Annotated in this window: 49 protein-coding genes and 6 pseudogenes (1 of these 55 cut by a window edge); 27 read left to right on the top strand and 28 right to left on the bottom strand. The window is 58.2% G+C overall.

Features of this window, described 5'->3' with window-relative positions; all coding sequences use genetic code 11:
• Window positions 1-988: RHS repeat-associated core domain-containing protein (locus FQ185_RS30895; RefSeq protein WP_306108882.1), on the top strand; the 988-nt coding region annotated here is incomplete at its 5' end.
• Window positions 989-1,114: 126 nt separating this feature from the next.
• Here FQ185_RS30895 and FQ185_RS26285 read toward each other — a convergent pair.
• The gene (locus FQ185_RS26285; RefSeq protein WP_178113604.1) at window positions 1,115-5,629 is read right to left on the bottom strand and encodes an NEL-type E3 ubiquitin ligase domain-containing protein; all 4,515 of its coding nucleotides are present in this window, start codon (window positions 5,627-5,629) and stop codon (window positions 1,115-1,117) included.
• A gap of 674 nt (window positions 5,630-6,303) precedes the next feature.
• On the opposite strand from FQ185_RS26285, the gene FQ185_RS26275 reads away from it, so the two are divergent.
• Window positions 6,304-6,744, top strand: coding sequence for a CBS domain-containing protein (locus FQ185_RS26275; protein ID WP_149419996.1), 441 nt, complete (start codon window positions 6,304-6,306; stop codon window positions 6,742-6,744).
• Here FQ185_RS26275 and FQ185_RS26270 read toward each other — a convergent pair whose 3' ends face one another.
• Window positions 6,745-7,368, bottom strand: a complete 624-nt coding sequence (locus tag FQ185_RS26270) for a glutathione S-transferase (protein WP_149419995.1) — start codon at window positions 7,366-7,368, stop codon at window positions 6,745-6,747.
• Between the two features lie 276 nt (window positions 7,369-7,644).
• Here FQ185_RS26270 and FQ185_RS26260 point away from each other — a divergent pair, with 276 nt between their 5' ends.
• Entirely contained in the window at window positions 7,645-7,968 is a 324-nt protein-coding gene (locus FQ185_RS26260; protein ID WP_149419993.1) for a hypothetical protein, read from the top strand.
• An 80-nt stretch (window positions 7,969-8,048) separates the two neighbouring features.
• Here the strand turns inward: FQ185_RS26260 and FQ185_RS26255 are convergent, their stop codons facing one another.
• Window positions 8,049-9,134, bottom strand: coding sequence for a DUF1615 domain-containing protein (locus FQ185_RS26255; RefSeq protein ID WP_149419992.1), 1,086 nt, complete (start codon window positions 9,132-9,134; stop codon window positions 8,049-8,051).
• Between the two features lie 169 nt (window positions 9,135-9,303).
• Between FQ185_RS26255 and FQ185_RS26250 the strand changes: the two are divergent.
• Both FQ185_RS26250 and FQ185_RS26245 read left to right on the top strand, forming a co-directional pair.
• Window positions 9,304-10,021 (top strand): annotated as a pseudogene (locus tag FQ185_RS26250) (TonB-dependent receptor); the annotation flags it as partial.
• A 124-nt stretch (window positions 10,022-10,145) separates the two neighbouring features.
• Window positions 10,146-11,675: an FAD-dependent oxidoreductase gene (locus FQ185_RS26245; RefSeq protein WP_149419991.1), complete on the top strand. Its 1,530-nt coding sequence runs from the start codon at window positions 10,146-10,148 to the stop codon at window positions 11,673-11,675.
• Between the two features lie 130 nt (window positions 11,676-11,805).
• Here the strand turns inward: FQ185_RS26245 and hemB are convergent, their stop codons facing one another.
• The gene (gene hemB / locus FQ185_RS26240; RefSeq protein ID WP_149419990.1) at window positions 11,806-12,780 is read right to left on the bottom strand and encodes a porphobilinogen synthase; all 975 of its coding nucleotides are present in this window, start codon (window positions 12,778-12,780) and stop codon (window positions 11,806-11,808) included.
• A gap of 238 nt (window positions 12,781-13,018) precedes the next feature.
• Window positions 13,019-13,729 (bottom strand): glutathione binding-like protein, encoded by a 711-nt coding sequence (locus FQ185_RS26235; RefSeq protein WP_149419989.1) that lies wholly within the window; start codon window positions 13,727-13,729, stop codon window positions 13,019-13,021.
• A gap of 380 nt (window positions 13,730-14,109) precedes the next feature.
• Here FQ185_RS26235 and FQ185_RS26230 point away from each other — a divergent pair, with 380 nt between their 5' ends.
• Together FQ185_RS26230 and FQ185_RS26225 are read left to right on the top strand one after the other, a co-directional pair.
• Window positions 14,110-14,781 (top strand): histidine phosphatase family protein, encoded by a 672-nt coding sequence (locus FQ185_RS26230; RefSeq protein ID WP_371926685.1) that lies wholly within the window; start codon window positions 14,110-14,112, stop codon window positions 14,779-14,781.
• A 90-nt stretch (window positions 14,782-14,871) separates the two neighbouring features.
• The gene (locus tag FQ185_RS26225) at window positions 14,872-15,927 is read left to right on the top strand and encodes a permease (RefSeq protein ID WP_149419987.1); all 1,056 of its coding nucleotides are present in this window, start codon (window positions 14,872-14,874) and stop codon (window positions 15,925-15,927) included.
• Between the two features lie 113 nt (window positions 15,928-16,040).
• Here FQ185_RS26225 and mnmH read toward each other — a convergent pair whose 3' ends face one another.
• The 3 genes and pseudogenes from mnmH to FQ185_RS26210 form a co-directional block, all read right to left on the bottom strand.
• On the bottom strand, window positions 16,041-17,144 hold the full coding sequence (mnmH, locus tag FQ185_RS26220; protein WP_149419986.1) for a tRNA 2-selenouridine(34) synthase MnmH: 1,104 nt from the start codon (window positions 17,142-17,144) through the stop codon (window positions 16,041-16,043).
• Window positions 17,144-18,178: a selenide, water dikinase SelD gene (gene selD, locus FQ185_RS26215; RefSeq protein WP_149419985.1), complete on the bottom strand. Its 1,035-nt coding sequence runs from the start codon at window positions 18,176-18,178 to the stop codon at window positions 17,144-17,146. The genes mnmH and selD overlap by 1 nt, the downstream gene beginning before the upstream one ends.
• 99 nt (window positions 18,179-18,277) lie before the next feature.
• Window positions 18,278-18,433 (bottom strand): annotated as a pseudogene (locus FQ185_RS26210) (AraC family transcriptional regulator); the annotation flags it as partial.
• Window positions 18,434-18,578: 145 nt separating this feature from the next.
• Between FQ185_RS26210 and FQ185_RS26205 the strand changes: the two are divergent.
• Together FQ185_RS26205 and FQ185_RS26200 are read left to right on the top strand one after the other, a co-directional pair.
• On the top strand, window positions 18,579-18,806 hold the full coding sequence (locus tag FQ185_RS26205) for a DUF6555 family protein (protein ID WP_149419984.1): 228 nt from the start codon (window positions 18,579-18,581) through the stop codon (window positions 18,804-18,806).
• Between the two features lie 38 nt (window positions 18,807-18,844).
• Window positions 18,845-19,126 carry a hypothetical protein gene (locus FQ185_RS26200; protein ID WP_149419983.1) on the top strand — a complete coding sequence of 94 codons (282 nt, stop codon included), beginning with the start codon at window positions 18,845-18,847 and terminating at the stop codon, window positions 19,124-19,126.
• A 27-nt stretch (window positions 19,127-19,153) separates the two neighbouring features.
• Here the strand turns inward: FQ185_RS26200 and FQ185_RS26195 are convergent, their stop codons facing one another.
• The 3 genes from FQ185_RS26195 to FQ185_RS26185 all read right to left on the bottom strand — a co-directional run bounded on the left by FQ185_RS26195 (window position 19,154) and on the right by FQ185_RS26185 (window position 20,340).
• Complete coding sequence (locus FQ185_RS26195; protein ID WP_149419982.1) at window positions 19,154-19,318, bottom strand: metallothionein; 165 nt, start codon at window positions 19,316-19,318, stop codon at window positions 19,154-19,156.
• 72 nt (window positions 19,319-19,390) lie between these two features.
• The gene (locus FQ185_RS26190; RefSeq protein ID WP_178113603.1) at window positions 19,391-19,846 is read right to left on the bottom strand and encodes a DMT family transporter; all 456 of its coding nucleotides are present in this window, start codon (window positions 19,844-19,846) and stop codon (window positions 19,391-19,393) included.
• On the bottom strand, window positions 19,846-20,340 hold the full coding sequence (locus tag FQ185_RS26185) for a DMT family transporter (protein WP_149419980.1): 495 nt from the start codon (window positions 20,338-20,340) through the stop codon (window positions 19,846-19,848). Before FQ185_RS26185 ends, FQ185_RS26190 begins: the two co-directional genes overlap by 1 nt.
• A 112-nt stretch (window positions 20,341-20,452) precedes the next feature.
• Between FQ185_RS26185 and FQ185_RS26180 the strand changes: the two genes are divergently transcribed.
• Entirely contained in the window at window positions 20,453-21,394 is a 942-nt protein-coding gene (locus tag FQ185_RS26180) for a LysR family transcriptional regulator (RefSeq protein WP_149419979.1), read from the top strand.
• 46 nt (window positions 21,395-21,440) lie between these two features.
• Here FQ185_RS26180 and FQ185_RS31220 read toward each other — a convergent pair.
• From FQ185_RS31220 to FQ185_RS26170, 3 genes and pseudogenes are all read right to left on the bottom strand, one after another.
• Window positions 21,441-22,031 (bottom strand): annotated as a pseudogene (locus tag FQ185_RS31220) (methyl-accepting chemotaxis protein); the annotation flags it as partial.
• Between the two features lie 315 nt (window positions 22,032-22,346).
• Window positions 22,347-23,117 (bottom strand): annotated as a pseudogene (locus FQ185_RS31215) (cache domain-containing protein); the annotation flags it as partial.
• Window positions 23,118-23,303: 186 nt separating this feature from the next.
• Complete coding sequence (locus FQ185_RS26170) at window positions 23,304-24,620, bottom strand: Na+/H+ antiporter family protein (RefSeq protein ID WP_178113605.1); 1,317 nt, start codon at window positions 24,618-24,620, stop codon at window positions 23,304-23,306.
• Between the two features lie 371 nt (window positions 24,621-24,991).
• Between FQ185_RS26170 and FQ185_RS31210 the strand changes: the two are divergent.
• Window positions 24,992-26,281, top strand: a pseudogene (locus tag FQ185_RS31210) (HAMP domain-containing protein); the annotation flags it as partial.
• A 102-nt stretch (window positions 26,282-26,383) separates the two neighbouring features.
• Window positions 26,384-27,139 carry a methyl-accepting chemotaxis protein gene (locus FQ185_RS31205; RefSeq protein WP_371926684.1) on the top strand — a complete coding sequence of 252 codons (756 nt, stop codon included), beginning with the start codon at window positions 26,384-26,386 and terminating at the stop codon, window positions 27,137-27,139.
• 144 nt (window positions 27,140-27,283) lie between these two features.
• Here FQ185_RS31205 and FQ185_RS26160 read toward each other — a convergent pair whose 3' ends face one another.
• The 4 genes from FQ185_RS26160 to FQ185_RS26145 are packed head-to-tail and all read right to left on the bottom strand — an operon-like array spanning window position 27,284 to window position 29,897.
• The gene (locus FQ185_RS26160; protein WP_149419975.1) at window positions 27,284-28,597 is read right to left on the bottom strand and encodes a sensor histidine kinase; all 1,314 of its coding nucleotides are present in this window, start codon (window positions 28,595-28,597) and stop codon (window positions 27,284-27,286) included.
• The gene (locus FQ185_RS26155) at window positions 28,594-29,262 is read right to left on the bottom strand and encodes a response regulator transcription factor (protein ID WP_149419974.1); all 669 of its coding nucleotides are present in this window, start codon (window positions 29,260-29,262) and stop codon (window positions 28,594-28,596) included. Before FQ185_RS26155 ends, FQ185_RS26160 begins: the two co-directional genes overlap by 4 nt.
• Before the next feature lie 3 nt (window positions 29,263-29,265).
• A complete protein-coding gene (locus FQ185_RS26150; protein ID WP_149419973.1) occupies window positions 29,266-29,589 on the bottom strand; it encodes a PepSY domain-containing protein in 324 nt (107 codons plus the stop codon).
• The gene (locus tag FQ185_RS26145) at window positions 29,589-29,897 is read right to left on the bottom strand and encodes a PepSY domain-containing protein (protein ID WP_149419972.1); all 309 of its coding nucleotides are present in this window, start codon (window positions 29,895-29,897) and stop codon (window positions 29,589-29,591) included. Before FQ185_RS26145 ends, FQ185_RS26150 begins: the two co-directional genes overlap by 1 nt.
• 261 nt (window positions 29,898-30,158) lie before the next feature.
• Here FQ185_RS26145 and FQ185_RS26140 point away from each other — a divergent pair, with 261 nt between their 5' ends.
• The 5 genes from FQ185_RS26140 to codA all read left to right on the top strand — a co-directional run bounded on the left by FQ185_RS26140 (window position 30,159) and on the right by codA (window position 35,450).
• Window positions 30,159-31,238, top strand: a complete 1,080-nt coding sequence (locus tag FQ185_RS26140; protein ID WP_149420001.1) for a patatin-like phospholipase family protein — start codon at window positions 30,159-30,161, stop codon at window positions 31,236-31,238.
• A 94-nt stretch (window positions 31,239-31,332) separates the two neighbouring features.
• A complete protein-coding gene (queD, locus tag FQ185_RS26135; protein WP_003179697.1) occupies window positions 31,333-31,689 on the top strand; it encodes a 6-carboxytetrahydropterin synthase QueD in 357 nt (118 codons plus the stop codon).
• Window positions 31,690-31,827: 138 nt separating this feature from the next.
• Entirely contained in the window at window positions 31,828-32,652 is an 825-nt protein-coding gene (locus FQ185_RS26130; protein ID WP_149419971.1) for an alpha/beta fold hydrolase, read from the top strand.
• A gap of 265 nt (window positions 32,653-32,917) precedes the next feature.
• The gene (gene codB, locus FQ185_RS26120) at window positions 32,918-34,189 is read left to right on the top strand and encodes a cytosine permease (RefSeq protein WP_149419969.1); all 1,272 of its coding nucleotides are present in this window, start codon (window positions 32,918-32,920) and stop codon (window positions 34,187-34,189) included.
• Between the two features lie 13 nt (window positions 34,190-34,202).
• Window positions 34,203-35,450, top strand: coding sequence for a cytosine deaminase (gene codA / locus FQ185_RS26115; RefSeq protein ID WP_149419968.1), 1,248 nt, complete (start codon window positions 34,203-34,205; stop codon window positions 35,448-35,450).
• Window positions 35,451-35,562: 112 nt separating this feature from the next.
• On the opposite strand, the gene FQ185_RS26110 is transcribed toward codA, so the two are convergent.
• Entirely contained in the window at window positions 35,563-36,555 is a 993-nt protein-coding gene (locus tag FQ185_RS26110) for a diaminopimelate epimerase (protein WP_149419967.1), read from the bottom strand.
• A 212-nt stretch (window positions 36,556-36,767) separates the two neighbouring features.
• On the opposite strand from FQ185_RS26110, the gene FQ185_RS26105 reads away from it, so the two are divergent.
• Together FQ185_RS26105 and FQ185_RS26100 are read left to right on the top strand one after the other, a co-directional pair.
• Window positions 36,768-38,354 (top strand): glucan 1,4-alpha-maltotetraohydrolase domain-containing protein, encoded by a 1,587-nt coding sequence (locus FQ185_RS26105; RefSeq protein ID WP_149419966.1) that lies wholly within the window; start codon window positions 36,768-36,770, stop codon window positions 38,352-38,354.
• 109 nt (window positions 38,355-38,463) lie between these two features.
• The gene (locus FQ185_RS26100) at window positions 38,464-39,615 is read left to right on the top strand and encodes an MFS transporter (protein ID WP_149419965.1); all 1,152 of its coding nucleotides are present in this window, start codon (window positions 38,464-38,466) and stop codon (window positions 39,613-39,615) included.
• A gap of 165 nt (window positions 39,616-39,780) precedes the next feature.
• On the opposite strand, the gene FQ185_RS26095 is transcribed toward FQ185_RS26100, so the two are convergent.
• From FQ185_RS26095 to FQ185_RS26080, 4 genes are all read right to left on the bottom strand, one after another.
• Window positions 39,781-42,204, bottom strand: coding sequence for a TonB-dependent receptor (locus tag FQ185_RS26095; protein WP_149419964.1), 2,424 nt, complete (start codon window positions 42,202-42,204; stop codon window positions 39,781-39,783).
• 97 nt (window positions 42,205-42,301) lie between these two features.
• Window positions 42,302-43,276: a FecR family protein gene (locus FQ185_RS26090; protein ID WP_149419963.1), complete on the bottom strand. Its 975-nt coding sequence runs from the start codon at window positions 43,274-43,276 to the stop codon at window positions 42,302-42,304.
• 40 nt (window positions 43,277-43,316) lie between these two features.
• On the bottom strand, window positions 43,317-43,817 hold the full coding sequence (locus FQ185_RS26085) for a sigma-70 family RNA polymerase sigma factor (protein WP_149419962.1): 501 nt from the start codon (window positions 43,815-43,817) through the stop codon (window positions 43,317-43,319).
• 378 nt (window positions 43,818-44,195) lie between these two features.
• A complete protein-coding gene (locus FQ185_RS26080; protein WP_149419961.1) occupies window positions 44,196-44,399 on the bottom strand; it encodes a hypothetical protein in 204 nt (67 codons plus the stop codon).
• Between the two features lie 344 nt (window positions 44,400-44,743).
• Here FQ185_RS26080 and FQ185_RS26075 point away from each other — a divergent pair, with 344 nt between their 5' ends.
• The 3 genes from FQ185_RS26075 to FQ185_RS26060 all read left to right on the top strand — a co-directional run bounded on the left by FQ185_RS26075 (window position 44,744) and on the right by FQ185_RS26060 (window position 48,827).
• Window positions 44,744-45,913, top strand: coding sequence for an aromatic ring-hydroxylating dioxygenase subunit alpha (locus FQ185_RS26075; RefSeq protein WP_149419960.1), 1,170 nt, complete (start codon window positions 44,744-44,746; stop codon window positions 45,911-45,913).
• Between the two features lie 156 nt (window positions 45,914-46,069).
• Window positions 46,070-47,731, top strand: coding sequence for a choline dehydrogenase (locus FQ185_RS26065; RefSeq protein ID WP_149419958.1), 1,662 nt, complete (start codon window positions 46,070-46,072; stop codon window positions 47,729-47,731).
• Between the two features lie 22 nt (window positions 47,732-47,753).
• Entirely contained in the window at window positions 47,754-48,827 is a 1,074-nt protein-coding gene (locus FQ185_RS26060; protein ID WP_149419957.1) for a GlxA family transcriptional regulator, read from the top strand.
• A gap of 2 nt (window positions 48,828-48,829) precedes the next feature.
• Here FQ185_RS26060 and FQ185_RS26055 read toward each other — a convergent pair whose 3' ends face one another.
• On the bottom strand, window positions 48,830-49,558 hold the full coding sequence (locus FQ185_RS26055) for a class II aldolase and adducin N-terminal domain-containing protein (RefSeq protein ID WP_149419956.1): 729 nt from the start codon (window positions 49,556-49,558) through the stop codon (window positions 48,830-48,832).
• 128 nt (window positions 49,559-49,686) lie between these two features.
• On the opposite strand from FQ185_RS26055, the gene FQ185_RS26050 reads away from it, so the two are divergent.
• Window positions 49,687-51,237, top strand: coding sequence for an aldehyde dehydrogenase family protein (locus tag FQ185_RS26050; RefSeq protein WP_256730505.1), 1,551 nt, complete (start codon window positions 49,687-49,689; stop codon window positions 51,235-51,237).
• A gap of 106 nt (window positions 51,238-51,343) precedes the next feature.
• Window positions 51,344-52,279, top strand: coding sequence for a choline ABC transporter substrate-binding protein (locus FQ185_RS26045; RefSeq protein ID WP_149419955.1), 936 nt, complete (start codon window positions 51,344-51,346; stop codon window positions 52,277-52,279).
• A gap of 99 nt (window positions 52,280-52,378) precedes the next feature.
• Here FQ185_RS26045 and FQ185_RS26040 read toward each other — a convergent pair whose 3' ends face one another.
• Both FQ185_RS26040 and FQ185_RS26035 read right to left on the bottom strand, forming a co-directional pair.
• The gene (locus tag FQ185_RS26040) at window positions 52,379-52,633 is read right to left on the bottom strand and encodes a hypothetical protein (protein WP_149419954.1); all 255 of its coding nucleotides are present in this window, start codon (window positions 52,631-52,633) and stop codon (window positions 52,379-52,381) included.
• 33 nt (window positions 52,634-52,666) lie between these two features.
• Window positions 52,667-53,053, bottom strand: a complete 387-nt coding sequence (locus tag FQ185_RS26035) for a DUF6124 family protein (RefSeq protein ID WP_149419953.1) — start codon at window positions 53,051-53,053, stop codon at window positions 52,667-52,669.
• Window positions 53,054-53,509: 456 nt separating this feature from the next.
• On the opposite strand from FQ185_RS26035, the gene FQ185_RS26030 reads away from it, so the two are divergent.
• Window positions 53,510-54,106 carry a helix-turn-helix transcriptional regulator gene (locus FQ185_RS26030; RefSeq protein WP_149419952.1) on the top strand — a complete coding sequence of 199 codons (597 nt, stop codon included), beginning with the start codon at window positions 53,510-53,512 and terminating at the stop codon, window positions 54,104-54,106.
• On the top strand, window positions 54,099-54,977 hold the full coding sequence (locus FQ185_RS26025) for a queuosine precursor transporter (protein ID WP_149419951.1): 879 nt from the start codon (window positions 54,099-54,101) through the stop codon (window positions 54,975-54,977). Before FQ185_RS26030 ends, FQ185_RS26025 begins: the two co-directional genes overlap by 8 nt.
• Window positions 54,978-55,099: 122 nt before the next feature.
• On the opposite strand, the pseudogene FQ185_RS26020 reads toward FQ185_RS26025, so the two are convergent.
• Both FQ185_RS26020 and FQ185_RS26015 read right to left on the bottom strand, forming a co-directional pair.
• Window positions 55,100-55,294, bottom strand: a pseudogene (locus FQ185_RS26020) (7-cyano-7-deazaguanine synthase); the annotation flags it as partial.
• Window positions 55,295-55,569: 275 nt separating this feature from the next.
• Window positions 55,570-56,718, bottom strand: coding sequence for a hypothetical protein (locus tag FQ185_RS26015; protein WP_149419950.1), 1,149 nt, complete (start codon window positions 56,716-56,718; stop codon window positions 55,570-55,572).
• A gap of 473 nt (window positions 56,719-57,191) precedes the next feature.
• Between FQ185_RS26015 and FQ185_RS26010 the strand changes: the two genes are divergently transcribed.
• Window positions 57,192-57,591, top strand: the 5' end (the start) of a protein-coding gene (locus FQ185_RS26010; protein ID WP_149419949.1) for a hypothetical protein. It continues 524 nt past the right edge of the window; the window shows 400 of its 924 coding nt (coding positions 1-400); its start codon is at window positions 57,192-57,194; its stop codon lies beyond the right edge, outside the window.

The raw sequence follows: 57,591 nt of genomic DNA, 5'->3' as shown, positions 1-57,591 counted from the left end.
CTACAAGACCGTTCGTTATTCGGGCAAGGAAATGGATGTCAGCGGGCTCTATTACTATGGGCTGCGTTATTACGCGCCGTGGTTGCAACGCTGGGTGAGTGCCGATCCGGCGGGGGATGTGGATGGGTTGAATCTGTATGCGATGGTAAGTAATAGCCCGATAAGTTTTGTTGATAGATTGGGGCTAGCGGGAGACCCCGTACAGGAAATCCGTAACACTTCGAACTCCATGATTAGCTCTAACGCTTTACATGCTTTTGAGGCACCAAGAAACGTCCCAAAAAAACAAACTACGGCTTTGGAGGCCCAACATAAAGCTCAACATCCATACTACAACTATACGAAATCAAAAAAAGCAAAACTTATCGTCAATGCTGGTGGTTCATTATCAGATGCAGACCCCGAACAAACGTTCTTCATGAACGCCCATCACAACATACCTCATCCATCTGGAATATCCTCCACCCCGGGTTTAACACTCGTGGATAGCAAGAGCAATGCTGAATTCCGAACGTATAAAGTTTCTGACATCGGCAAATTCAAAACACACCTGGAGGCCAAATATGAAAGCTATTACAACTCTGATGAATCTACTGTGCTTACATACAAAGGCAGCAGCCAGACACCTATCGATTTCCAGACCGTGAGAAGAGAGAAAAACGCAGTGCTACTTTCAGATGACGTTTGGGAAGCCACCTTGGATCACTTGAACAAAAACAATTTCCTCCTTCCCGAACCCGATGGAATTCCCGGAGCTCACGGTGAAGTACTAGTTAAAAATACAGCCTCACTATTAAAAACCAGCGAACAAAAGGAGATAGTTAAAATATGGACATTCAAGATAACCACGCCGGCCACGGAAGCGTTCGCTGCATGCACTAATTGCACGGGAATATTGAGAAGTGCCCAAGGCAATATATCTGCTGAGGTCCAAACAGGATACAACGATGAAAAACTATCAACATGGAGAGGTACGCACACATTTTAGTTGGGTTTTTTCTGCACGAAAGTTTAGTTGCCAGTTTTTTAACAACTGCCCAACTCAGTTTCCTCATAGCATTACCATAAAAACACTCAGGACTCTGAGAGATTGGTCCTGAGCGTCCAATCGTTCTTAGAACATAGACCGCTTTTCCATGGCTGTACGGGTTAATGTCCTGAGCAAGCCCTTGCGCGCATCCGCCAATTCAGCGATTCCACGCTCATACTCCTGCTGCGAAACAGAGCCGGCCAATTGCTGATCGAGCAACGCCTCGGACCTTGCGTTATACACCGCCGAATTCTGCGCAAACTCTCGCGGATAACGACTTTTCAAATACTTGCGCCAAAACCCCTGCTCAATCATCCGGTTCACCAACCCCTCTCCTGCCTCCAGCGCCAGAATCGATTGATACGCCTGGTCGATCTGCTCTTCACCGACTTCGGCCATCTGCCGGAACAACATGTCCCGTGATTGCCAGGGCAATTCAAGCCGGTCCGCCAGACCGGTTTGAAACGCCAGGTAGACTTCCACTTCATCGATGGTCCCGGTGATGTCGCCGTCTTCATCGAACGCCTGAAAAGTTTCCCCTGCCGCCAACCTGCCCTGGATCGTGGCCCGGGCAATTTCATTTACTCCATCCAGTCGAGACTTGCCCTTGGCCAACGTGATCAGGCTGGCTTCGATCCGCGCAGGATTGCCTGCCCGATAAGCTTCGTGGACCAGCACTTTGCTGCCCATTTCATTAAAAATCTGCGCACCGGCATCGGCGCAAGAGTCCGGGTTGACTGCCATGCGAAACAGTTCCTCACGCAGCGGCGTGTTCTCGGCGACGGCATCGAGCATTCGCCACACCCGTTGTGTCAGCCCCGGGCGGTAGGCGTCATCAACGTAGTCGGCTGATTCACTGAGCTGTTCCAGTACCTCGAAAAAACCTTGGGCGTTCGGTTCCCGCTCAAGTTCATCCCAGGTCGTTTGCCTGCTCACTCGCTGTTCTGCCTCCACACCTTCAAGCCAATACTCACTGGTTTCCTCACCCTTGGGCGGGTAGCTGCGGGTCGGGTCATAACCTACCGAACGCATATAGTCCTGAAACTGCTGACGGCTTTGGTCAGTGAGTTGGTCGCGACTCAAGCGGGTGCGGGCGATCAGCCGCGCTTCATCGGACCCGGGCGCGACGTCAGGTATGTGTGCGACAGGGTTGCCTTGCAGATCCAGCGCAAAGGAGCGCGGCCGCGGTAGCGCAAATAGACCCGGGGGCCAATCGGCGCTACCGGTATTGTGCAAATCCAGCCGGTCAAGGTCGGGCATCCGACTGACATCCGGCAGCAGCGCCAGTGCGGGATTGTTGCCCAATCCAAGCGATTGCAGGCGGGTCAGGCCTTCCAGGTCAGCCACACTTTGGGCGGTCAGCGTCAGCTGGTTATTGGAGAGGTTCAGACGCTCAAGCGCCGGCAGGTTCTCCCGCAAGCGAGGTGGCGTGACCAGAGCGTTTTCACTCAAATCCAGTGCCCTGAGGTTGGGAAAGTAACCCAGAAAACCGGTGATATCGGTAGTCAATGCGGTGTACCGAAACTGCAACGCGCTGACGTGACGAAAATCTGCGTTCAACACGGGCAGGTACTCCAGAAAATCGCTGGTCCAGTGAAAGTCCAGATTCAGGCTATAGCCTTGCGGCAACGATTCCCCAGCGGCCTGCCAACATTGCTTGAGAGCCTTGGCAAAGCGTCCTTTGTGGTAGCGCTGATCCATCGGCAGATACTCGCCTCGTTCAATCGCCACCCAGCTATCCAGCGCCTTGCTCAACCCTTCGAACCCCAATTCACGCTGCCGGATAGAGGCCAGTGCCTGGGTTTTGGAAGCAAACGACTGCATGAACGCGGCAAACGAGTCCGTCGACGCGCCCGGATAGAGCGTCTTGAAACGCTCCTCGGGACCGGGCGCCCCCTCTTCCACGACCTCCATCAGCTCGTAACCTTGCATGCCTCCCCTCAAACCCATGACGACCGGGTCAGGGTTGTGAACTGGGTGATCCGCAAGCACTGCGCGAAATGCCTCCTGCTTGATCGGGGCCTTTTGCAGAGCTTCCTTCAACCGGATGCCCTGGCCGATTTCGTAGCCCAGCGCCTCGCGGCTGGCGTCTGGCAGGGCCTGCAACATTGACGTGTAAAAATCACCCAGGCCATGCAGGGACTCACCGTCGGTGTCATACGCCTGGAAACTGCCTTGATCGTTGAACACAAGGACTTTACGAATAGATGATTCGTCAGGCCCGATACCGTCAAGCAGCGGTCCGTCAAACGACACGCCCCGGATTTCGATACGAACCTCAGCCGGCCAACCGGCCAATTGTTCCAGGCTATGCAGCGCCAATCGCCAGGTATCGAGGCTTTCGCCGGACTGCAGATACAACCCCTCGTAAGCCCGACTGAGCCGTAACTCAACCATTGCAGCGCGGGAAGCCTGACGCAGCCGCAACGGTATTTGCCCTTCGTCCATTTGCCGAAGCTCTGCGGGGGTCGCCTCGCGCAGAAGTTCATCCATGACCGTGCGCGGCATCTGTGCAAAGTCGTTGCGCAACAATTGAATGTTCGGGCTGACATTCGTATCGGCGGCACGTTCATTGAGCCAGTAGCGGGCATCAACCAGCGCGGGTTTTCCAGCATTGGCCAATCGGGCAATTTCTGCACGCGACTCCGGCCACGTGCCATCGCGCTTCAGTTGTTGCAGTTGAGCCTGCACGTCAGGGTTGCCATAAACCTCAGGATCATCGCTGCTTAACTGCTCGATGAACGTCTGAACCTCCTGGTCGGCCTTGAAGCGTTTGATGGTTTCGAGCAGCAATGCCGGTGGCCGGTCATGCTCGACATGCAGCCTGCGTAACACGTCCTCTTCGACCCCGCTGGCCACACGGATCTGCTCCAGGGTCTGATCGGAAAACGATTCGACGCTGTGCCCCAGACGCCGCATCAGGGTGACGCCCTGCCATGCCTGGGGACGTTCGGCTTCATGGGTCCAGGCGCCGGCACCGTTATGGGCAAGCCTGGGAGAGTACGCATCAGCGCGGGTGGGATGCTGAACAAGGTACTCGTCCAGGCGAGGTTGCTGCGTGACCACAAAGTACTTGTCATCCAGCGCGACCACGTCCCGGCCCTCATGCCGATAAATCCCCTTGGCGTCGGGTGTAGCATTTTCCTCCAGGACTAATGGCCGCCGATAAACCTCAAGGTCGGGTTGCCATAACCGTGACTGGCCATTGCTCATTTCAACGACTTTCATGCGCTCGACAAATGGCGACGACTTGAGTGGCAACAGCGTGCCGAGCAGTTTGCCTCCCGCCACGAGCGTGCCCAACTGGATGAGGCTTTCGGCCACGCCGATCAAATGCGCGGCAGCCTCGCTTCGCTGCCCCTCGGACCACTCGACAATCCCTTCGAACGTTTCATCAAGCAGTTGATAAGCGGTGTAGGCCAACATCAGCTCACCGAGAAAAGGCACGAAAGGCGCGGCCACAAAAGCGGCCACTTCGAGAACGGCCAAGGCTATTTTCTGAAAACTGTCCCAGCGCGCCCAACGAGATTTTTCATCCTCGTCGTCGGTGGGAACTGCCATCGCCCGGGCGTCGTTGAGGATCTTGTTCAGTTTCTGGTGGAAGTCATGGGTCCAGAAATCAGCGCTGATTCGCTTATTTGCCATCCTCAAATTCGGAGTCTGCACCGGCTCGGCCCGCCATGTCGGGGTTTGTTCAAACGGTGTTGGTGTGTGCCATTGAACCCTTGAAAGGGCGTCATTGAGCTGGAAAAAGAAGGTGCCTCGCTGTTGGTGCGGGACAAACTGGCTGAAAAACCGCTGATACTCAGGTGCACGTAATTGAGCGGCAAGCTCGGCGGCGAAGCTGGCCGTGGAGGGATACTGTTTGATCGGGTGCAGTGGATCGTGGGGAACATAAGCGATGATGCGTTCGGTGGTAAGGCTGCGGTCGAGGTCCGGAGCAATCAGGACGATGCCGGTCAGTGCAGCGTCCATCATCGTCAACCCATAGCAGTGCATCGGCTTACCGCGCAAGGTCAGGGCTCGATGCCCCTCAACCAACTTCAGAAGCATCTGGTGAGTTTCAAGATCGATGTCTTGTTTCATCAATGCCAGAACACTGGCGGCACGCAGTGCATCCTTATGGCTGGTCTGAACTTTGATTTTCAACACCGCCCTCGCCACCGGGTTGGTGAACCCCATGAACGCCTTCAGGTAAGCCTGATATCGGGCGCCGATATCCAGTTCGCGACACAGCGCGGCGAAAGCCTCGACGGACAGTTTGTCTTTGATCGGCACAACATCGAATTGCCCGGTGTCAGAAGGCTGGGTAATGAAGTCACTTGCCCTCGCGAAATAACCCGCTCGGGTTTCTTTAACTTCGAAGTTGTGCAGTGCAGCCTCAAGCAGCGATAAAGTCCGCACATCAAACCCGACCACGATGCCCTTGGGACAGTAAAGCCGCAGACAAGTCGTTCGCACATTCAGTGTGATGTTGTACTTGTCTTTCAACGCAGCGACTAAAAGCGGTTCGGCGAATGTTTCGATTGCCTGAAGTTTTTTCAGGGTTTTATCACTTTCGTTTTGTGACGCCCAACTGGCCTCGATCGCCCTTTTCATCTCGCCCCGTAGTTGCGCCGATGCGCTGTCATACCAAGGCAACGCAGGCCCGGCGACCTGTTTTAAAGCAGAGTGATTTTTTACGTGTATGTTTGTCAGCCAGTCGGGGACAGACTTGGCAATGAAGTGTGCAGCTAAACTCTGACTGACAGAGTCAGGAAGGGAACGCGGCGCAAGTTGAGTGGCCGTTGGTGCATTAAACATTACGTGTCATCCATGAACTTTTGGATGGGCGAGCCTATTCGAATTTCCGGCGTTAATTTCCCTCTATCTGTTTCAAGACATTAACCAGGAATTTATAAACTCTCGGATTCAAAGATTGCTGTCTGTAAACTGCGCAGCATTATCCCCACATGTATGGCCGATGATGAGTACGGCCTGGGACTTTGGAATACTCTCGATCAGAAAAGATGAGCCTCTGTGGGAGCTTGCTCGCGATGAGGCCATCACGGCCGACATCAATGTTGAATGTCCGGCCGCCATCGCGAGCAAGCTCGCTCCCACAGGGACGGCGGTGGGACAGTTGCCGTGCGTTTATCGACCTGGTGCACGAGGTTTACGGAAGAAAATCCGCCGAATGACGTTTATTGCGCGATATCTGCCGCTTTCTGCCTTGCCCTCAGCGCCTGGGTCTACGATTCTTCAAGGACAACGACAACACCTGAGAAACCGCCATGAAAACCGTCGCCCAACTGCTGAAGTTAAAGACTGAACAGAATCATGAAGTCCACACCATTGCGCCTCATCAAATGGTGCTGGAAGCCCTGATGGTCATGGCCGCGAAAAACGTCGGCGCCTTGCCGGTCGTGAAGAATGGCGAGGTCGTGGGCATCATCAGCGAGCGTGACTATGCGCGCAAACTCGTGCTCAAGGGTCGCTCCTCCGTCGGCACGCCGGTCGAGGACATCATGGTGTCCCCGGTGATCACTGTGGACACCCATCAAACCGTCGAGACCTGCATGGGCATCATGTCCGACAAACGCCTGCGGCACTTGCCGGTGGTGGAAAACGGCCAGTTGATCGGTTTGCTGTCGATCGGCGACCTGGTCAAGGAAGCCATCGCCGAACAGGCTGAGCTGATTCGCCAGTTGGAGCAGTACATCCGCGGCGAATGATCAATGCGGCCAATGCCGCGCGAAGACCGGTGCCAGTGTCGGGTGCCGGTCGATTCGCGTCAGCCAGGCGAAAAAACCCGGGCGGGTACTGCGTAGATGCTCCCGGCTGCCCGCCCAGCGCGTGACCACCGCTGCCAGTACATCCAGCGCCCCTGGCGTCTCGTCGTCCAGATACAACTCAGCCGAGAATTGATCGGCAAATACCTCCCAACTCCAGTGCAGCCGCCTGCGGGCCCCTGCCATGAGGTTTTTCATGGACGAGTCATCCACCTCGATCAACCAGCGCTCGGGGTAATCGATGATGCCGATGGCCGCATAGCAATTGCTGACGATGTACACCATGCCGCGTATGGCCTGATCGCGCTCGGCGGGGTCTTCCGGCAGCAGGTTCGACTCGGGAAACGTGAGCCCGAGATGAATCAGGATCGCCGCACTCTCGGAGAGAATGCGCCCGTCGGGCAGTTGCAGCGTCGGAATCTGCTTGAGCGGGTTGAGCTTCTCCAGCGCTTTAGCTGCCTCCGGGGACGATTCGACATCGATGAAGCGATATGGGATTTCACAGAGTTCAAGCGCGGCTTCAATTGCCGCCGCACCGGAGTTCTGATGTCCGTAAAGTTGGTACATAAACACCTCTGGGCCGCGAGTCGGTTCATCGGTCGAGCGCCGCGATCAACTCTGCCGTCGTGACAATAGAAGACAGGTACCAGCTATCCAGTGTAGAAGCCGCAACCGACAACACGGTTGCCGCCCGACGATCGCACCATCACCACTGCGTGAGGGACATTGCCGGTCCCATCACTGCGGTCGATGTTCACCATCACGTCAATGAAGTTCTCATAAAAAATCCGCGGCGTAACATCTGCTCCATACCCAACCAAGAACACCCCGGAGCACACCATCATGAAACGCCAAATCTTCCTCAGCATCGCTTTCTCGGTTTTTGCAGTTAACGCTTTCGCCGCTACCTCTGCTCACCCGGTTGTCGCTGAAGGCGGCTCGGATCGTCTGATCGAAAACCGCGTTGCTGAAGGTGGTTCGGATCGTCTCCTCGAAAACCGCGTTGCTGAAGGTGGCTCCGATCGTCTGATCGAAAACCGCGTCGCTGAAGGTGGTTCGGATCGTCTGATCGAAAACCGCGTTGCCGAAGGTGGCTCCGATCGTCTGATCGAAAACCGCATCGCTGAAGGTGGTTCGGATCGTCTGATCGAAAACCGCGTAGCCTGAATGAACGGCTTCACCGCAGTACTCAATGAAAAACCCGGCCACATCAGCCGGGTTTTTTTATATGTGTTTTTTGCGTTTGCTCAGCGCTTCATACACCGCTGATAACGCTCATCGACTCGTTTGGCAAACCACGCCGTGGTGAGTTTGCGAGTGATTTTCGGGCTTTGCAGCACGATCCCCGGCAACACCGCCCGCGGTAATGGCCGGCCTTCGGCCTGTTCTGCCAACTCGAAGACCCGCTGATAAAGCCTGGTGTCTTCGAACTCAAGCGTTTTGCCCTCCTCCAGTTGATCCCTGATCGTCGGATTGCGCATGCCCAGTTGCTTGCCGAGGGTGCGCACGGCCAATTCCGTGGCGCCGGGCATGATCGAATCGTAGCGGACCAGATCGCCATCCAGCGCCAGTGGAATGCCCGAAGCACGACTCACCGCGTTCTGAAACGCCGCATTGCGGCTCGCGTACCAACCGGCATTGAAATCGGCGAAGCGATACAGCGGCTGTTTGTAGCTCACCGGGTAACCGAGCAGGTGGGCGATGCCAAAGTACATGCCGCCGCGTCGACTGAACACTTCATGACGGATCGAGCCCTCCACCGGGTACGGATAATCCCGCGCCTGCTGCTCGGCGAAGTCGATGCTGACTTGCATCGGGCCACCGGTGTGGACCGGGTTGAAACCACCGAACAGGGTGCGGCCCATGGGAACCATGCCGATGAAATCATCGAAGATCGCGCTGAGTTCTTTTTCGCTGCGCGCCGCATTCAGTCGGTCGCTGTAGCTTTTGCCATTGCCTGAACTCGCCTGCAGCACACCGCTCACCAGCAGGCCGGGGATGTGCACTTTGGCGGCGCGGCGGTCAATCTCGTCGCGGGCGATCTTGCCCAGGCCCGGTACGGGCGGGTCCACCTGGAACGTCGACTCCTGCTCGGTGACCGCCAGCACCGAACACAGGTTTTGGGTGGATGGATAAATGTTCTGGGCGGCAAAGGCTGCATAGATATCGGTAGCCCAGCCTTGGCGATCGACGGTTTTGGCCGGCAGCAGGCGCACGATTTCTGCCCTGACCTCGGCGGGTTTGCGTGTCGGTGGCTCCTGGATGCGCTGGGTGCCGCAACCGGCCAGCACCAGCAGCGCGGTGGCACTCATGATCAATCGATTGGCTTGCATGGTGCTCCATCAAATCCGTTGAGTCGGGTTAACCATACGATCAATGGCATGGCGCAGGCTATGACCCTTACGACATCCCCCTGTTCCCAAAGCCCTGGTAGCAGCTGTCGAGCCGCACGTTACCTTCACAGCGTAATGACAAATTGATTGCACAACGTTACTGAGAATTGTGTTCACGCCGTGGGAACACGTCTCGTTTTATGCCAACCGCATCGAAGGTCTGGCTGAAGGCCCAACCTCGCCGACTTCGGCGGCCGGACGCGTCGTCATCGACGGCAATCAGGCTTTTGCACCCGCCCGCTCCAAACAGCTTGAAGCCGGGGTCAAGGTCGACATGGGCACTTATGGCGCCAGCTTCGGTGTGTACCGGATCGAGCAACCGAGCGATGGCTACACCGAAATTGTCGACGCCACCACCGCGCGCTTCGTGCGTCAAGGCGAGCAGGTCAACAAAGGCGTCGAACTCAACATCTTCGGCGAACCCGTCAGCGGCCTGCGCCTGATCAGCGGCCTGACCTTGATGGACACCGAACTGAAGAAAACCCAGGGCGGTCTCAACGATGGTAATGACGCCATCGGCGTACCGACCTTCCAGTTCAATGCCTCGGCAGATTGGGACGTCCCCGGCCTGCAAGGAGTAGCGCTGAATGCGCGGATGCTGCGCACCGGCGGTCAATACGCCGATGCGGCCAACAACCTCAGCCTGCCGACCTGGAACCGCTTCGATGCCGGCGCCCGTTACGCCTTCAAGGTCCAGGAAAGATGTGACCTTGCGCTTCGGCATTGAGAACCTGGCCAACAAGAAATATTGGGAGTCGGCCCAGGGCGGTTACCTGACCCAAGGCGAACCACGGGTGGCGAAGTTGTCGGGCAGCATCGACTTCTGATCACCACCGTTCAACGAAAGGCCCCCCAGCTTCACGGCTGCGGGGCCTTTTCCGTTGGGCGGCCGGCCTGGCCATACGCTTCGACTGCACCATACTTGAGCCACACACCGAGGAGGACCGGCTCATGAATCGTAGCGACGTGCTGATCATCGGCGCCGGCCCGACCGGGCTGGTACTCGCACTGTGGCTGAGCAAACTGGGGATCCGCGTGCGGATTCTCGACAAGACATCAGCCCCCGGCACCACGTCGCGGGCGCTGGCCGTCCAGGCGCGGACGCTGGAGCTGTATCGCCAACTGGACCTCAGCGACGCCATTGTGAAAAACGGCCATCGAGTGGCGGCCGCCAATTTCTGGGTCAAGGGCGAGCCGGTAGCGCACTTGCCGCTGAGCCGTATCGGCGAGGGTCTGACGCCCTACGCATTCCTCGAAATATTCCCGCAGGACGAACACGAAAAGCTGCTGATCGAACGCCTCGACGCCTTGGGCATCAAGGTGGAGCGCAGCACCGAACTGGAAGGTTTCGAGGAAACCGGCGACGGTATTACCGCCCGACTGCGCTTGCCCGATGGTCAACAGGAAATTTGTCAGACCTGTTATCTGGCGGGTTGCGACGGTGCCCGATCAGTCGTACGCAAAACCCTGGATACCGGATTTCCTGGCGGCACCTACCAGCAGATTTTCTACGTCGCCGACGTGCAGGCCAGCGGGCCGACGTTCAATGGAGAACTGCACGTGGACCTGGATGAAGCGGATTTTCTCGCGGTGTTTCCGCTCGCCGGTACCGGCCGCGCCCGACTGATTGGTACGGTTCGCGATGAACGCGCCGAGCATGTCGAAACCCTGCGTTTCGAAGACGTCAGCAGCCGGGCCATCGAAAATCTGAAGGTGCAGATCGAACAGCTGAACTGGTTCTCGACCTACCGCGTGCATCATCGGGTGGCGGACCATTTTCGCACCGGGCGCGCGTTTCTATTGGGTGATGCCGCCCATGTCCACAGCCCTGCCGGTGGTCAAGGCATGAACACCGGGATCGGCGACGCCATTAACCTCGCCTGGAAACTCGCGGCAGTTTTGAGCGGCGGTGCCACGGCCAATCTGCTCGACACCTACGAACCCGAGCGCATCGCATTTGCCCGCAAACTGGTTGCCACCACCGACCGGGTGTTCAGTTTCGTCACCGCTGAAGGACGCCTGGCCGATTTGCTGCGCACCCGCCTGGCGCCGTTCGTGCTGCCCAAAATGACCTCGCTGGAAACCGCCCGCGAGTTCCTGTTTCGCACGGTGTCGCAGATCACCCTGAATTATCGCGCGATGCCATTGAGCACCGGTGTTGCCGGTCACGTGCATGGCGGCGACCGGCTGCCCTGGGCGCACGACGGTGAGGGTGACAATTACGGACCGCTGAAATGTCCGACCTGGCAGGTGCATGTGTATGGCGACACCAGCGACGAAATGATCGCCTGGTGCCACGAACATCATTTGCCGCTGCATGTTTTTGACTGGCGGCCGGCGTTTGAAGCGGCGGGCCTGGGGCGTAACGGATTTTATCTGTTGCGACCGGATACGTACGTGGCGATTGCCGAGACGTGTTCCGATCCGAAGGTGATCGAGCGGTATTTCAAGGATCACGGGATCCGGCCCTACTTCGGCTGATCCTGAGTACACCAAACCTCAACTGTGGGGGCGAGCCTGCTCGCGAAAGCGGTGGCACATCCAACATCAATGTGACTGAAACACCGCTTTCGCGAGCAGGCTCGCTCCCACAGAGGGTCAGGGTTGGGTTTTAGATCCCGGCCAGGGCGAGGTCCATCGCAAAATAGGTAAAGATCAAATCCGCCCCCGCCCGCTTGATCGCCCCAAGGCTCTCGCGCACCACGCGGTCTTCATCGATCGCCCCGGCCTGGGCGGCGAATTTGATCATCGCGTATTCGCCACTCACCTGATACGCCGACAACGGCAGGCGCGAAACTTCGCGGATGTCGCGGATGATGTCCAGGTACGCACCGGCCGGTTTGACCATCAGCGCATCGGCGCCTTCGCGCTCGTCCAGCAACGATTCACGCACCGCTTCGCGGCGGTTCATCGGGTTCATCTGATAGCTCTTGCGATCGCCCTTGAGCGCACTGCCGCCGGCTTCACGGAACGGACCGTAAAGCGCCGAAGCGAATTTGGTTGAATAAGCCATGATCGCGGTCTGGCTGAAACCGGCGTCATCGAGCGCGCGGCGGATGGCCTGAACCTGCCCGTCCATGGCCGCCGACGGGGCGATGACATCAGCGCCGGCATGGGCTGCGGCCACGGCTTGTCTACCGAGATTAATCAGGGTCTGGTCGTTGTCGACTTCATGGTTGTGCAGCACGCCGCAATGGCCATGGTCGGTGTACTCACAAAAACAGGTGTCGGACATGACGATCATGTCCGGCACCGCATCCTTGGCAATGCGCGACATGCGCGACACCAGGCCGTTGTCGCTCCAGGTATCGCTGCCACTGCTGTCCAGGTGATGCGACACACCGAAGGTCATCACCGACTTGATCCCGGCCCGGGCATATCGCTCGATCTCGCCGGCCAATTTCGACTCCGGAATACGCATCACGCCGGGCATGCTGTTGATCGGCACGAAATCGTCGATGTCTTCCTCGACGAAAATCGGCAGCACCAGATCATTCAAACTGAACTCTGTTTCCTGGAACAGGCTGCGCAGGCTCGCGTTGCGGCGCAGACGGCGTGGACGTGCTTCGGGGAACTGACTGGGCATGGGCATTCCTGAAAATCGGAGGACAAGACGAACGTCGTAAAGGGGCAAAGCTTATGCTCTGCAAGGCGTAGTGCACAAACGTCGGACACTCAAGACTGCGTTACTGGAACGGCAACAATCTTCCTGCCAACGTAAAATCCTGCGGGAGCGGGCTTGCCCGCGATTGCAATCGTTCAGACACCGGGGTGTTGAATGTGCCGCCACTATCGCGAGCAGGCTCGCTCCCACAGGTTCCAGTTTAATTTGAGACGGGTTTAGGTATTTCCAGCCCACGCATTACCGCCGGCCGCGACAGGAAGCGCTCCAGTGCCCGCATCACGTTGGGGAAGTCGTGGATACCCACCAGATCGCCAGCCTCATAGAAGCCGATCAGGTTGCGCACCCAGGGAAAGGTCGCGATGTCCGCGATGGTGTAGCGCTCGCCCATGATCCAGTCGCGCCCTTGTAGTCGTCCATCGAGCACATTGAGCAGGCGTTTGCTTTCGTCAACGTAGCGGGCCAGGGGACGTTTGTCCTCGTAGTCCTTGCCGCCGAATTTGTTGAAGAAACCGACCTGCCCGAACATCGGCCCGATGCCACCCATCTGAAACATCAGCCACTGGATGGTCTCGTAGCGCGCGGCCGACTCCTGGGCCAGCAGTTGCCCGCTTTTGTCGGCCAGGTAGATCAGAATCGCCCCGGACTCGAACAGCGCCAACGGTTGATCACCCGGGCCGTGGGGGTCGAGGATGGCCGGGATCTTATTGTTGGGGTTCAGCGACATGAATTCAGGGGACAACTGATCGTTGCTGTCGAACCCCACGCGATGCGGTTCGTAGGGCAGTCCGATCTCTTCGAGCATGATCGAAACCTTGACGCCGTTGGGCGTGGGCAAGGAGTAAAGCTGAATCCACTCGGGGTACCGGGCCGGCCATTTTTGGGTGATGGGGAACGCAGACAAATCGGTCATGGGAAGGATCCACGAGGAAATTGAGAGTGACGATCATAATGTAGGCGCTGCAAAAGACTGCCATCTTATGGCGTTATCAATACCGCTGATGAGCACGATCAAACGATCTCAGCCTTCGACAGCGCCTGCTAGGGTAAGGTGTGTCGTGTCCATAAATCCGCAACATGCTGTCTATAAGCTTTGCTCCAACCCATTGAAGGTTGCCGTTACAGTGCTGCGCACTCGCACGGATCGAACCAAATGGGCTTCAGAGGACTCTGAGCATTGCCCTTTCGGAAACGAACCGGCACAACGACATGGAAAACACCCGACGCTGGGAGCTCGCGGTGTAAAGGTTTGTCAGCCTTAACCGAATGCGCCGAAGAACCAATTATTCAATGATGAGCCTTTTTAAATTCGCCAGACCCTTCAAGCATCGCGCGTATGTCGTTCTGCCTATCTTGCTGGCGGCGAGCGCGCTGTTTCTGTCCCTGGAATCCAGCGAAAGCCGCGCCCAACAGACGGACGGCACCCAAACGCTGGTATTCCTGCGCCACGCGGAAAAACCCGAGGGCGGCCTGGGTCAGCTCAACTGCCAGGGCCTGAACCGCGCCATCGATCTGGCCACCTTGTTGCCGAACAAATTCGGCAAGGCCAACTACGTGTTTGCCGCCAACCCGACGCGCAATGTCGAGGAAGGTGAACTGGACAATTCCTACAGTTACATCCGCCCCTTGATGACCATCAGCCCCAGCGCGATCAAGCTCGGTTTGCCGGTGAACATCAACTTCTCGGCCAACGACACCAGCGACCTGGCCGATGAGCTGCTTCACGACAAGTATCACAACTCGGTCATCTACACCGCCTGGTCCCACGGCTACCTGCCGGAGCTGATCAACAAAGTCGCGGGCGAAGCCGTCGGCAAGAAACAGAACATCACCGACGACTGGGAATCGAGCGACTACGATTCGCTGTACGTGCTGACCCTGACGTGGCACAACGGCAAGGCCAGCCTGCAAAGCCACAGCTACAAGCAAGGCTTGGATAACGGTCGGGAAACCTGCCCGACGTAAGTTTCGGTCGCGTCCCACAAGCGATGGAGATCACAGGTTCCGAGGGGCTGGGCTATCATGCCCATCGCCCCTATTGTCCGGAACCACTCCATGTCGCTCTCAACCACAGCCGTCCCCGCCCGGGGCTGGTCGTTCTGGTGGAAACCCGCCCTGTTCGTCCTGGTGGCCTGTGTCGGCCTCTACTACGTCAAGTGGTCGCCCTACTACATCAAAGCCTTCGTCGCCGCTGATAATCACAGCATCGGCGCCTCTATCCTCAACGATAAGCAAATCGCGCCCCTGGCCGCTGCCCTGACCTATGCCAAGGTGTATTTCCTGGCGATCTGGAAAGCCGCCGTGCTGGCGATAATCCTCGGTTCCCTGCTGCAAGTACTGATCCCGCGAGACTGGTTGTTGCGCCTGTTCGGGCGTGCCGGTTTTGCCTCGACCGTGCGCGGCGGTCTGTTCGCCCTGCCGGGAATGATGTGCTCGTGCTGCGCCGCTCCGGTGGCCGCCAGCATGCGTCGTTCGAATGTATCGGTGGGCGCCGCGCTGGCGTTCTGGATCGGCAACCCGGTGCTCAACCCGGCCACCCTGGTGTTCATGGGTTTTGTGCTCGGTTGGGGGTTTACCGCGTTGCGATTGGTGGCGGGCATCGTGCTGGTATTCGGTGTGTCGATAGTCGCTCAGCGTATCGCCGGCCCCGAAACTCTGCCTGAAGCCGCCGTCGAGGCGGTGGCCGACGCCACCGAAAAGGACTCGCAACCCTTCATGATCCGCTGGGGCAAAACCCTGTGGCAGCTGTTCTGGAGCACTATCCCGATCTACATCCTGGCAGTCATGGTGTTGGGTGCGGTGCGGGTCTGGGTGTTTCCGCACATCGACGGCGTCATGGCCAACAGCCTGCTGTGGCTGGTGCCGCTGGCGATCATCGGCACACTGTTCGTGATTCCCACGGCGGCGGAAATCCCCATCGTGCAAACCATGATGACCCTAGGCATGGGCACCGCCCCGGCAGTCGCACTGCTGATGACCCTGCCGAGCATCAGCCTGCCGTCGCTATTGATGCTGCGCAAGGATTTCGATACCCGGGTGCTGGTCAGCGTGGCGCTGATGACCATGGGGATTGGTGTGGTCAGCGGGTTGATCGGGGTGGCAGTGCTTTAAGACTTATAGCGACGCAAGGGACTCTTCGCGGGCAAGCCTCGCTCCTACAGGATTTTTGTCGCTCACTCGATAGCGATCCGACATCCTGTAGAAGCGAGGCTTACCCGCGAGCATTAGTCCCGCCGGGTGACGCGCGCTCGCAGGTACTCAAGAACAGCCCCCTGCTCCCCAGCGAACTCAATGCGCGCCCCTTTATTCTCCCGCTGAAAGGCATACATCGGGTCGTAGTACTCGCGCAGCAACACTTCAATCCAGTCCCGAAACAGCTCGACCGATCCAGAACGCGCCTGCTCTTGCAGTGCGCTTTCCATCTGCAGAAACATGCGCTGATGACGCTCGCCACCCAAGCGCCGGTAAATATTATTCAAGCTTGAAATCAGCCGCTCGGAATACAGCATGAACCCTTGCTCGCCGTACACAGCGACAAATTCGGCGTGCAGGTTGATCACGTAATCCTGCAAAATCCGCTCGACCCGACCTTCGACACTGTCCTCCAGCCAGACCATCGAAAACCCTTGCATGCCCTTGTACAACGGCAACGGCAAGGCACAGCTGCCGACCATGCGGCTCTCGTCTTCCAGCACGAATTGCTCGATACCTTGGGCACGCTTCTTCAGCACGTCCACCGCCAGGCAGTTTTCAAAGTCGATGTTGGTGGGTTGGCCGGTGGCCCGTTTGCCGAAACTGGAACCGCGATGATTAGCGTGACCTTCCAGATCCAGACCATTGCTCAATTGCGTGAGTATCTCGGTCTTGCCTGTGCCGGTCATGCCACCCAGCAAGACGAAGTCGCATTGGGCAACCGCCTGATCGACGGTATCCAGCAGAAAGGTGCGCATGGCCTTGTAGCCGCCACCGACCCGCGGATAGTCGATGCCCGCCTCGTCCTTGAGCCATTGCTGGACGATCTGCGAGCGCAAGCCACCGCGAAAACAGTACAAGTAGCCGTCAGGATTGGCCCGGGCAAACTCGCTCCAGGCCCGGATGCGTTGATCCTTGACGTCGCCGCAGACCAGTCGTTGCCCCAGCGCAATGGCCGCTTGCTGACCGTGTTGCTTGTAACAGGTGCCGATCTGCTCGCGCTCGCTGTCGTTCATCAGCGGCAGGTTGACCACGCTCGGGAAGGACCCCTTGCTGAATTCGACCGGCGCGCGAGTATCCATCATCGGCCGATCGTTGAGAAAAATGTCGCGGTAATCGGTGCAGTCGATAGACATCAAAACACCTCGACCGCGTTAGTCTGTCGCTCGACCAGTTCACCGATCGGCTCAAGGGTCAGGCCCAGCTCGGCGGCCACTTTGAGGAATTGTTCGTTGCCTTCGGGGGTGACGGCGATCAGCAGGCCACCGCTGGTTTGCGGATCACAGAGCACGCGTTTGTGCATTTCCTGAAGACGCCCGAGTTTGCTGGCGTAGCTGTCGAAGTTACGCAATGTCCCGCCCGGTACGCAGCCCTGATCGAGGTAATACTCGACACCCGGCAGGCGCGGTACTCGGTCATATTCGATGCGGGCGGTCACGTTGCTGCCGTCGGCCATTTCCACCAAGTGCCCGAGCAGGCCAAATCCGGTGACGTCGGTCATCGCTGTCACGCCCTCGAGCTTGCCGAAGCGGCTGCCGGGTTTGTTCAGGGTGCACATCCAGTCACGGGCCAGACCGATATCGGCATTGCGCAACTTGCCCTTTTTCTCGGCGGTGGTGAGGATGCCGATACCCAAGGGTTTGGTGAGATAGAGCAGGCAACCGGCGGTGGCGGTATCGTTGCGTTTCATGTGGCGCTTTTCTACCAAACCGGTCACGGCGAGGCCGAAGATCGGTTCCGGCGCGTCGATGGAATGCCCGCCGGCCAACGGAATACCCGCTTCATCGCAGACCGAACGCCCGCCACGAATCACTTCCCGGGCAATCTCCGGGGCTAACACATTGACCGGCCAGCCGAGGATCGCAATTGCCATCAACGGATCGCCGCCCATGGCGTAGATATCGCTGATGGCGTTGGTGGCGGCGATGCGGCCGAAATCGAACGGATCATCGACAATCGGCATAAAAAAGTCGGTGGTCGAGACCACTCCGCGTTCCTCATCGATGGCATACACCGCCGCGTCATCGCGCGAGGCGTTACCGACCCAGAGTTTCGGGTCAAGGTTCTGCGCGCCACTGCCGGCCAGGATCACCTCCAGCACCTGGGGAGAAATCTTGCAGCCACAACCTGCGCCGTGGCTGTATTGGGTCAGTCGAATCGGCTCGCTCATGGGGTACCTCGTGGGATCAATGGCGCCGATTCTAGCAGACGACATTGATGTCGACTGTCAGGGCCTCTTCGCGAGCAACCCCCCACTCCCATAGTTGATGGGGTTATGGCAACAAAACACCCCGTTCGTCGCGTACAGCAATTGCCCCCACACATGCTCATGCGGCTCGATATACAGCCCGCGCGGATAGGTGCGCGCCAGCGGTTGCACCGGCACATCGGTGTCACTCAGATCCGGGGGCGCGGCAAGGGCCATGGGCAACGATCATTGGGGTTTTCAGGAGTTGCATGGTAACCAGCCACAGGCCTTGTCGCCACTGGCGTGCGCCACCTGACAATTGGACTGAATTTTCCGTGACGCCCGCGATCCTTCTATTACCACAGGGAGGAATACGGGCTTTATGAATAACGCAAAACTTTTCGTCATTGAATACACCCTTCATGGCGCCCCCAAGTCTTTCATTATCCGCCTGGAAAAGATGGACAACGCGGAGGCTTGGCATTGGGCAAGTTGCGATGCGGGGGTCGGACGAATCCCTCGTTTTGGCCGAGAGAAGGTGCAAAAAACCAGCAAGCCGCTGGCGGAGAAATTCGGCGTGGAAAACGTCAAGTGGCGGCCAGCGAATTAACTGATAGCGCAGCTTCAGACATTTGGAGGGATCAGTTCATGACAACAACACAACTAACCACCAGCAAGGCGCACATCGACTACGGCCTGGATACGCTGTTCGGCCGAGTCACCAAAAGCGCCGAGTGTCAGGTCGGCCTGGAACAAGTCGAGCATGATCCGACCCGCTTCGCGTTACGCGTCCAGTCACCGATGCCGGAAGATCTGGAACAGGCGAAAACAGTGTTGGTACGGGTTGAGGGGCGACGATTGAATGGCGTCATCCGTCATACCGAACGGCTGGACGATCAAAGTCTGAAAATGGAAGTGGAGCCCGAATAGGCTCCACTTTTCTGCCCGTGGCAACGGTCAGCCATGGGCACACTTGCAACCTTTACTCGCGCATTCTTCACCGTGCTCATGATGCTTGGCGCAGGCTTCGCAGCAATAGTGCTTGCCGTGACGCGCGATCGGATGTTCGCCCAGCTTGCAGGAGCATTGGGGGCAGTCGCAGATACTTTCACCGTCACTCATGAGTCTGACTCCGTTGTTGTGGTCGTCCGGTTGCCGCAAACGCGGCCCGTCTTACCAGTGTAGGAGCTTGCGTCAACCCTGCTGCGTATTGCTGCGATACATGAACACCAACGCCAACGCGAGACACACCATCGCCAGTATCCGGCTACTCGACAACTCAATCGCCGGATTGCCCAGCCAGCCAAAGTTGTCGATCAGCATCCCCATTCCCAGCTGCCCGACAATCACCGCCACCGTCGCCACCGCCGTCCCGACCCGCGGCACCGCGCCCACCATCACCATCATGTAAACCACCCCGAACAACGCACCGCTGAGCTGCCATTTCGGCACGTCCAGCAGGCTCATCGCGTGGGCTGGTTCGAAAAACAGGATCAGTAAACCGGTCACCACCGCACCTACCACGAACGTCAGCAAACTGCTGCGCAATACACCGACCGTTTCGCCGAGACGGCCATTGATCGCAGCCTGGACACTCAACACCGCACCGGCCGCCACGACCACTGCCAACAAAATAACCAGATTCATCATCAACCCCGAGCAATCAGAACAAGTGCCGCGACAATCAGCAGCAAGGCCAGCCAACGTTCACCGTTGACCTTTTTGCGGGTAGCGCCGAACCAGCCAAAGTGGTCGATCAGCACACTCTTGCCGACCTGCCCGGAGAGGATCGCAATCATGGTCATGGCAACGCCGATGTGCGGCGTAGCCAATGTCAGCACGATCACGTACATCGGCCCGAGAAAACCGCCGATCAACTGCCAGCGCGGCAACTCGCTCAACGCCGGCCCTTGTTGCGGGCCACTGAACAGCAACAGCAAAAAAAGAATCGCCGAGCCGACGCCGAAGATGCTCAAGGTCGCCCACAGATGTCCGACCTGAACCCCCAGCGGCCCGAGCAAACCTGCCTCAACGGAAAGGCCCATGCCGGCCAGGATCACCAAAGGTAAAAGCAAGAGTCGCAACCTTGGTTTGGTAGCGGGCGTTGCGACAACGCTTACGTCATCGAGAGAAGAAGACTGCATAAGTAAAACCTGCCAATAGAAACAATGGTGCGCATTATCGGCTGGTGCTCCTTTGCGATAAATGGGAGCATCCGGACAACACTTTTGCGCAACGCGCACAGCAGGATTCGCCATGCACGGCCTCAATGAACTGGGATTCAAAGCACTTCGACTGTTTGTCGCCGTTCTCGATCACGGCAGTTTTTCCGAAGTCGCGCGTAGGGAAGGCCTGGCGCCCTCTTCGATTTCCCGGCAAATCCAGTTGATGGAGCAGGCCTTGGGTCAGCAATTGCTCTACCGTCATACCCGCGCCGTCTCGCCCACCGAAGCCGGGCGGATGCTCGGGCATCACGCCAGACTGGTCCTGGTGCAACTGGAAGAAGCCGAACAGGCGTTGCAGGAACAACAAAGCAAACCCAGCGGGCTGGTGCGGATCAACGCGCCGGTGGTGTTTGGCCAACGGCACTTGACGCCATGGCTGGGGCAACTCTGCGAGCGCTACCCGAAGCTGCAACTCGATATCCAGCAGACCGACAGCTACGTCGATCCGTTACAGGAAGGCGCCGACCTGCTGTTTCGCATCGGCCCATTGCACGATTCGAGCATGCAGGCGCGGATTCTGGCGCCCCATCGTTTTCAAGTGGCTGCCAGCCCGGCTTATCTGGAACGTCACGGCACCCCGCAACATCCCAAAGACCTCGCCGCGCACCAATGCCTGGCCTACAAAGGCGTGACCGGCCAGCAGCGCTGGTTTTTTCGCAAGAATCAGCAGGACTGGACGCCCTACGCGGTGAAGGGGCCGATCACCGGCAACCACGCCGACACCCTGACCCAGGCCGCCGAACAAGGCCTGGGGCTGGTGATGTTTCCGTCGTGGCTGATTGGCGAGGCGGTACGCGAGGGGACGCTGGTGCCGGTGCTTGGGGAGTATCAGGTGTCCAACAGCCTCGAACCGCAGCAAATCACCGTGCTCTGGCCCGGCAGCCGACGCTTGTCGGTGAAGGTCAGGACGGTGATTGATTTTTATGTCGAATGCTTTGGACCGGTGCCGTATTGGGACAGGCCTTTGAGCTAAGGATTGAACACCACAATCCCGCTCCCACAGGTTCCGTGCCTGTATTTCAGATTCGGAACTGCCCGACCAGACTGCCCAGGCGCTGACCGAGATCGGCCAGGCTACGAGAAGTCTGGGCGCCGAGTTGGGTTTCGTCGGCGACGCTGTCCACCGCCACGGCGATCTGATGCACGCTGCGGTTGATCTCCTCAGCCACGGCGGTCTGTTCTTCGGCGGCACTGGCAATCTGGGCGTTCATCGAATTGATGGTGCCAATCAACTGGGCCATGGTGTCCAGCGATGCGCCAGCCTCGTTGGCCTGAGCGGAAGTACCGTCACCGGCCTCGCTGGAACGGCGCATGGCTTCCACCGCCGACTGAGTGCCGGCCTGCAAGCGGTCGATCATGCCCTGGATTTCCTGAGTGCTGATTTGCGTGCGACTGGCCAGCGCCCGCACCTCGTCAGCTACCACCGCAAAACCACGACCAGCCTCACCGGCGCGGGCGGCTTCGATGGCTGCGTTGAGCGCCAGGAGGTTGGTCTGCTCGGCAATCGAGCGGATCACCCCGAGCACACTGACAATCGACGACACGTCTTTTTGCAGGCTGTCGAGGGACACGCCGCTGCTGCGGATGTCGTTCACCAGTGCATGAATCTTCACAATGCTGCCGGCCACCACACGCTTGGCAGCCTGGCCTTCTTCGTCGGTCTGCTGAGCGGCAACGGCAGCGTTTTGCGCGCTCTTCGCCACTTCCTGGGCTGCCGCCGACATTTCATTGATCGCCGTGGCCACCTGATCGGTCTCGTGACGCTGACGCTCCATGGCCTGATCCGAACGCTGGGCCTGATCGGAAACCTGATTCACCAGCCCGGTCAGTTGCGAGGTCATTTCGGTGATCTGGCGCACCAGGCCGTGGATCTTGTCGACGAAGCGGTTGAACGAACCGGCCAGTTCGCCGAGCTCATCCTGGCTGGTGATGCTCAGGCGACGAGTGAGGTCGCCTTCGCCCGCGGCGATGTCGTCGAGGTTGGCTTTCATCAGGTTCAGCGGACGCAGGATAGTGTTGGCCAACAGCATCCCGGCGGCGGCGATGACCAACAGCAACACGGCGGCAATCCCGACGATGCTCAGCACCACGCCTTGCATGCGTTCCTGAACCTTGGCTTCAACCACCGCTACCTGAGCTTCGATGCCGTCGAGGTTGACCGAGGTGCCGACCGCCATGTCCCACTTCGGCAAGTATTCGGTGTAGCCGAGTTTGGGCACCAGCACCTGGTTGTTGCCGGGCAATGGCGAACTGTATTGGAGATAGTGAGTGCCGTCCTTGGCGACTTTTACCAGGTCACGGTTGACGTAAACACCGTTCGGATCGCGATTGTCCTTGAAGCTCTGGCCCACGCCTTCGGGGCTGTTGGCCTTGAACAGGCGCACGGTGTTGGAGTCGTAGCCGAAGAAGTAGCCGTCCTTGCCGTAAGTGATGCTCGACAGCAACTTGACCACTTGCGCCCGCGCTGCGTCATCACCGGGGGCTGCCGCGTCGTAGAGCGGTTTGATCGTGGTCATGGCCACGGCGACGTAGCTTTGCAGCGTTGCCTTGGCATCGCTGAGCAGGCGCTGGCGAGTTTCCTCGACTTCCTTGCGGGCCTGTTCCTGCAGAATGAACAACGTGGTCAGGCTGATGACCAGCGCAAAGAGCAGCACCGGGAGGACGGCAAGGGACAGGACTTTAGCCTTCAGGCTCATGCGCATGACGGTTCACTCTTTTGATTTTATTGGCGTGGTTAAAGGCTTTAACGGCACGCCAAGGCAAAAGTTGAACGCGATCATTGTGGGAGCGTGGCTTGCCCGCGATTAAGGCGCCGCGGTTTATCAGGCACACCGCGTAATCGTTCATCGCGGGCAAGCCACGCTCCCACAAGGGAAATGTGTTTAGAGGACCATTGCCGCCACCCAGCCAAACGCCAGCAACGGCAGGTTGTAGTGCAGGAAGGTCGGGACCACGGTGTCCCAGATGTGGTGATGCTGGCCATCGATGTTCAGACCGGAGGTCGGGCCCAGGGTCGAGTCCGAGGCGGGCGAACCGGCGTCCCCCAGCGCGCCGGCAGTCCCGACGATGCTGACGATCGCCAGCGGGCTGAAACCCAGTTGCACGCACAGCGGCACGAAAATCACCGCCAGGATCGGCACGGTGGAAAACGACGAGCCAATGCCCATGGTCACCAACAAGCCCACCAGTAACATCAGCAATGCGCCAACAGCTTTACTATGGCCGATCCACGAAGCCGAGGTTTCGACCAAGGTTTGCACTTGCCCGGTGGCTTTGATCACTTCGCCAAATCCGGACGCGGCGATCATGATGAAGCCGATCATCGCCATCATCTTCATGCCTTCGGTGAACAGGTCATCGGTATCGCGCCATTTGACGATGCCCGACACCGAGAAGATCAAAAAGCCCACCAGCGCGCCGATGATCATCGAATCCAGCAACAGCTGAATGATAAACGCCGCCGCGATGGCCAGGCCGGCGACCATCAGGCTCAGCGGGTTGTACTGCACCGCGACCTGTTCGACTCGCTCGATCTTTTCCAGATCGTAGACGCGTTTTTTGCGGTAGCTGATAAACGCGACCGCAAGACCGAAGACCATGCCCAATGCCGGAATCCCCATAGCATGGGTAACGTTGATGCCACTGATGTCCACGCCACTGCGGGCGACGTTGGCCAACAGGATTTCATTGAGAAAGATGTTGCCGAAGCCCACGGGCAGGAACATGTACGGCGTGATCAAACCGAACGTCATGACACAGGCAATCAAACGGCGATCCAGTTGCAGCTTGGTCAGCACGTATAAAAGCGGCGGCACAAGCAACGGAATAAAGGCGATATGTATCGGCAGAATGTTCTGCGAAGCGATGGCCACCACCCACAGCAAACCGATCAGCAGCCATTTGACCTGACTACCACCACTGGCGTGCTGGCGGTCGACCATCGCCAGGGTTTTGTCGGCCAGGGCATGCGCCAGACCGGACTTTGCGATCGCCACCGCAAACGCGCCGAGCAAGGCGTAGGACAACGCCACCGTCGCCCCGCCACCGAGGCCGCTGTTGAAGGCTTTGAGTGTTGCATCGATGCCCAGGCCACCGGTCAAGCCACCCACCAACGCGCCCACGATCAGCGCGATCACCACGTGTACGCGGGACAGGCTGAGTATCAGCATGATGCCGACCGCGGCAATTACAGCATTAATCATCGTTACCTCAAGGCAAACGGAATGAGTTCGACCGGCAGTCTGCGAAGAGCCGCCAGCGGATTAAGGAATGGGTTTTATTAGAGGGCGCGCACTGTGCCGGACCGTTGCCGCCTTGTCAAAGCCAACCCGGCCTCTTGTAGCCGCTGCCGAAGGCTGCGTTCGGCTGCGCAGCACTCGTGAATTCAGGCGCCATTGTGTTCCAGACGCACCGCAAGCACAGGTTTACGACTGCTGCGCAGCCGAACGCAGGCTGCGCCAGCTGCTACAGGTTTTGTGTGATTTCTTATTTGTTCAGATGGATAAAGAAAGCCCTATCACGGCCGTTACAGTGCTGAGTCTCAGATATTTATTGAATAAAGGACGTCTCCATGTCGCTCAGACAACTTTCCATTCAATGGAAAATCACCCTGCTGGCCGGGCTCTGCCTCGCTGGCATCGTGACCCTGCTGGTGGGTCTTTCGCTTTATCGCATGGAGCACAGCTCCGAGATGGTGAAAGCCTCGAGCATGGAGATGCTCACTGAAGCGGCCCAGGCCCGGATCGAATCCCAAGGTGAAAACCAGGCGCTGGTGATTCGCCAGCAGTTCATGGACGCCTATCAATACGGCCATGGCATTTCGCGTCAGGTGTTGTTCCTGCGCGACCAGGCCGAGAAGCGCTTTCTCGATGCCTTCGACCTGCGTGAAGACCTGACCCATCAGGTCAAGTCGGCCCTGCAAGCCAACCCGGACCTGCTCGGCCTGTCCCTGGTGTTCGAAGCCAATGCGCTGGACGGCAAGGACGAACTGTTCGCCGGCCAGAGCGAAGTCGGCAGCAATGACAAGGGCCGCTTTGCCTTGTACTGGTCGCAACCGACCCCAGGCCAGTTGACCTCCATGCCACTGCCCGAAAGCGATATGGCCGACACCAGCACCGGCCCCAGCGGCGAGGCGGCCAACGCCTGGTTCACCTGCCCGCGTACCACGCTCAAGCCGTGCGTGATCGAACCGTACTTTTATGTGATTGATGGCCAGAACGTGCTGATGACCAGCATCGTTTTCCCGTTGATGGTCAACGGCAAGGTCATTGCTTCGCTGTCGGTGGACATCAACCTCAACAGCCTGCAGGCAATGAGTCAGGGCGCCAGTAAAAAACTTTATGACGGCCAGACCAGCGTCAGCATCATCAGCCCGGTCGGTTTGCTGGCCGGCTACAGCCCGGACGCCAGCAAACTCAGCCAGCGTCTGGACGCAGTGGACAAGACCAACGGGGCCGAGCTGATTCGCATGCTCGCCTCCAATGCCAAAACCGAAAGCCTGCGCAGCAACCAGCAGTTGAAAGTGCTGTCACCGTTCCAGCCGATTCCCGACGGCAAGCCATGGGGCGTGTTGCTCGACGTGCCGGAGAAAGTTCTGGTCGGCCCTGCCGAGGCACTGAAAAAACAACTGGATGAAAGCAACACCGCCGGCACCCTGGTCGAACTCGGCCTGGGTGTGCTGGCCGCCTTGATTGGCCTGTTGCTGGTGTGGCTGATGGCTCGAAGCGTGACCAGGCCGATCCTCGGCGTGGCCCACATGCTGGAAGACATTGCCAGCGGCGAAGGCGATCTGACCCGCCGTCTGGCCTACGACAAGCAGGATGAACTGGGCCAGTTGGCGGGCTGGTTCAACCGTTTCCTCGACAAGCTGCAACCGATCATCGCCGAGGTCAAACGCTCGGTGCAGGACGCCCGCAGCACGGCGGACCAGTCGTCCGCCATCGCCACGCAGACCAGCGCCGGCATGGAACAGCAATACCGTCAGGTCGATCAGGTCGCCACCGCGTCCCACCAAATGAGTGCCACCGCGCAAGACGTCGCCCGCAGCGCAGCGCAAGCGGCACAAGCGGCGCGGGATGCGGATCAGGCGACCCGTCAGGGTCTGACCGTGATCGACCGCACCACCACCAGCATCGGCAACCTCGCCGCCGACATGAGCGCAGCAATGGTTCAAGTCGAAGGTCTGGCGGCCAACAGCGAGAAAATCGGTTCGGTGCTGGAAGTGATCCGTGCCATTGCCGAACAGACCAACCTGCTGGCGCTGAACGCCGCAATCGAGGCTGCGCGTGCCGGTGAAGCCGGTCGTGGTTTTGCCGTGGTGGCGGATGAAGTGCGCAATCTGGCGCGCCGGACCCAGGAGTCTGTCGAAGAAACCCGCCTGGTGATCGAGCAGTTGCAGAGTGGCACTCAGGAGGTGGTGGGTTCGATGAACAACAGCCATCGTCAGGCTCAGGGTAGCGTCGAGCAGGTCAGCCAGGCGGTGACTGCGCTACGCCAGATTGGCGACGCGGTGACGGTGATCAGCGACATGAACCTGCAGATTGCCAGTGCGGCGGAAGAGCAAAGCGCCGTGGCTGAGGAGATCAACAACAACGTCGCGACGATTCGGGATGTGACTGAGTCGCTGTCGGGCCAGGCCAATGAATCGGCGCAGGTGAGTCAGTCGCTCAATAGCCTGGCGAATCAGCAGCAGAGCTTGATGGATCAGTTTCGCGTGTAAATGATGGTTCCCACGCTCTACGACTGATCGTTCCCACGCTCCGCGTGGGAATGCATCCCGTGACGCTCTGCGTCACATCCCGAAGCGGAACGCGGAGCGTCCCTGGCGGCATTCCCACGCAGAGCGTGGGAATGATCATTGAGCTCAGCGTTTGGGAAGTTCGATGACAACCTTCAACCCACCCCACTCGCTCTCTTCCAACCGCAACACCCCACCCCAGGTGTCGACAATATCGCGCACGATGCCCAAGCCCAACCCATGCCCATCCGTCTGCTCGTCAAGCCGTGTCCCTCGGCTGAAGACCTGATCGCGCTGGTGTTCGGGTATCCCCGGGCCATCGTCTTCCACGCTTAGCTGAAAACCTTCAGTTGTCTGGACAACACTCAAGCGAACCTCGGCATCCGCCCACTTGCAGGCGTTGTCCAGCAGGTTGCCGAGCAGTTCCAGCAAGTCTTCCCGATCCCACGGTAACTGCAACCCGGCAGGTGCGCGGTAGCTGAGTTCAAGATGTTCGCCATGAATCATGTTCAACGTCGCCAGCAACCCCGGCAACTCAGCATCGCAATCAAACAGCGCGCCCGGTAGCGCATCGCCGGACAACCGGGCGCGGTTGAGTTCGCGATTGAGCCGTTGCTGCACTTGCTCAAGCTGCGCCAGGAACACCTTGCGCAATTCGGGATGGGCGTCGAGTTTCTCGCTTGAGGCCAGGCTCAACAACACCGCCAGCGGGGTTTTCATGGCGTGACCGAGGTTGCCCAAGGCGTTGCGCGAACGCTTGAGGCTGTCTTCGGTGTGGGCCAGTAAATGGTTGATCTGCGCCACCAGCGGTTCCAGTTCCACCGGCACCTGATCATCGAGTTGCGAGCGTTGGCCCTGCTGCAATTGGGCGATCTGTTCGCGGGCCTTTTCCAACGGTCGCAAGGCGCGGCGCACGGTGATCCGTTGCAACAGCAGAATCAGCAGCAGCCCCGCCAAACCCAGCCCCAGACCGACCTGCTGCATACGCCGGAAGCTCTCGCGCACCGGGGTGTAATCCTGGGCCACGCTGATCGAAATCGATTGGCCGAGCCGTCGATAGTCCGAACGCAGCACCAGCAATTGTTGGCCTTCCGGCCCCAGTTGCAAGTTGCTGTGCAGGCCGGGATGGTCGAGACGCGGCAGTTCCTGATCCCATAACGAGCGGGAGCGCCAATGACTGTCGGCAAAATCGATGCGGAAGTAGTGCCCGGAAAACGGTCGCTGATAAGCCGGTGACAGATGCCGCTCATCCAGCTGCAAACCCTGCGGCCCACGCACCAGCGCCACCAGTAGGTTTTCGCTGTCGTTGCGCAGCCCGGCTTCGAGGTAGCGCTGCAAACCCATTTCGAACAGCCACAGGCTGGTCTGCGCCAGCACCAGGCCGACGATCACCATCACGCTGATCAGCCCCAGGCTCAAGCGGCGCTGGATCGACCTCACTGGGCTTGCCCGCCGAACAGGTAACCCTGGCCGCGACGGGTTTCGATGACGCTGCGACCGAGTTTGCGCCGCAGGTGGTTGACGTGGACTTCAAGCACGTTGGAATCGCGCTCGGTTTCACCGTCATAGAGGTGTTCGGCAAGGTGGCTTTTGGACAGAATCTGCTCGGGGTGCAGCATGAAATAACGCAACAGGCGGAATTCAGCGGCGGTGAGCTGAATGTCGGCGCCGTCACGAGTCACGCACTGACGACCTTCATCCAGATGCAGCCCGGCAGCCTTGAGCGTCGGCTGGTTGGCCTGGCCATGGGAACGGCGCAACAGCGCCTGGACGCGCAAGTGCAGCTCTTCCGGATGGAAAGGTTTGGTCAGGTAATCGTCGGCACCGGCCTTGAGACCTTCGATCCGTTCGGCCCAGGAACCGCGAGCGGTGAGGATCAGCACTGGCGTGGCCAGGCCACCGGAACGCCATTGAGTCAGCACGTCGAGCCCTGGCAACCCCGGCAGACCGAGGTCGAGGATGATCAGGTCATAAGGTTCGCTGCTGCCCTGATACACCGCATCGCGGCCGTCGGCCAGCCAGTCCACGGCGTAGCCCTGCCGATTGAGGCCGGCCATCAATTCGTCGGCCAGCGGCACATGGTCTTCCACCAGAAGCAAACGCATCGATCAATCTTCCTTGTCTTTCAGTAACTGGCCAGTGATGGCGTCGAGGTCCAGTTCACGGACCACCCCTTCGGCGGTCAGTAGCTCGACTTCATAAATGTAGACGTCGTGTTTTTCTTCAAGCTCGGCTTCCAGCAGTTTGGCCCCCGGGTAGCGGTCCAGCGCTTGCTGCAAGAGCTGCTCCAGCGGCAGGATCACGCCCTGCTGACGCAGGTGCAGGGCCTCATCCTGATCCAGGTCGCGGGCCATGACGACCGAGCAAAAAGCCAGAAGCGCCAGCAGCAGGTGACCGCTGGCGCGCCGGTTTGAAAAAGAAAGCACCTTCATTACGTATCCTGATGATCCTTAAGAACCTGCCCGCTGACAGCGTCCAATTCCAGGTCCCATTCAAGGCCCTGCGGGTCGCGCAATTCCACCTGGTAGATGTACTTGCCGTACTCTTCTTCCAGCTCGGTTTCGGTGATGGTTGCACCTGGGTGTTTGGCCAGAGCGGTAGCGTTGAGCTTCTCGAAAGACACAATGGTACCAGCGTCGCGCAGCCTCAGGGCTTCGTCGGGGCCCAGGTCGCGGGCGTGGGCGATGCTGGCGGTCATGGCGATGATGGATGCGGTGAACAGGGCAGTCAGGGTTTTCATGGGGTGTCTCCGTATTTTTTTATGTGTTGCCTACGGAGTGCACCTTAACGGGGCGAACTTAATTGAAACTGAATTGCCATCATTACAGATGGCAACACGACATCGCAGGCATACACAAAACCTGTGGGAGCGAGCCTGCTCGCGATAGCGGTATGTCAGCCCACATTAATACCGACTGATACACCGCTATCGCGAGCAGGCTCGCTCCCACAATGACCGTGCATGTCTATAATCCCCCGCTTGCCTGCATTCGAGATCGGTATGACCGCCATCCACATCAAGTTCCCTTCCCTGACCCTCAAGGCCGGCCCGCGTGCCTATGCGCGCATCCGTGAAAACGGTTTGAACGCCGCCGAAGTGGGGACGCTGCCAGGTGCCGCCGGTGGCCCCAAGGCGCTGGGGATTCAAGGGCTGGACTTGGCGCTGTTCGGTGAATGGCTGCCGGCCGCACCGCGGGAGCGCTCACTGATTGGCGCGTCGGTGGGTTCCTGGCGCTTCGCCAGTGCCTGCCTGCCGGATGCCGCCGAAGGCCTCCGCCGCCTCGGCCATCTCTACACCGAGCAAAATTTCGCCAAAGGCGTGACCATGGCGCAGATCAGCCAGAGCTCCCGGCGCATGCTCGATGAATTGCTCGACGGCCGCGATGCCTCGATCCTCGACAACGCCCATTACCGACTGAACATCATGGTGGTCAAAAGCCACGGCCTGCTGGCCGATGATCATCGCGGCCGCTTGGGACTGGGCCTGTCATCGGTGATCGCCGACAACCTGCGCGGCCGTGCGCGGCTGGCACGGCACTTCGAGCGGCTGATCATCCACGACCCGCGCCTGGCGCCCCCGGTCCATGCACTGAACGATTTCCCGTCGCGCTTCGTTGCGCTGGATGCCGGCAACCTGCGTCAGGCGTTACTCGCTTCGGGTTCGATCCCGATGGTGATGGAGGGCGTGCGTGACCTGCCGGGCGCAGGCGTGGGGACGTTCCGCGACGGCGGTTTGCTGGACTATCACCTCGACCTGCCTTACAGCGGCAACGACATCGTGCTCTACCCGCACTTCACCGACCGGGTCATTCCCGGCTGGTTCGACAAAACCCTGCCGTGGCGCCGAGCCTGCCCGACGCGCTTGCAAGATGTTCTGCTGTTGGCGCCATCGAAGGAATACCTGTCGCGCCTGCCCTACGGCAAACTGCCGGACCGTAACGACTTCAAGCGTTTCATGGGCGATGCCCCGAGCCGGCAGAAATACTGGCGTACAACGATGGAGGAAAGTCGTCGACTGGGCGATGAGTTCCTCGAACTGGCCGCCAACGGTCATCTCGGCGAGCGCTTGCTGACCCTTTAGTCAGTGTTTTTCCGCAACCCCAAACGCAAACTGTTAAACTCGCCGCCTGCCCACATCGCTGCGGCGATCGCCACCTGACAGAGCTCAAACCACTGTGGAAATCTTCAAAGAATTTACCTTCGAATCCGCCCACCGCCTGCCCCACGTGCCGGACGGCCACAAGTGCGGTCGTTTGCATGGCCACTCCTTCAAAGTAGCCATCCACCTCAGCGGCGACCTCGACCCGCACACCGGCTGGATCCGCGACTTCTCGGAAATCAAGGCGATCTTCAAGCCGCTGTATGAGCGTCTGGATCACAACTATTTGAATGACATTCCTGGCCTGGAAAATCCGACCAGTGAAGTGCTGGCCAAATGGATCTGGAATGAGTTGAAGCCTCTGTTGCCGGAACTCAGCGCGATCCGCATCCACGAGACCTGCACCAGCGGCTGCATCTATCACGGCGAGTAATCAGATCTTACGGACAACAAAATCCCTGTGGGGGCCCACAGGGAAGCGCGTTTCGTCAGTAAATAAAAAAACAGCCTTCAATGGCTGTTTTTTTATGCCTATGATTCTTGGCTCGGACACGCCAAGAGGACACAACCCATGACTGACTGGCCGCTGGCTCAGACCTATCGCTTCAACGGGTACTCCGTTCGCTACGCCGTACGGGGCGACGGCCCGCCGCTGGTGTTCGTGCATGGCACGCCCTTCTCTTCTTACGTGTGGCACCGGATTGCGCCGCACTTCATCACCACGCACCGGGTGCACTACTTCGATCTGCTGGGGTACGGGCTATCGGAGAAAGTCGAGGGCGATGTGTCCCTGGGTGTGCAGAACGAACTGTTGTCCCAACTGCTCGAGCATTGGGGTCTGGATCGCCCGGACGTCGTGGCCCACGATTTCGGCGGCGCCACCGTACTGCGGGCCCATCTGTTGAACGGCAAGGATTACCGCAGCCTGACGTTGATCGATCCGGTGGCGCTGACGCCCTGGGGTTCGCCGTTTGTGCAGCATGTGCGCCAGCATGAGGCGGCGTTCAGCGGTCTGCCCGATTACATTCAGCGGGCGATTGTGCCGACCTATATTCGCGGGGCGATCAAACGCGAGATCCCCGATCATGAGCTGGCGCCCTACGTCCAACCGTGGCTGGGTCATCCGGGGCAAGCGGCGTTTTACCGGCAGATCGCGCAAATGGATGAGCGTTATACCCGTGAGGCCGAAGGGCTGTACCCGACGATTCGTTGTCCTGTGCAGATTCTGTGGGGGGAAGACGATCAGTGGATTCCCATTGAACGCGGGCAGGCGTTGCATCAGATGATCCCGGGGTCGCGGTTTCAGGCGATTCCGAATGCCGGGCATCTGGTTCAGGAAGATGCGCCGGAAGCGATTGTCGCGGCGCTCCTGCGGTTTCTGCCGCTACACAAATGACGATCGTTCCCACGCTCTGCGTGGGAATGCAGCCCGGGACGCTCCGCGTCCCTGCCGAAGCGGACGCGGAGCGTCCATTGAGGCATTCCCACGCAGAGCGTGGGAACGATCAACGGCAGTGTTCCAACTTGCATCACTGCCGCACCGCTATCGAGCCTTCCTCAAGCCAAATTCCCCCGCTCGGCTATAAATAACTACACCTCCCCACGCTTGGCACGACCACTGCAACACGCCCCCGCGTCACTCATTCAGCAAGGAACGCCCCATGACGCAGCACAATCCCGGCAACGATTACCCCCTCAGCGAAGTCCCGATGCATGCCCGCAAGGGCCTGGCCTCGACGGCCATGGTGCTGCTGGGTTTTACCTTTTTTACCGCGACCATGTTTGCCGGCGGCAAGCTCGGGGTGGCGTTCAGTTTCGGCGAGATGATGGCGGTGATTATCGTCGGCAATCTGCTGCTGGGGATTTACGCCGCAGGTCTGGGTTACATTGCCTTCAAAAGCGGCCTCAATTCGGTGCTGATGGGGCGCTTCTGCTTTGGAGAGGTAGGCAGCAAGCTCAGTGACTTGATCCTCGGGTTCACCCAGATCGGCTGGTACGCCTGGGGCACGGCCACCGCCGCCGTGGTGCTGGGCAAGTATTTCGAGTTGAGCGAGGGCACTGTGCTCGGCTTGATGGTGCTGTTCGGACTGGTTTTTTGCGCAACCGCGTACGTCGGTTATCGCGGCTTGGAAATTCTGTCGTACATCGCGGTGCCGGCGATGATGTTGCTGCTGATGCTGTCGATGTGGGTTGCCACAGTGAAGGTCGGCGGGCTCGACGGTTTGCTCGCGGTAGTCCCGACGGGAACCCTGGATTGGTCGACTGCGATTACCCTGGTGTTCGGCACGTTCGTCAGTGGCGCAACCCAGGCGACCAACTGGACACGCTTCTCCCGCTCGGCCCGGGTCGCGGTGCTGGCGAGTCTGATCGGCTTCTTCATCGGCAACGGCCTGATGGTGTTGATCGGAGCCTACGGGGCCATCGTTTACCAGCAACCGGACGTGGTCGAAGTGCTGCTGTTGCAAGGCTTCGCCATGGCGGCGATGGCGATGTTGTTGCTCAACATCTGGAGCACCCAGGACAACACCATTTACAACTTCGCCGTCGCCGGTTGTAACCTGCTGCGCACCGGCCGTCGCAAAACCGTGACCCTCGCCGGCGCGGTGATCGGCACGCTGCTCGCGTTGCTGGGCATGTACGACCTGCTCGTGCCCTACCTTATCCTGCTGGGCACGGTGATTCCGCCGATTGGCGGGGTGATCATGGCGGACTTTTTCTACCGGTATCGTGGTCAATATCCACGTCTGGCCGATGCTCGGTTGCCAGCGTTCAACTGGCCCGGGTTGAGCGCTTATGCCGTCGGCACCGTTGCCGCATTCAGTTCGCCCTGGGTCGCGCCGCTGGTAGGGATTGCCGCTGCCGCGCTAACGTATGTGTTACTGACCGGCGTGCTGGGTGCCCGTACCGCCAACGCACCACTACAAGATCTATAAAAGGATTCGCCTGATGCACATCATCAACGCCCGCCTGCGCAACCAAGAAGGCCTGCATGAGTTGCACCTGGAAAACGGCCTGATCGGCAACATCGCCCGTCAGACCGAAGCCCCGACTCTGGGCCCCGACGACCTGGACGCTGGCGGTAATCTGGTGGTGCCGCCCTTCGTCGAGCCGCACATCCATCTCGACGCCACGCTCACCGCCGGCGAGCCGCGCTGGAACATGAGCGGCACGCTGTTCGAAGGCATCGAGTGCTGGGGCGAGCGCAAGGTGACGATCACCGAGGAAGACACCAAGACCCGCGCCAAGAAAACCATCCAGACCCTCGCCGCCCACGGCATCCAGCATGTGCGCACCCACGTCGATGTCACCGACCCGCAGCTCACCGCGCTCAAGGCGATGCTCGAAGTGCGCGAGGAAAGCCGTCACCTGATCGATATGCAGATCGTTGCGTTCCCGCAGGAAGGCATCGAGTCGTACCGCAACGGCCGGGAGCTGATGGAAGAAGCGATCCGCATGGGCGCCGATGTGGTCGGCGGCATTCCGCATTTCGAGTACACCCGCGATCAGGGCGTGAGTTCGGTGAAGTTCCTGATGGACCTGGCCGAGCGCACCGGTTGCCTGGTGGACGTGCATTGCGATGAAACCGACGACCCGCACTCGCGCTTCCTTGAGGTGCTGGCCGAAGAGGCCCGCAGCCGCGACATGGGTTCGCGAGTGACGGCCAGCCACACCACGGCCATGGGCTCTTACGACAACGCTTACTGCGCCAAACTGTTTCGCCTGCTCGGGCATTCGGGGATCAGTTTTGTGTCCTGCCCCACCGAAAGCATTCACCTGCAAGGGCGCTTCGACAACTTCCCGAAACGCCGTGGCGTGACCCGTGTCAACGAGCTGCTCGAAGCGGGCATGAACGTGTGTTTCGGCCAGGATTCGATCGTCGACCCGTGGTATCCGCTGGGCAACGGCAACATATTGCGGGTACTCGAAGCCGGCCTGCACATCTGCCACATGCTCGGTTATCGCAACCTGCAAAGTGCCCTGGACCTGGTCACCGACAACAGCGCCAAGGCCTTGGCACTGGGTGATCGTTATGGACTGGAACGCGGGCGGCCGGCGAATTTGCTGATTCTGTCGGCGGACAGTGATTACGAGGTCATCCGCAGCCAGGGCTTGCCGCTGTACTCGGTTCGCGATGGCATGGTGTTGATGAAAAGGACGATGCCGGTGGTGGAGTTTTTTGGCGATCAGGGCTGAACTCTTCGTTGACTGGACTGGCGCCTTCGCGAGCAGGCTCGCTCCCACATTGGTTTTGTGTCGTTCGCAATCCCCTGAGGGAGCGAGCCTGCTCGCGAAAGCGATCTAACTATCAACCCACCAATCGAGCCGTACCAAACAGGCTGACCCGACTCAACTCACCATCAGACTCTTCCAACAAAATCGGCGCCGTACCACCGGGCATCACCACGCTCACCTCCCCCGCCGCCACCCATCCCACCCGCCACGCCGCGCAGGCCACCGCACTGGCGCTGGTGCCCGATGACGCCGTCGGCCCTTCACCACGCTCGAACACCCGCGCAACGACTCGCCCTTCAGACTCCAGCATCGCCCATTGCAGATTGACACCCGCCGGACAGGGCTGCCCTGCCCCGGTCGGCCTGGCATAGGCGATGCGCGTCAATCCTTCGGACAACCCTGGCTCGCGCATCTGCTCATTGCCCGGTAAGGCAGCCGCGTTATCCACAAGGGTCACGCAATGCGGATTGCCGACCCGCACGAATTGACTGCGCGTCCAGGCGGCATCAAGTGACGCCAGTGGCTGCACGTGGCTCAGCTCGCGCCCGTTGAATGCCATGCTTTCAACTCCTTCAGCGCTGACCGCACCCGGCCCGAATGAAGGCTTGCCCAAGTCCAGCCAAAACCCGTGCACACTTTCGACCTGCGCCGGTTTCACGGACGTCTCGCCCGGTGAAATAACATCAGTCTTGTCATGATGAACCCTGAGCAGGCAAGCCGCGTCCCGAGGCAGCAACCCTTGTTCACTGAGCGCTTGGGAAAAAATCGTCAGGCCGTTGCCGCTACGCTCAGCCAACGTGCCGTCGGTGTTGACGATCAGCAGGTCAAAGGACGGCGCCGCCTGGAACGGTCCGACCAGCAAGCCGTCGCAGCGACGCGCCTTGCTGCCGGGCGGTTGTGTCCCGGGAGCCCAGCCACAGAATGCGTGAATGGCCGACAACGCCCACCTCTCGCGGCTTTGCGCCGCGTGGCTGGTCTGTTCAGGCAGGTCGATACCGCTACGGCGCACATCGTCAGGCGCCACCACAGCGTAGATATTGCCTCGAGCATCGTAGAACGGCGTCATGAAGCGCTCCTGAAATCAGCCAGAAAAGAGCCCGTACTTTAGCGTCAAAGCCCGGCGATGAAATACCGCCCGGGAGTCGGGCCTAAACAATCCAGTTATTAACATCCCCATCGTTATTGCGAAGTCATCCATGCAACCTGTCATTTATGACAGCAGACAGCTAGCCGAACCAAACCCAGAGTGGACCTGAAATCAATCGTTCGGTGACGATCATGAAAAAGACTTCCGTACTGTCCCTGCTGATTGGCCTGACTTTGAACGGTGTGGCGATCGCCGATGAAACCGTCCCCGTTCGCAACGGTACCGGGGAAGAAATTCTGTTGCAGGGCTTTCACTGGAACTCCAGTCGCGATGCCGCCGAAAAATGGTACTCGGTACTGACACACACGGCCGGTCAAATCGGCCGGGACGGTTTTACCGCCATTTGGATGCCTCCACCCTGGCAAGATCGTTCCAGCTGGGTCGACAGCCGCAAAGGTACGTCCGGCGGAGGCGAAGGTTATTTCTGGGGTAGTTTTGACAAAAACAGCGATTACGGCACCGATAAACAACTTCAACAAGCTGCCGGGGCGTTGAAGGGTGCGGGCGTGAAGATAGTCTACGACGTGGTGCCCAATCACATGAACGACAGCAATGTCGTCGAATCGCAGTTTCCAAGAGGCCGCAAAGAGTGGCGTCACGATTGTGCCGAGTGCGATGAAGGCGACGCCTTCATGGATGGCGCTGCCGACCTCAATACCCATAACCCGCAGGTATTCGAAACCTTCAAAAAGGAGTTCATCAATCTGCGTGACCAGTACGGTGCCACAGGCCTGCGCTTTGATTTTGTCAGAGGCTATGCACCGGAAACAGTCGATCGGTGGATGCAGGCTTTCGGGGATCAGCAGTTCTGTGTCGGTGAATTGTGGAAAGGCCCCCGCGAATACCCCGACAACGATTGGCGCAGTAAGGCCGGTTGGCAGGATGCACTCAAGGACTGGTCTGATCGCTCGCGCTGCACGGTGTTCGACTTCGCCCTCAAGGAGCGCATGCAGAACGGTTCGATTGCTGAATGGAGGCACGGGTTGAATGGCAACCCGAATCCAGCCTGGCGCAAAATCGCCGTGACCTTCGTCGACAACCATGACACGGGTTCCTCGCCGGGGCTCTATCGGGGACAACGTCATTGGCCGCTGGCCGAAGCACTGCGTAACCAGGCTTACGCTTACATCCTTGGCACGCCGGGGACACCGGCGATCTACTGGCCAGACATGTATGACTGGCAACGTGGCGACCTGATTCGCCAATTAATCGCAATTCGCAAGGAGGCCGGTATCAAGGCTGACTCACCGATCCGCTTCCAGCCTCAGTATTCCGGGCTGGTTGCAACGACGACAGGTACCCGTAAAAGCCTGGTGATCGCGCTGGATTCGGATTTGACCAAACTTCCCCAAAGGCTGACCCAACAGGCACTGACCTGGGATGGCGGCAAAATCCGGATCTGGACCACGGCTCCCGAACAACCGCCCGTCAGCGTTCGCTTCACCTGCGACTATGCCAGTACCTATCCCGGCCAAAACGTTTATGCCGCCGGCTCGTCACTCGAACTGGGGGCATGGGATCCGGGTCATGCCATTGCCTTGACCCGCAACTCACAAGAAAACCGTTGGATAGGCGCCATCGATTTGCCCGCGAATCAAGGCATCGAATGGAAATGCATCGTGCGCAGCAACGAGCCGTCTGACCCTGTGCGCTGGCAGCCGGGCCCCAATGTCAGTTTCATCAGCGGCGCGGTCAGCGAAACGCGAGGGACGTTTTAAACCGTTGGATTAACCGTCGTGGAAAACCTTCGAGGTCGCGGCAGGCTGGCTGATATGCAAGGATGTTGACCCGCAAGCCGTCAGTTACCCGCAATACCAAGGATTTTTCATGACCGTCATCAGCACCCCGCCACCCGTCGTTCCCGGGCGCCTGGAACAGATGTCCACGCGCATTGCCTTCTTCATCGCAGGTTTCGGCATTGCCGCCTGGGCGCCGCTGGTGCCCTACGCCAAGGCTCGGGCCGGGCTGGATGAAGGGACGCTCGGTTTGCTGCTGTTGTGTCTGGGGGTGGGCTCGATTCTGGCGATGCCAATGGCCGGGATTCTGGCTACGCGCTTCGGCTGTCGCCGGGTGGCGACCGGCGGTACCTTGTTGATCTGCGTGGCCCTGCCGTTGTTGGCGACCGTGTCTTCGATTCCGGCGCTGATCGCGGCGTTGTTCATCTTCGGTGCGGGTCTGGGCACGGTGGATTCGACGGTGAACCTGCAAGCGGTGATCGTCGAGCGCGCCAGTGGCAAGACCATGATGTCGGGTTTCCACGGAATGTTCAGCCTTGGCGGGATTGTCGGTGCGGCGGGTGTCAGCGCCTTGCTCGGCCTTGGGGTTTCGCCGTTGGGTGCGACGCTGGTAGCGATCGTGTTGCTGCTGATCGCACTGTTCAAGGCGGCGCCGCACCTGTTGCCTTACGGTAGCGAAAGTTCGGGCCCGGCGTTCGCCGTTCCCCACGGCATTGTGCTGTTCATTGGCGGCATGTGTTTCATCGTGTTCCTCGCCGAAGGCGCGGCGCTCGACTGGAGTGCGGTGTTCCTGGCGCAGGAGCGCGGGATCGACACGGCCTATGCGGGGCTGGGTTACGCCGCGTTTGCACTGACGATGACCATCGGGCGTTTGACCGGCGATGCCATCGTGCGACGCCTCGGCGCTACACGGGTGATCGTATTTGGCGGGCTGACGGCCGCAGCGGGACTGTTCCTGGCGACCTTCGCACCGAGTTGGGAGGCGGCGCTGGTGGGTTATGCGCTGGTAGGCGCAGGTTGTTCGAACATTGTGCCGGTGTTGTACACCGCCGTTGGCAAACAGACGGTCATGCCCGAAAGCATCGCGGTGCCGGCCATTACCACGCTGGGTTATGCAGGGATTCTCGCAGGCCCGGCCGTGATCGGCTTTATCGCCCACGGCAGCAGTTTGAGTTTTGCGTTCGGGTTAATGGCGGTGTTGCTGGTGGCGGTGGCCATTGGCGGCAAAGTGTTGAAAGTCTGAAAAGCTTCGCGAGCAGGCTCGCTCCCACAGGGTGACCGGCGTCGCACACAGATAGTGTGTTCACCAAAAACCCTGTGGGAGCGGGGCTTCAGCGTATGCAGATCCTGCATTCGCTGAAGATTCTTGTGGGAGCGAGCTTGCTCGCGATGAATCCACCCGGGTCTATCAAAACCCGACGCTGGCCTGCACAAAGAACGTGCGCGGCGCGCCGACATACATCCCCGAGTTGTTGTCGCTGGAGCGGGTGAAGTACTGCTTATCGAAGATGTTTTTCACCCCGGCGCCGACTTTCAGGTTCGACAGCTGTGAACCGAAGTCGTAGCCACCGCGCACGTTCCAGGTCACGTAACCGGGGATGTCGCCGTACTGGCCGTCCGCGGTGCCTTCGGTGATGTAGTTGCCCGTGAAGCTGCCGTCAGCGTTCACGGCAACGCCCGGCGAGCGCTGTTTGGACTGGGCGAAGGCATCGAGGTTGTAAGTCCAGCGGTTGATGTCGTAACGCAGGCCGGCGGTCGCCACCTGGCGCGAATAGAACGGCAGGTCACGGCCCTTGAAGCCTGGAATCTCACCTTCGTAGACGGCGCGGGTGTAGGTGAACCCGGCATTGGCGGTCAGACCGTCGAGCCGAGGGTCCAGTGCCGCCATGTCGTAATGCACCGATGCCTCGATGCCCTGGTGCGTGGTCGCGCCGAGGTTGGTCCAGCCCGCATCGTTGCTGATGTACTGCAACTCTTTATCGAAGTCGATGTAGAACAGCGTCACTTCGCCGCCCCACACATCATTGTTATAGCGCGTGCCGACCTCATAGGTCTTGGCCTTTTCCGGCTCCAGACCATTGGCGGTGTCGTCACCCGTCCCCCCCTGACCGAGCTGGAAATATTGCAGGCTGCCGAACGACGTCTCGTAGTTGGCGAACAGCTTCCAGGCATCGGACATGTGATACATCACGCTCAGCGCCGGCAGCGGTTCGTTGCTTTCGATGCTGCGGTTCTTTTCCGGCACGCGCCTGCCGGCGGTGTCGAGCACGGCGCGATCGTGCCAGTCGGTGCTGATGTGTTCGAAACGGATACCCGGAGTGATGGTCCAGTTACCGACATCGATCTTGTTGTCGACATACACCGAGTTGGCTTCAGTGCCACCGGTCCGATCCTGGTACACATGGCCGTCCGAACCCGGACGCACCACCGGCTCGTTGTTGACCAGCGCCAGGCGGCTCGCCTGTTCGTGCATGGCTTCCTTGAGGTAGCGATAACCGACACTGACTTCCTGGGTGGTCGGGCCGACGTCGAACACACGGGACACCCGCGGTTCGATGCCGAGGGTGTAGTAGGTGCGCGGGAAGGAGCCGAGGGTCTTCTGGTCGCGAGCGGCGATGTTGCTGCCACGGAAACTATCGGTGTAATACGTCAGCACTTCAGCCTGGGTACGGTCGTCGATCTGTCGTGTCCACTTGAACGAAACATCCTTGCGGCGTCCTCTGAAGTTGTCATTGTTGCGGTCGGACTGAAACGGATCGGCGTCGTATTGCGCCTGGGTCAGGCCGCCGGGCATGTCGGCTTTGGCGTCGTAGTAGTGAAAGTTGAGGCTGAAATCGTCCACATCGGTGGGTGCCCAGTGGGTCTTGAGCAGTACGTCGTCGATGTCATTGCCATTGTTGCGTTCACGGTACCCATTGCCGTTCACGCCCGAATACAACAGCGCCATGCCGACGCCGTTGTCCGCGGTGCCGCCGACGAAGGCGGTATCGATGTGCTTCCAGCCGCCGTGCTGGGAAGTTTCCAGCGTACTGCCGATTTCAGCGGAGGCTTTTTCCGGGATCGCCCGGGTCACGAAGTTGATCACGCCGCCCACGTTCTGTGGCCCATAACGCACGGAGCCGGCGCCGCGAACCACGTCGATGCTGTCGAGGTTGCCCGAGGAGATCGGTGCCATCGACAGCTGCGGCTGGCCATAAGGCGCGAACGCTGCCGGCACGCCGTCGATCAGCACGGTGGAGCGTGGCGACAGGCGCGAAGTCAGGCCACGGACGCCGACGTTCAGAGAAATATCGCTGCCGCCGGTACCGTTGGCGTCCTGCACTTGCACACCGGGCACGCGCTTCAACACGTCGCCGACGTTCATCGCGCCCTGCTCGACCATCGCTTCACGGCGGATCACCGTACGTGCGCCGGGGTGGTTCTGCACCACGGCGGCATCGGCGTCGCCGAGCCAGTCGCCGACCACTTTGATGTCGGTCACGCCCAGCTCCAGCGGGCCATTGGCAGCGGAAGTCGGTGCGGGCATCAGCGTCACCGAACCTTCATCGATCTGGTATTGCAGACCGCTGCCTTGCAGCAACTGGCGCAGCGCTTCTTCTGGCGAGAGGTTGCCATCCACCGCCGGGGCTTGTTTGCCGGCGACCAGTTCGGGGCTGAAAAAAACCTGCAACGAGGTTTGCTGACCCAGCTGACTCAAGGCCTGACCCAACGGCTGCGCCTGGATATGGATGGCGTCGGCAGCGAATGCCTGGGGCAGCGCCGAACTGACGGCCAAGGCGAGAGCAAGGCGCAGCCAGGTTGATTTATTGTTTTTAGCGGTGGATTTATTCACGTCGAACGTAGTCCTGTGGATCGCAAGAGTGTGCGCTTGTTAATGCAAACCAGTTGCAGTTAGACAGGAAGACGATCAACTCGAAAAAAACCTGAATCTATTTTGAAATTATTTCCTGGCTGCCGTCATCGAGGGTGCGCACGGCCACCGGGAGAATGCTCGGCAAGGCCTTGAGCAACGCGTCGGTATTGTCGGATTTGAACACGCTGGTCAGGCGCAGATTGCCCACTTTGTCGTTGCCGACCGTGAGTGGCTTCTCGCGGTAGCGCGAGACTTCAGCAGCGACGTCGCTAAGGCTGGCGTTGTTGAACACCAGTTTGCCGCTGCGCCAAGCGGTCAGTTCCGCCGGATTGACCGCGTACGCAGCGGCGACCTGGCCCTGGGCATTGATTCTCGTACCGAGGCCAGCGGTGAGGCTGATGAAATCAGCGCCCTGACCTTGAACCTTGACCGTACCCTGCTCCACCGCAACCCGGGTTTCGGTGGCGTCGCGACGCACATCGAACCGCGTGCCAGTAACCGTGACTTTGCCGTTGCCCGCCTCGACCACGAACGGCCGACGGGTGTCGTGTTCGACACTGAACATCGCCTCGCCTTCGGTCAGCTCGATGCCGCGCCGATCCTTTTCAAACCGCACCTGCACCCGGCTGCGGCTGTTCAGATCGATCACCGAGCCATCCGGCAAGGCGACATGGCGGCGCTCGCCCAGCGCGGTGGAATATTCAGCCGTGTAAGTCGCCGGATGATTCAAACCGCTGAACAGCCCCAACCCGAGCGCCACGGCCAGCACACTGGCAGCCACTGCATAACGCACCAGCGGCTGACGTTTACGACGGGCCGGCGAGGTTTCACACAAGGCTTGCAGACGCTTGGCAGGCAGCAAATCAGCCGCCGACCACAGGTCCTGAAGCAGTTGAAATTCTTCGCGATGTTGAGGGTGCTCGTCCAGCCAGGCCTCGAAACGCCGGTGCTCTTCGACGTCCACGGCTGGCTCCTGCAAACGCACAAACCACCGCGCCGCGTCGTCGCGAACCGTTGTTTGCCCGCACGCACAATCACGAGTATCCATCATGGAAGTTCCTGTTTGGCTGGGGATGAGAAGGCGCGGCCGATCATGGGTGCAGTCCGTCGAAGCGGTCGCGCAGATGCCGCAAGGTGCGGATCATATACTTTTCGACCATGTTCTTGGACAGTCCCAGGCGTTCGGCGATTTCAGCCTGGGTCAGGCCTTCGATCTTCTGCCAGACGAACACCTTGCGGCAGTTGACCGGCAGCTCGGTGAGCGCCCGTTCGATGGAATCAGCCAATTGGATCGCATGCATGAAATGCTCCGGGTCGCCGGACGACGACACACTGTGATCAATCGCCTCCGACTCCATGGCGCCCCGCCGATCCTCACGCCGATAACCATCCACCGCGATGTTGCGCGCGGTCTGGTGCAAATACGCCCGAGGTTGCTCGACCGCCGACGAATCGGACTCAAGCACCCGCACGAAGGTGTCGTGGGCCAGGTCCTCGGCCTGTTGACGATTTCTCAGGCGACGGGTCCAAGTGCCAACCAACTCTTCGTAATGTTCGAAAAAGCCGTGTCTGCGGGGCAATTTGGGAGTCATTGCGGTGTGCTGTGAAGACGGGGCGCGAATAGTAATGCTTCCTATTAACCGGAAGCAACGGATTCCCGTGACCGCCGGTCTTTGGCTCGCCGGACAAGCGAAATGACCAGACTGGAAACCAAACCCACGATCACTCTTTGCGGTATTGGCGACCCAACTTCAAGGCCAGGACGATGAAATTCTGTGTGGTCGGCTCCAGATCATCTTCGCCACAGATCATGGTGATAGGCGCCACCAGGCGCGGCCGGGCGCCCTTTATCCGACAGTAGACGACGCTGTCCTGGTGAAAGCCGGCCAAATCCGGCCAACACCGCGCGCCCGTTCGCGAGTTGATCGAGACGCTGCTTAACGTGCTTTTCAGCTTTATGGCGATCCTTCTCAAACTCGCAACGTCAGCTCAGCGATTTTCTGGCACGCCAGGAGAAACCTCGGATTGAGCTTCATGGTGGTGGCGGCGATGGCCACGTTCACACAGGGTTTGTCTTCGCGGCTGATCCGCGACAGCGATACGTCGATGGCCGAAGGTCGATAGGGCTGATGTGAAACCCGGGGCCGGAGAACAATGCAGAGATCGCGCTGCACAGTCGCCCCAGCACGTGCGCCTCGAGCACCCTTCTTCCTTTCCAGCGGACGAGCCGCGTCGCATCGCACCGATTCGGGCGCAATCAGGTGTGGGTCTGTTGTTAGTTGGGAGACAACGCATTGGCTGCGTTGTTGGGGGCGATCCTATCAGGATGATTTATGGAAAAAAATATCTGACAAAGGCCAACGATCAAGCCGTTGTCCAGCCGATCAGAGCAAACAACCGCTTGATAATTTTCCTCGCCAACTGGTCGCAATCCATCAATCCTGCCCCCTCCCCGCGCCATAGATTAACTCCCAGAACAAGTTGCCGTGCCGTGCGGCCAGTCACTGTGGAGATCGCCATGCAAAACTTCCAAACCCGCAAACAGCAGAGCCCCGTAGAGGGCTGGGACCATCAGGACCCGGAAGAAGCCTTCACCCTGCCCTCGCGTTACTTTTTCGACGAGACCCTGTTCAAGGCCGAGCGCGACAACATTTTCATGCACGCCTGGCACGTGGCCGGGCACGTCAGCGAGTTCGCCGAGCCAGGTCAGTACGTGGTCACGGATCTATTCGATCAAAGCGTGGTGGTGGCGAAGAATCGTCAGGGGCAGATCCATGCCTTTCACAACGTTTGCCAGCATCGCGGCAATCGCTTGCTCGAAGAACGCCGCGGCACCACCGGCGGCGTAGTGCGCTGCGCCTATCACTCGTGGTGTTACGAAATGGACGGCAGCCTGCGCAGCGCGCCACGTTGCGAAAAGATGAAAAACTTCGAGTTGCAGCGGTTCAACATTCCGCAGGTCCGCACCGAGGAACTGGGCGGGTTCATCTACTTCAACCTCGACCCGGCGGCGCCGTCATTGCGGGATTTGTTCCCGGGTGCCGATGAGGAAATGCGTCGGGTGTTTCCGGACCTTGCGAACATGCGCCTGATCGAGGAACAGGATGTGATTGTGCCGGCCAACTGGAAGGTGATCATGGACAACTCCATCGAAGGCTATCACTTCAAGTTGTCCGGGCCGTGCCATATCGACCTCGCCAAGCTGATCGACTTCAAAGGCTATCAGTTGACCAAACGCGACAACTGGTGGACCTACATCGCCCCGGCCAACCTGTCCGTGACCGAAGCCTATGGCGTACCGCTGAAGCCCGAACTTAACCCGAACGAATGTTTTTTCAACATCGGCATGTGGCCGAACAATACCTTCTACACCTTCCCGTTCTCGGAGTTTCTGGGCTCCTTCATCATGATCCCGCTGGATGCCGAACGCTCGCTGCTGCGCTTCGGTTATTACTCCACCAACAGCGAAACCGCCGCTGTCAGCAAATCCTGCATGAAGTGGATGAACGAGGACCTGGGACCGGAAGACATTGCGCTGAACATCTCCGTGCAAAAAGGCCTGCATTCGCTGGGTTACGACCAGGGCCGTTACATGATCGATGCCCAGCGCAGCAATGAAAGCGAGCATCTGGTGCATCACTTTCATCGGTTGGTGTTCAACGGTATTCACGGCGCTTCGTCGATCTGAGTCTGCCGGTACAACGCAGGCCCCTGTGGGAGCGAGCCTGCTCGCGAATGCAATTGATCAGTCAATATTGATGCTGAATGACACACCGCTTTCGCGAGCAGGCTCGCCCCCACAGGTTTTGTGCCATAACCTTTCATTGATGGAGCACAGCGAATCATGGCCGATCATGAATTTGATTACCTGATTGTGGGCGCAGGGTCAGCAGGCTGCGTGTTGGCCAACCGTTTGAGCGAAGACTCAGGCCTGCGGATCCTGGTGCTGGAAGCCGGCCCGGCGGACAAGAGCTGGACCATCGACATGCCGTCGGCGGTGGGGATTGTGGTCGGCGGTACGCGCTACAACTGGAGCTACAGCTCCGAGCCGGAACCGTATCTGGACGGCCGCCGGATCGGTACACCGCGAGGCCGGACGTTGGGCGGTTCATCGTCGATCAATGGCATGGTTTACATCCGTGGCCATGCCCGGGATTACGACGGTTGGGCCGAACAAGGGTGCGAGGGCTGGCGTTATAAGCAGGTGCTGCCGTACTTCAAGCGGGCCCAAACCCATGCCGACGGCGCGGACGATTACCGAGGGGCGACGGGGCATTTGCACGTCACCCCTGGCGATACCGAAACGCCGTTGTGTGCAGCCTTTTTGGCAGCAGGCGCCGAGGCCGGGTATGGCTTGAGCAACGATCTGAATGGCTATCGTCAGGAGGCGTTCGGGCCGGTCGATCGCACCACTCGCGCCGGGCGTCGCTGGAGCACCTCGCGCGGTTATCTGAGCGAGGCGTTGGCGCGGGGCAACGTGCGCGTAGTGACGGATGCGTTGGCGTTGCGCATTCTGTTCGACGGTCGGCGCGCCATCGGGATCGAGTACGAACAGAACGGTGGGACTCATCAAGCGCACGCTCGACGCGAAGTGTTGCTCACCGCCGGGGCGATCAACACGCCGCAGCTGTTGTTGCTGTCGGGCGTCGGTCCGGCGGCTGAATTGCGCGATCTGGGAATCAACGTGAAGCATGACCTGCCCGGCGTCGGCCAACGACTCAACGATCACCCGGACACGGTCGTGCAGTACCTGTGCAAGCAGCCGGTATCGCTTTATCCATGGACCACCGCGCCGGGCAAGTGGTGGATCGGCGCACGCTGGTTCGCCACCCACGATGGGCTGGCGGCGAGCAATCATTTCGAAGCCGGGGCGTTTATCCGCTCGCGGGCCGGCGTTGAACATCCAGACTTGCAGCTGACCTTCATGCCGCTGGCGGTGCAACCCGGCAGTGTCGATCTGGTGCCGGGGCACGCATTTCAGATCCACATCGACCTGATGCGCCCCACCAGTCTGGGCAGCGTCACCCTGAACAGCGCCGACCCTCGACAGCCGCCGCGCATCCTGTTCAATTACCTGAAAACCGAGCAGGATCGAGCTGACATGCGTGCCGGTGCGCGGCTGGTGCGCGAGATCATCGAGCAACCGGCCATGGCCGCGTTCAAGGGTGAAGAATTGGTCCCAGGCCCCGGCGCACAAAGCGACGAAGCGCTGGATGCCTGGGCCAGACAGGTCACGGAAACCGGCTACCATGCCAGCGGCACCTGCAAGATGGGGCCGGCTGATGACCCGCAAGCGGTGGTCGATCCGCAGTTGCGCGTGCATGGCCTCGACGGCTTGCGGGTGGTGGACGCCTCGATCATGCCGGTGATCGTCAGCGGCAACACCAACGCGCCGACGGTGATGATTGCGGAGAAGGCCAGTGACATGATTCGCGGTAGGACGCCGCTGCCGGCCCTGGATGCGCCGGTGTGGATTCATCCACAGTGGCAGACGCAGCAACGATGATGTTTGTATGCAGAGAACACTCATGAGCAATCAACCGCCTGACAGCGCTGCGCCCTCCGAAACCCGCTTCACCTGGCGGCGCGGCGAGGTCGCGCCGTTGCGGGTCGCCGTGCTGCTGTTGCCGTCGTTTTCCAACTTTGGTCTGGCGGCGGTGCTGGAACCGTTGGCCATTGCCAACTGGCTGACTCAGCGCCAGCTGTTCCAGTGGTCGCTGTTGTCCCTGGACGGTGAGCCCGTGCAGGCCAGCAATGGCCTGACCACCGTGGCGAACGATGGCCTGCGGGCCGATCAGGGTTTTGATGTGTGCCTGGTGATCGCCAGTTTCGATGTGCACAAACACAGCCGCAACCTGGCGCTGAAGAGTTGGCTGCGCAAACAGGCGTTGTTCGGTGCGGTGCTGATGGGCGTGGAAACCGGTACCGAATTACTGGCCGCGGCGGGCGTACTCGACGGCTATGAAGCCGCGGTGCATTGGGACAACCTTCAGGGGTTTCAGGAAAGTTATCCGCGCGTTCACGCCAAGCCGCAGCTCTACACACTTGAGCGTCAGCGCATGACCTGCGCCGGCGCAACGACCACGCTGGACATGCTGCTCGGCTGGATCGGCCAAAGCATCGACAACGATCTGGCGCGGGAAATCGGCATGCACCTGCTGATGGGCCATGTGCGTGCGCCGGCGGACAATCAGCTCGACGGCGGCCTGACCAACACCGGCCTGTACGGCAGCAAGATTCGCCGTGCGGTGCAGTTGATGGAAAAAGCACTGGAAGAACCGCTCGATTGCGAGGCAATTGCCAGCCAGGTCGGCCTCTCGCGTCGACAGCTGGAGCGGCAATTCAAACATCAGACCGGCCTGTCGCCGCTCAAGTACTACATCACTTTGCGGCTGGCCAAGGCCCACAGTTTGCTGCAACAGACACGCTTGAGCGTCGCGCAAGTGGCGGCGTGCTCAGGCTTTGGTTCGCTGGAACATTTTTCCCGTACCTATCGCGCCCGCTTCGGTTGCCCGCCCAGCGAGGACCGCAGCCAGGTCTGGACCGCCCCGGTGATGCGCCAGCCGCTGCGCAAAGAACACCGGCCGGCCGAGGCGGATTGATTTCATAGTCGATAGCCCGCCTCTTCTTCATCCAGAATGCTCATCAGCGCGTTGAAATGCTTGTCGGCGAAGCCTGGGTAATCCAGCCATTGCCGACAGGTCTTGCGGGCGATTTCATCGCTGGCGATGCGTAACTCGCGGCCAGTGGACAGCGCGGTGATGTAGGTCTCGCAGGCCCGTTCGAAGTAGTACAGATCGTCGAAGGCCTGGGCGATGGTCGGCGCCGCGACCAGCAGGCCATGATTGCCCATCAACATGATCGGTTTGTCGCCCAGCAGATGGCTGACGCGCTCGGCCTCGTCCCCCAGTCCCATGCCGTCGAACCCTTCGTCGATGGCCACCCGTTCGAAAAAGCGCATGCAATTCTGCTCGATCGGCGGCAGCCGCGAATCCGTCAGGCAGGCCAGCGCCGTCGCATATTTGGAGTGGGTGTGCAGGATGCAGCGAGCGTGGGGCTGGTTGCGGTGCAAGGCGCTGTGCAAGGCCCACGCGGTGATGTCCGGCGCGTCCGGGCGATCGAGGCTGGCAGGGTCATCGGCATTGACCAACAGCAAGTCGCTGGCCTTGAGCCGCGAGAAATGCTTGCCGTACGGGTTGATCAAAAACTCCCGACCGTCCCCCGACACCGCCACGCTGAAGTGATTGGCGATGGACTCGTGCAGATTCAGCCGTGCCGCCCAGCGAAAGGCGCAGGCCAGGCGGATTCTCAGTTGCTCGACAGGTTGATTCATAGCGTCGCCCCATAGCTCGTTTATCGGTTGTTTGCCAGTGTAGAGAGACACCCTGCCCGCACTTGACGGGAAACGACATTGACTGCCGTTATCCCGCGACGCTGCGACCGTGAGAAAACGGCGTTGTTATGCCGCGTTTGATCAAGAGCCGCACTGCGGTCGCAGCCATAGTGACGGCCACGACCCACTGGCTGGAGACACAAATGCTGCAGATTCCGTTGTTCATCGCAGGTGATTGGCAAGCGCCACAAACGGCGCGTTACCGCGACGTCATCAACCCCGCGACCGAAGAAGTGCTGGCCCAAGTGGCCGTGGCCGGTCCTGTCGATGCGCAGCGTGCGATCAATGCCGCGCGCCAGGCGTTCGATGAGGGGGTGTGGCCGACGATGGCGGTCACCGAACGTGCCCGACTGATGCAGCGCATTGCCGATCTGATTGAACGGGACGCCTCGAATCTGGCTCGTCTGGAAACGCTCAATGCCGGCAAGACGCTGGGCGAAAGCCTGGGCGACGTCGGCAATGTGGTGGCGACGTTTCGCTTTTACGCGGCGCTGCTGGAAACCGAAAGTGCCAGCGTCAACAGCCATGCTCCGCCCCATGTCATCAGCTTCAACCAGCGCGAACCGGTGGGCGTGTGCGCCTTGATCGCGCCGTGGAATTATCCGTTGCTGCAAGCCGTCTGGAAGATCGCCCCGGCCCTGGCTGCCGGCAACACCGTGGTGTTCAAACCCAGCAGCCTGACGCCGATGACGGCCCATCGTTTGACCCAATTGTTGGCTGAGGCAGGCTTGCCGGCCGGTGTATTCAATTTGCTCTGTGGTCCCGGTGATGTGGGTGAACTGCTGGCGGCCAGTCATGAGGTGGACCTGGTGTCGCTGACCGGTGGCGCGGGTGCCGGCGGCAAGGTGATGCGCGCGGCCACCGGCAATTTCAAGCGTGTGGCGCTGGAGCTGGGCGGCAAGAATCCGAACATCGTGTTCGCCGATGCCGACTTCGACGTGGCGCTGGATCAGGCGCTGAACGCGGTGTTTTTCAATGCCGGGCAGATTTGCTCCGCGGGTTCTCGATTGCTGGTTGAAGACGCGATCCATGATCGATTTGTCGAAGCCTTGCAGCAACGGATCCTGAACATTCGCTTGGGCGATGGCCTCGATCCGTCGACGCAAATGGGCCCGCTGATTTGCGCCGGCCAGCGCGACCAGATCCTCACCATGATTGCCGGCGCCGTCGAGCAAGGCGCGACATTGCTGGCCGGCGGCACGATTGCCGAGCAATTCGAACGTGGGTTCTGGTTGAAGCCGACCCTGCTCGGCAATGTCACGGGCGACATGTCGATCGCCCGGGAAGAAATCTTCGGCCCGGTGATCACCGTCGAGCGCTTCAGCGGCGAAGCCCAAGCGCTGCAACTGGCCAACGACACGCCCTATGGTCTGGCGGCCGGCGTCTGGACCAAAGACATCGGCAAGGCATATCGCATGGCCAAGCGACTGCGGGTCGGCACCTTGTGGATCAACGACTACAACGCGGCATTCCCGCAGGCACCGTGGGGTGGCTACAAGTCCAGCGGCATCGGCCGCGAACTGTCACGGGCCGGGCTGGATGAATTCACCGAACTCAAGCACATCTACCTCAACACCGAACCGACGCCACTGAACTGGTTCGGTGTCGATCAACCCTGACGGGCCAGGGTCGACGCGTTAAAGCAGGTTTTTTGCTCCATCCATAACAACAAGATCCTGAACACCCCAAACCGCTGCTGACGTTTACCTTTGAGGAGTTGATCCCATGAAAGCCTTGCTCTTGCTTGCATCCCTCAGCCTACCGTTGCAGGCCTTGGCCGCAGAACCGCAATCCTGCGCCACGGTGCGTTTTTCCGATGTCGGCTGGACCGACATCACCGTCACCACAGCCATCGCCAGCGAGGTACTGGAGTCCCTCGGCTACAAAACCAAAACCACCCTGCTGTCGATTCCCGTGACCTACCGCGCGCTATCGTCCGGCAAAGAGCTTGACGTGTTCCTTGGCAACTGGATGCCCACCACCGAAAACGACATCAAGCCTTACCGCGACGCCGGCACCGTAGAAACCGTGCGCGCCAATCTGCATGGCGCCAAGTACACGTTGGCGGTGCCCGATTACGTGTATGACGCAGGGCTGCACGACTTTGCCGACATCGCAAAATTCAAGGACAAACTTCGCGGCCAGCTCTACGGCATCGAGCCGGGTAACGACGGCAACCGCCTGATCCAGAGCATGATCGACAAGGACGCCTTCGGCCTGAAGGATTTCAAAATCGTCGAATCCAGCGAAGCAGCAATGCTCTCGCAACTCAAACGCGCCACGCGCAAGAACGAATGGATGGTGTTCCTCGGCTGGGAACCGCACCCGATGAACACCCGCAACAAAATGAAGTACCTGAGTGGTGGCGACGATTTTTTCGGGCCGAATTTCGGCCAGGCCACGGTTTACACCAATGTGCGCAAGGACTACCTGAAGGAGTGCAGCAATGTCGGCAAATTGCTGCAGAACATGGAGTTCACGTTGGCCATGGAGAACCAGTTGATGGATGCGGTATTGAACCAGAATCAGAAACCGCGAGCGGCGGCCAAGGCATGGCTGAAGGCTAATCCGGCGGTGCTGGAGGCTTGGTTGGAGGGGGTTAGCAGTCGGGATGGGCAGGATGGGGTGAAGGTGGCCAGCGTGAAATTCGCCAACCAATAACCGACACCCCGTCCATGTGCCACAGCGAGAGCCCCAGACGACTACAGGAAAATGAAAAGCCGACCTGTTTGAAAAGGGGCGCCAAAAGGCGCCTTTTTTCTACGTTGAAACCAGCAACTGCAGTCGTCGCCCTACGACATCCATCAAATCACAGCCATCGCGCAGTGAGGTCACCAACACCCGCGCCAGCTCACTGTGGACACCCTCGCCAAACGCAAAACTCTCCAGCAGTTGCGTTGCAGTACGAATGCGATAGGCCGCGGTTTCATGCAGCACATCCAGTGGTGCTTCGGTGTCGATCAGCAATGATGGGACGTTGCAGTCGATGCCGGTGACAGGCATGTATCGATCCATGATGAAAAACCTCCGTTGGGGAAAGGCACACGATTATTCAGCGTTGGCAGTTGGACGACCTTCAGACGATCCCCGGGGCGGCTCCAGGTTGTCCAGCGCTCGATTGACCAGCAGTTCGCCCAGCGCGGACAGTTGCTGAATAGCCAAAATGACATGGCGACGCGGGCCTTCCAATTCACGGGCGAGATCGGTGGCCATGACACTGAGGGAAGCAAGCGTTTCAGAGGCCTGACAGAGCAGGGATTCCGTATTGACATCCGGAACGACGGCGAAGAAATGGTTGGCAGGTTCGGGACGAGTGGGATTGCGTAAGGGGACGCTGACGAGATGTTCGGTGATTTTGGAGGGATGGGGTGAATCGACGGTGTCGTTGGGGGAATCGTTTGGTGATTCCGCGGATTTGATGGCGGATGTTTTCATAACAGAGCTCCTTGCAAGTTAAAAAATACAAGTCCCACACTGCTAGCCGGGACAACGCTGCTTACTGTACGCGTGTTATTAGAGAGGTAAAAACATTAATAATAAATTTAACTTTGTTAATCAAACAAGTGAACATCTGTGTAAAAAAATGATTATAAGTGGTTAATATTTGCACATTTCGCGAGATTCGATAAAAAAAAATAGAGGAGATTTCCCATTGCAAACTGTGCCGCACATAAAACAATTATTACTTCCTCATTTCTGTAAGAAAATTCGCTGATATTGCTCGCACGCCCCACGAGGAAACATTATTTAACGTTTGCCAGCGTGCTTGCGACATTATTTTGCACATAATTCATGCATGCAGGATTCGGAATTTCCAAAAATAGTATCGACATGATTAATTCGTTGAGATAACAAGATTTTTTGCAGCAAACAAACAAATGGGGTTTTTCAATGTATAGAAAAGAAAAAACAGAAAACCTAAAGAACAACATTAAATACTTAATAAAAAGTAGAGGAGAGACGCAGCTATCTTTATGTAACTCCACTGGATTAACCAGAACCACGATATACAACATACTGGAGGGAAAGGTTGTAAATGTTCAACAGTCCACAATTCGCAAGATCTCTAACTTTTTTGGCGTATCGTACAAAGAAATAGAGAGCGTAGATTTTGAGGAGAAAGAATTTATTGAAAACAGCGTTTCCTTGCAAGGAAACATGAATCCAGCGGCAGTTCCTATAATCAAAGAGAGTTTGCTAATTCAGAATCTAGATAAAAGAATTGGCGAGCTAGCCACACTTCATCCCCTGACATATTATTTTGGTGCAGCGTGCAATTTAATCGGTGTACTTCTGGAAAGCGAAATCAGTGGCGCCAATGGACCTGGCGACTTGTTGATAATAAAAAAAGGCGTCTCAAATAATGATAGAGAAAAACTCATGTACGACAAAAGCACAAGAAAATTATTTATAATCAATGAAAATTTTCTTGATTCTGATGTCATTTATACCGTGGGAGAAGTTATAGAGGAAAGGTTTAATGGTTGATAACAGCGCAATCGAAAACAGCAAGTACAAGTTATTAGGATTTGAAAACAGCAAAGAGCTTGCGGTAATCATGATTATTTCCACGGGAAAAATCATCAAGGTAAATCTAGGCAAGCTCATAAAAAGCGACATACTAGACAATTTAAACAAAGCAGAAATAAAAGATATATATAGAAAATTCTATTCGCGCGGGACTGCGTTGACAGCATACGAAATGACTGACCGCCATGAAAAATCATGGGCCATATACGTCGCACTAAACCTTCTACTTTTTACGCTTTACATTTTTGCAAATATTGGTGCAGCAAAACCCGTTTATTTAGAACAATTTGACATTACCGTTACACCGGGAGTTTTTCTGTACCCACTGACATTTTTAATCGTTGATTTATTAAATGAGTTTTACGGACTTAGACTGGCTAAAAAAGCCATCCTTCTTGTATTTTCATGCAACACATTTATTATGGTTTTGCTTGGTGCATCGACTTACTTACCGGGGCTACCTGGCTGGAAACTTGATGTATCCTATAACGAGGTTATTGGCCATGTATCATCTATCTTAGTAGCCTCCTCCGTATCATTTCTAATTTCTGAATACGTGAACTCGTATCTTCTTTGCAGAATAAAAAAACTCACGAACTCCAGATTTCTATTTCTTCGAGTATTTTTCAGCACTTTCTTTGCGGTGATAATAGACAGCTTTATTTTTTGCTTTATTGCATTTTACGGCTCCATGCAAAATAGCGACATACTTAATATTGTCTATATTCAGATAGTTATAAAAATGCTTTTTGCTATTTTTAATATTTTGCCCGCATACGGGGCAAGATCATTATTTCAAAAGTGCATGCCAGACAGGCAAGCGGCATGAGACAAGGGGGGTTAAAAATCACCCCTCATGATTATGCTGCCTATTGTAGGTTTAGCTTTATTTTTAAACTATTCATGACATCAGCTTTGTTATCCAGAAATATTTTCATCCCTTTTGCACGGAGAAGTATCTAATACTTTGTGAATCTTCACGCCAAGCTGTTTTGAAAGCTGTTGCGCCACTTCGATTTCCGCACGATGGCGCTGGCCATAATCAAACGTAATGCAGAGAATTTCATCGTACATCGGCAATGCGTGAATCAAGCAGGTGGTCGAATCTTGTCCGCCGCTGAAAACGATAACGGCCTTTCTGATCATGGTTCGTTCTTCCTTGGAGGTGTCCCGGCAGAGTGCCGGGGCCGTTGACCCTACCGGGAAGCTCAAATTCTGGGTGTGGGAGGTTTCCGAAATGACCGTCTCCGATTTCCGTTTGTGTCATTTGTATGCTGGATTCCCGAGGGATTTTCCAACCAGTCATCACTGAAGACCCGCTTCAATCGGCAGTTACGCGGTCCCTGTGGAAGAGAGCTTGCTCGCGATGAACGATTACACGGTGCCTCAGTGATTACTTGGACAATTCCACAATGGCAGTTTCAAGCCTTTGGAAGGTCCATTCTGTAACCCGCCCCCGGCGCACCTTCATGCAATGCCGACTGAATGTTCGCATACAAGGCGTTCGCCTCGTGGGTAGTGATTGATCGCGAACAATCACGCAGTACAACGCGAAGAAGCACATTTTCCTGGCCCGGCAGTAGTCCGAGGCGTTCAATTGCCTTCACAGGTAAATCCGAGAATCCCCAACGTCCCTTGACCTGCATCTCCTCGATCCAGCCAGAGTTGGCGCCAGCAGCTTGTAACATCCTCTCCGTCAACACTTCCTCACTTAACCCTGGCGTTACCGCCAACGAAATATCACGAGCAATCGAAGGCAAACGTGATACAGCGCTCCAGGGATTCAAATCATGCATCTGCGCCTGTACTCGTACGTTCTGATCACGTAGCAAGCGAATATCCGGAATTCCCTTGCGCAGCATGGTCAGTCGATCCAACCCCATCCCGAGTGCCAACCCTCCATGACGCTGCGGATCAATCTTCAAGCGCTCTAACAAAGATGCAGCAATACGACCGCACTCCAGCACCTCGACCGGAGCGCCGTCATTCAACACATTCACTTCGATTCCGCCCTCCGTATAGTGATGAGGGCTATCGCTGTAGACCCAAGCTTTGTCATGAACGGCTGTTTTGAGGATATCGCTGACCAGACGCAACAAGTGGTAATGCGTCGACAGATCCGGATCACCCAGCACCCAGATATCCATTTGATGTGGTTCTGCGCAATGCCAACGGTCCCGACTATCTCGACGAAAAGTGATACCTGGCGCGGCCAGCAATATCGTCTCCCCCGGTTGCCGCACCTGAGCCGCACGCTGAAGTGCCGCCGGAATTTGACTGGTGGTTTGTGTTCGCAAAAGGGAACACTCATCGACCCAACGGGTGTGTTCACTCCCAAGTGTGACTTCTGCTGGGTCATAACCCAGCAAACCGTAATTTTCTTCAGCGGACACAATTCGCGGTCCGGTCTGAAGTTGCGCTTGGGGCCAGCCTTTTTCAGCAAGCCCCTGAAGTATTTCATTTAGCAATAGTCGGACGGCGTGATCGGGAGCGCTTGCCTCGGTAAGATCAACCAGTAGCAGGGCTTGATGGACGGACGTATCTGTCAGGTATTTCTTTGATGCATGCACTATGTAACCCTCTATTAACAGTTGAACATTTAGCTTTCAAAAACAACCCCCATAAACCAACCTAACGACATCGGGTCATCAGCCACAACCAAAAAAAAGGAAAACATTAAATTTTCAGAACAAGATTACAGATACGCCCTACACAAATAACCTATAGAGCTTTACGAAAACGCTAACAGTCAAATTAATTCTAAAAACCCCCTAAAAAATCATTTAACACATCAAAAAATCCTGTATTAATTAGTCCACTCCCAAACATTTCCGGGAGTACAAACCAACAAAATGAAAAAGGAAGATCAGATGAAAAAGAAAAATATCATCAAAGAAAAACTCAATCGAATCACTTCCGGCCCGGATAATTTTGGTTGGGCACCTCTGGCGTGGGCTCACACTGGAGAGTAAATAACACCAATGAGCGACAAGAACTCTCTTGCCGCTCATTGGAAAGAAAAGGAGGATTTAAGGAGGATTTTATGCCAACATCAAAAATGATATCTACGCTCTTTGGTCAGGGGGAGTTATCAATAATTTCGGACTCAGAAGACTTCCTCAGAGAATGTGAAAATCTAGGTTTCAATACGGAAAATATTTCTGAGATTGAGAAACTACCAAAAAATAGTATTATTTTTTCCTTTAGCAATGACGCTGCAAAATTGACGTTTGATATCGCAAAAAATACAAAAAATAAAAAAAGCGTTTTTTGCGCAACGCAAGTATTCGAGCCTTCCTTAGCCAGTGCGCTCTACAGCCTAGAGCTCTTGCTGAGCAGCAATTTTGAACATGCCTTACGCACACAGCGATTCGTGTTGAACATGCTCAACTCATATGAATCCTTTTTTCTGTCTGGTAATGGCGCTGATGCGCGCGTCTCTA

This window comes from Pseudomonas sp. ANT_H12B (assembly GCF_008369325.1).
Taxonomy (GTDB): Bacteria; Pseudomonadota; Gammaproteobacteria; order Pseudomonadales; family Pseudomonadaceae; genus Aquipseudomonas.
Note: the sequence above shows the minus strand (reverse complement) of the source record. Positions and strands in the feature narration are given on the sequence as shown.

Coding starts and splice junctions, on each gene's coding strand:
- FQ185_RS26050 (WP_256730505.1), top strand. CDS start 49,687: ATGCCGCGTTTGATCAAGAGCCGCACTGCGGTCGCAGCCATAGTGACG.
- FQ185_RS26205 (WP_149419984.1), top strand. CDS start 18,579: ATGAATAACGCAAAACTTTTCGTCATTGAATACACCCTTCATGGCGCC.
- FQ185_RS26130 (WP_149419971.1), top strand. CDS start 31,828: ATGACTGACTGGCCGCTGGCTCAGACCTATCGCTTCAACGGGTACTCC.
- FQ185_RS26055 (WP_149419956.1), bottom strand. CDS start 49,558: ATGAATCAACCTGTCGAGCAACTGAGAATCCGCCTGGCCTGCGCCTTT.
- FQ185_RS26255 (WP_149419992.1), bottom strand. CDS start 9,134: ATGCAAGCCAATCGATTGATCATGAGTGCCACCGCGCTGCTGGTGCTG.
- FQ185_RS26110 (WP_149419967.1), bottom strand. CDS start 36,555: ATGACGCCGTTCTACGATGCTCGAGGCAATATCTACGCTGTGGTGGCG.
- FQ185_RS26145 (WP_149419972.1), bottom strand. CDS start 29,897: ATGAAAACCCTGACTGCCCTGTTCACCGCATCCATCATCGCCATGACC.
- FQ185_RS26105 (WP_149419966.1), top strand. CDS start 36,768: ATGAAAAAGACTTCCGTACTGTCCCTGCTGATTGGCCTGACTTTGAAC.
- FQ185_RS26040 (WP_149419954.1), bottom strand. CDS start 52,633: ATGGATCGATACATGCCTGTCACCGGCATCGACTGCAACGTCCCATCA.
- FQ185_RS31205 (WP_371926684.1), top strand. CDS start 26,384: ATGGAACAGCAATACCGTCAGGTCGATCAGGTCGCCACCGCGTCCCAC.
- codA (WP_149419968.1), top strand. CDS start 34,203: ATGCACATCATCAACGCCCGCCTGCGCAACCAAGAAGGCCTGCATGAG.
- mnmH (WP_149419986.1), bottom strand. CDS start 17,144: ATGTCTATCGACTGCACCGATTACCGCGACATTTTTCTCAACGATCGG.
- FQ185_RS26140 (WP_149420001.1), top strand. CDS start 30,159: ATGACCGCCATCCACATCAAGTTCCCTTCCCTGACCCTCAAGGCCGGC.
- FQ185_RS26045 (WP_149419955.1), top strand. CDS start 51,344: ATGAAAGCCTTGCTCTTGCTTGCATCCCTCAGCCTACCGTTGCAGGCC.
- FQ185_RS26030 (WP_149419952.1), top strand. CDS start 53,510: ATGTATAGAAAAGAAAAAACAGAAAACCTAAAGAACAACATTAAATAC.
- FQ185_RS26235 (WP_149419989.1), bottom strand. CDS start 13,729: ATGACCGATTTGTCTGCGTTCCCCATCACCCAAAAATGGCCGGCCCGG.
- hemB (WP_149419990.1), bottom strand. CDS start 12,780: ATGCCCAGTCAGTTCCCCGAAGCACGTCCACGCCGTCTGCGCCGCAAC.
- FQ185_RS26190 (WP_178113603.1), bottom strand. CDS start 19,846: ATGATGAATCTGGTTATTTTGTTGGCAGTGGTCGTGGCGGCCGGTGCG.
- FQ185_RS26185 (WP_149419980.1), bottom strand. CDS start 20,340: ATGCAGTCTTCTTCTCTCGATGACGTAAGCGTTGTCGCAACGCCCGCT.
- FQ185_RS26260 (WP_149419993.1), top strand. CDS start 7,645: ATGAAACGCCAAATCTTCCTCAGCATCGCTTTCTCGGTTTTTGCAGTT.
- FQ185_RS26035 (WP_149419953.1), bottom strand. CDS start 53,053: ATGAAAACATCCGCCATCAAATCCGCGGAATCACCAAACGATTCCCCC.
- FQ185_RS26090 (WP_149419963.1), bottom strand. CDS start 43,276: ATGATGGATACTCGTGATTGTGCGTGCGGGCAAACAACGGTTCGCGAC.
- FQ185_RS26245 (WP_149419991.1), top strand. CDS start 10,146: ATGAATCGTAGCGACGTGCTGATCATCGGCGCCGGCCCGACCGGGCTG.
- FQ185_RS26270 (WP_149419995.1), bottom strand. CDS start 7,368: ATGTACCAACTTTACGGACATCAGAACTCCGGTGCGGCGGCAATTGAA.
- FQ185_RS26025 (WP_149419951.1), top strand. CDS start 54,099: ATGGTTGATAACAGCGCAATCGAAAACAGCAAGTACAAGTTATTAGGA.
- FQ185_RS26200 (WP_149419983.1), top strand. CDS start 18,845: ATGACAACAACACAACTAACCACCAGCAAGGCGCACATCGACTACGGC.
- FQ185_RS26275 (WP_149419996.1), top strand. CDS start 6,304: ATGAAAACCGTCGCCCAACTGCTGAAGTTAAAGACTGAACAGAATCAT.
- FQ185_RS26065 (WP_149419958.1), top strand. CDS start 46,070: ATGGCCGATCATGAATTTGATTACCTGATTGTGGGCGCAGGGTCAGCA.
- FQ185_RS26150 (WP_149419973.1), bottom strand. CDS start 29,589: ATGAAGGTGCTTTCTTTTTCAAACCGGCGCGCCAGCGGTCACCTGCTG.
- FQ185_RS26225 (WP_149419987.1), top strand. CDS start 14,872: ATGTCGCTCTCAACCACAGCCGTCCCCGCCCGGGGCTGGTCGTTCTGG.
- FQ185_RS26100 (WP_149419965.1), top strand. CDS start 38,464: ATGACCGTCATCAGCACCCCGCCACCCGTCGTTCCCGGGCGCCTGGAA.
- FQ185_RS26060 (WP_149419957.1), top strand. CDS start 47,754: ATGAGCAATCAACCGCCTGACAGCGCTGCGCCCTCCGAAACCCGCTTC.
- FQ185_RS26085 (WP_149419962.1), bottom strand. CDS start 43,817: ATGACTCCCAAATTGCCCCGCAGACACGGCTTTTTCGAACATTACGAA.
- FQ185_RS26195 (WP_149419982.1), bottom strand. CDS start 19,318: ATGAGTGACGGTGAAAGTATCTGCGACTGCCCCCAATGCTCCTGCAAG.
- FQ185_RS26180 (WP_149419979.1), top strand. CDS start 20,453: ATGCACGGCCTCAATGAACTGGGATTCAAAGCACTTCGACTGTTTGTC.
- FQ185_RS26155 (WP_149419974.1), bottom strand. CDS start 29,262: ATGCGTTTGCTTCTGGTGGAAGACCATGTGCCGCTGGCCGACGAATTG.
- FQ185_RS26075 (WP_149419960.1), top strand. CDS start 44,744: ATGCAAAACTTCCAAACCCGCAAACAGCAGAGCCCCGTAGAGGGCTGG.
- selD (WP_149419985.1), bottom strand. CDS start 18,178: ATGAGCGAGCCGATTCGACTGACCCAATACAGCCACGGCGCAGGTTGT.
- FQ185_RS26230 (WP_371926685.1), top strand. CDS start 14,110: ATGAGCCTTTTTAAATTCGCCAGACCCTTCAAGCATCGCGCGTATGTC.
- FQ185_RS26285 (WP_178113604.1), bottom strand. CDS start 5,629: ATGAAAAGGGCGATCGAGGCCAGTTGGGCGTCACAAAACGAAAGTGAT.
- codB (WP_149419969.1), top strand. CDS start 32,918: ATGACGCAGCACAATCCCGGCAACGATTACCCCCTCAGCGAAGTCCCG.